This window comes from Sphingomonas sp. GW821-FHT03E12 (genome assembly GCF_059420685.1).
Genome location: NZ_JBWKUF010000007.1, coordinates 54818 through 108270, shown reverse-complemented (window position 1 = coordinate 108270; position 53453 = coordinate 54818). Strand labels below are relative to the sequence as shown.

Here is a 53453-nt window from a genome sequence, read left to right as displayed (position 1 = left end):
GAAACCATTGATGCACGCGCGTTCGAACTTGAGCGCGGCGCGAGCGATCATCCCGTCAGCGCGCATCTGACCGGTGGCAAAGCCCGCCTCGACCTCGAAGTCCTGGACATGGAGCCAGCTTTTGGCGCCCGCCAGCCGCGCAGCCAGCAGGGCGATGGGCGCCGCAATCAGCGTGGGGGCGACCAGCATCACCAGATCAGGCCGGAATCCGCGGGCCAGACGAAGGGCGGGCAGCGTGCTGCTCGCCGCGAAGCTGCCATAGTGAAGGATGCGGGTCGCGCCGCCGACCTTTGCCGGAACGAAGAGCGGGCAGCGATGGACTTCGACGCCGTCAAGGTTTTCCCGGGTCCAGCGCCAGACGGGGTAGCCATCGAACCGCCGCCAATAGGGATAGGAAGGGTAAGCCGCGATGACCTTGACCTCATGCCCCTTCTGGACAAGCGAGGCCGCCAACTGGCTGGACATCGGCCCGGTGCCGGTTGGCTCCGGCGCATAGAGATTGCTGAACAACAATATGCGCATGGACCGCTCCGTTCCCCCCGAACGCATCTGTCCCGTCATCCTCGCGACGCTGACCGATCGCTCATGGCGCCAGCGATTTGAAGATTTCGTAGGTCGAGGCAATCCCGTCCGGAAGGCTGATCGAAGGCTTCCAGCCCATTGCCGCGATGCGATCATTCGACATGAGCTTGCGCGGCGTGCCGTCTGGCTTGCTCGTGTCGCACAGAATTTCGCCGGTGAAGCCGACGATCCCGGCCACCATTCGGGTCAATTCGAGGATGGTTACATCGTCGCCGGACCCGATGTTGACATGCTCGTCGTCCGAATAATGCTTCATGAGGAACACGCACGCTTCGGCGAGATCGTCGACATGCAGGAATTCTCGCCGCGGGGTTCCGGTACCCCAGATCGTCATGCTGTCCGCACCGGCGAGCTTGGCCTCATGCGCCTTGCGGATCAGCGCAGGCAGCACATGGCTCGACTGAAGGTCGAAATTGTCGCCCGGCCCATAGAGATTCGTCGGCATCGCCGAGATGAAGTCGTTCCCGTGCTGTTGCCGATAGGCCTGTGCGAGCTTGATCCCGGCGATCTTGGCAATCGCATACCATTCGTTGGTCGGTTCCAGCGGCCCGGTGAGCAGCGCGCTTTCCTCGATCGGCTGCGGGGCGAATTTGGGATAGATGCAACTGGATCCGAGGAACATCAGCTTTGCGACATCGGTGCGGTGGGCCGCTTCGATGACATTCGCCTCGATCATCAGGTTGTCGTACAGAAAGTCGGCGGGGTAGGTGGAGTTGGCGAGAATCCCGCCCACCTTCGCTGCAGCCAGAAAGACCGCGTCGAAACGTTCGGCATCGAACCACGCGCGCGTGGCCGCCTGATCCTTCAGGTCCACCACGTCGCGACCGGCGGTCACGATGCGACAGTCCTCGACCTCCAGGCGCCGCACGATCGCCGAACCGACCATGCCGCGATGCCCGGCGACGAAGACCTTCTTGCCGGCAAGGTCGAAGGATCCCCCGGTCACCTCAGGAACCCTTTGCAATCGGTTCGTGCTGCATCACCTTGAGGTCCGCCTGCACCATCTCGCGGGCGAGCTCGCGCGCCGATGTTTCGTGGCTCCAGCCAAGCTTTTCCTTTGCCTTGGTGGGGTCTCCGATCAGCAGATCGACTTCGGTCGGGCGGAAATAGCGCGGATCGATCTCGACCAGACACTTGCCCGTTTCCGCGCAGAATCCCTTCTCGTCGACACCGGTCCCTTCCCAGCGCAATGCGATGCCGACATCCTCGAACGCCCATTCGACGAAGGTGCGCACGGGCGTGGTCACGCCGGTTGCGAGCACATAATCGTCGGGTTCGTCCTGCTGCATCATCATCCACATGCCGCGAACATATTCACGCGCATGTCCCCAGTCGCGTTTGGCGTCGAGATTGCCGAGCCACAGCTTCTCCTGCCGGTCGAGCTTGATCGCCGCGACGGCGCGCGTGATCTTGCGCGTGACGAACGTCTCGCCGCGCAGCGGGCTTTCGTGGTTGAACAGGATGCCGTTCGAGGCATGCATGCCATAGGCTTCGCGATAATTGACCACGATCCAGTAGGCGTAGAGCTTCGCAACGCCGTAGGGCGAACGGGGATAGAAGGGGGTGGTCTCGCGCTGCGGAACCTCCTGGACGAGACCGTATAATTCGCTCGTCGAAGCCTGATAGAAGCGCGTGGTCTTCTCCAGGCCGAGGATCCGGATCGCCTCCAGCAGCCGCAATGTGCCGACCGCATCCGCATTGGCGGTATATTCGGGGGTCTCGAAACTCACCTGAACATGGCTCTGCGCAGCCAGGTTATAGACCTCGTCAGGTTGAATCTGCTGGACCAGCCGGATCAGGTTGGTCGAGTCGGTCAAGTCGCCATAGTGCAGGTGAAACTGCGCATCCTCGACATGCGGATCCTGATAGATGTCTTCGATCCGGCCGGTGTTGAACGACGACGAACGCCGCTTCACGCCATGAACCTCATACCCCTTGGAGAGCAGCAGCTCCGACAGATAGGCACCGTCCTGGCCCGTCACACCCGTGATCAAGGCGACTTTCCGTTTGCTCATTAGGCCCCTCTTATGCGGCATCAGTTATAAGGCATCTCGGCAACGAGCAAGCAATCGTGCTGCATGTGCGAGATGCGCGGCGACGAGACGTATTCACAGAATGATGTGCCGTTTCTGCCTGGAGGAAACGCACTCGCCGGATCGGTCACTTCCCTGTTCGTCCAATGATTGCGGCTCGGCTGCGAACTGGACGAGAGGCGGCCGGGCAATGCCGGTGCTGCGCCTCGCGCCTCGCTGAACGGATCGCCTAGGCCTTTCGCCCTACTGCGATCACGTCGCGCTGATTGGTGAGCCGTGAATAGATGCCGCACAGGAAATGGAAGACCGGTTCGGGCAGGTAGCGCCGGAAGAGTTCCTTCTTGGGCAGCCAGGCGTGGGTGAGCACTTCGGCGCGCTCAACCTCGAAACCTGCCTCTTTCAACGTGTTGCCGATCAGGACAGGAGTCCAAGTGTGCAGATGGTTGTCGATCGTGTCGCGATAGGTGCGCTGGTTACGCCAATCGTCGATCGGCAGAACGAGGACGACGCGGCCGCCCGGCTTCAGCCGGTCATACATCTTCCGGATCACTTCGAGTGGATGCGGCACATGCTCCAGACAGTGATTGGAGATCACGAGGTCGAACGGGCCGTTCTGCTCGTCGATTGACGATTTCACCGCGACACCATTTGTGCGCGCCTGTTCGTGCGCGGCAGGATTCACTTCCACGCCGAAGCGTTCGATATCCGGGATGTTCTTCAGAACCCAGCCGCCGGCGCAACCGAAATCAAGAACCTTGTCGCCTGGTTTTGCATATTGCAGGTAGCGGCGCGCACTCAACTGACCGCCGAAATTGCCGACTTCATTCTGCCAGGTGAAATAGGCTACGCCCTTGTCGCCCTGATAGTGCATTGACGCATTCTGCATTTCTTACCCTTCTGAGCGGCCGGTAAATGGCTCAATTCCGCGCCTGCATCACAGCTTTGGCGAAGCCTATATAGTTGAACCCGGCCCTAGGAAAGATAGGGGTGCTGCTCGATCGCGACTTTTTGTTGCACCTGCACAGCGGGTTGATCACCGCGCGGCCGGGTGTGTGACGGCCTCGTTCGCCGTCTATGCCGAAGACCGGCTGGGCCTTGTCCCGCAGCCTGTGTGCGTTATCGGCGGACTGGGGGAGTCGCGTCGGATGACCAGAAAACCGGTCCGCAAGGCCATCTTTCGTGATAGCGTCCGGAATGCGCGGTTCATGGCGAGGTCGCTGGTACATCATCCCGGAGGGGCCGCCATGGCCGCACCGGCGCGCGCTGATGATTTGACCGGGTTGAGGCGAATCATATGCGCATTCTCGTAACCGGCGGTGCCGGTTTCATTGGATCCGCGCTTGTCCGTCATTTGATCTCGGGCACCCGCCACGAGGTGCTGAGTCTCGACCTGCTCACCTATGCGGGTACCGTGGAGGCCACGAGATCGGTCGCGGATGATGCGCGCTACCATTTTGTTCATGCGGATATTTGTGATCCGCGTGCTGTTTCCGCCGTGCTGGCGGACTTTCGTCCGGACTATGTGATGCACCTGGCCGCCGAGAGCCATGTCGACCGGTCAATCGACGGACCGGCTGCATTCGTTCGCACGAACCTCGTCGGAACCTATACGTTGCTGGACGAGGCGCTTGCATATTGGCGTCGAGCGGATCCCGCCTTGCGCGACCGGTTCCGCTTTCACCATGTCTCCACTGACGAAGTGTTCGGTGAGCTTGGCGCCGAAGGGCATTTCAGTGAGGACACGGCCTATGACCCGCGCTCGCCCTATGCGGCTTCGAAGGCCGGGGCCGATCATCTCGTGAGCGCTTGGGGGCACACCTATGGCTTGCCGGTCTCCCTTTCCAATTGCTCGAACAATTACGGTCCCTATCAGATTCCGGAAAAGTTCGTACCCAGGATGATCATCGCCGCGCTCCGCGGGGAAGCCCTGCCTGTCTATGGTACGGGCATGAACATCCGCGACTGGCTGTTCGTGGACGATCATGTCCGTGCGCTCCGGCATATGCTCGAGGCGGGCGCACCAGGCCTCCGCTACGCCGTCGGCGGAGGAATGGAGCGCCGGAATATCGACGTCGCAAGAGCGGTATGTGCCATGCTCGACAGGTTGAGGCCCAGGGCCGATGGGCGCGGTTACGCCGAGCAGATTGCCTTTGTTCAGGACCGGCCCGGCCACGACTTCCGCTACGCGATCGATTGCAGCCGTATCCGGCGCGAACTGGGCTGGTCCCCGGTCGAAACCTTTGAAACCGGCCTGGAGAAAACGGTGCGCTGGTACCTCGAAAATGAAGCGTGGTGGGCCCCGTTGGCCGATGATCAGGCGATGGTTCGTCGCGGCCGGGGGGCTAGCGGGTAGAATCGGCCGCGATCGTGGTTACACCGCGATCTGCAGTGGCGCCGGGTTGCCGCCGCGCACCGGCTGATCCGGCCAGATTCCGCGCGTATCGTACACCAGCTTTTCGCTGCGCTCGGCCAGCGGAACCGATTTGAACACATCGTGATCCACCAGCACGATCAGGATCGGGCAGGTCTCCAGCGCGGTATCGATGTCGATCAGCGTCGCGCCCGCCTTCGTCAGCGTCTCGGGCAGGGTGCGGGCATAGGGTTCGACGATGCGGATGCGCGACCCGTGCTGCGCGGCCAGCGCTTCGGCAACGTGCAGGGCAGGGCTTTCGCGGAAGTCGTCGATATTCGCCTTGAAGGCGAGGCCCAGGCACGCGACCGGCGCGTCGGGCAGCGCCGCGATCAATGCGTCCGCGCGGCCGACCGTATAGCCGACCTTGCCGTCATTCACTTCGCGCGCGGTGCGGATCAGCGGCGTGTTCTCGCGATCCGCGGCGACCAGGAACCAGGGGTCGACGGCGATGCAATGGCCGCCGACGCCGGGGCCGGGCGAAAGGATGTTCACGCGCGGATGGCGGTTGGCGAGGCGGATCACTTCCCAGACGTCGATGCCCATGCCGTCGGCGACGACCGACAATTCGTTGGCGAAGGCGATGTTGACGTCGCGGAACGCATTCTCGGTCAGCTTGGTCATCTCGGCGGCGCGCGCGCTGGTGGTGACACAGGCGCCGCGCACGAAGCGGCGGTAGAATTGCAGCGCTTTCCGCGCACAACGCGGGGTGACGCCGCCGACCACGCGGTCATTGTCGATCAGCTCGACCAGGATGCGGCCGGGCAGCACGCGCTCGGGGCAATAGGCGATCGCGACATCGGCGATCCCGCTGCAATGGCCGGGGATCCTGAGGTCGGGGCGGAGCTGGTGGATCAGATCGGCGACCTTTTCCGTGGTGCCGACGGGTGAGGTCGATTCGAGAATGACGGTGTCACCGGCCTTGAGTACGCCGGCGACGCTGGTCGCGGCCTGAAGGACATAGCCGATATCGGGCGCATGATTCTCGCCGAAGGGGGTCGGCACCGCGATCAGGAAGACGTCGGACGGCTCGATGACGGTCGAGGCGCGCAGCGTGCCGCGCGCGATCACGCCCGAGACGAGGCCGTCGAGGTCGACTTCCTCGATATGCACCTTGCCCGCATTGATCGTGTCGACGACATGCTGGTGGACGTCGATGCCCAGCACCTTCGCACCGGTTCGCGCGATTACCGCGGCGGTGGGAAGGCCGATATAGCCGAGCCCGAGAACGGCGACGTTGAGTTCAGAGCCCGAATCCATTTGCGACAACCTTTGCAATCCTTGCCGAGGCATGGCCGTCGCCGAACGGATTGTGGGCGCGCGCCATGGCCTGATAGGCGTCCTTGTTATCCAACAGGGTTGAGATTTCGGAAACGATACAATCCGCATCGGTCCCGACGAGCTTCGCCGTCCCCGCCACGACCCCCTCGGGCCGTTCCGTCGTCTCGCGCATCACCAGCACCGGCTTGCCCAGTGCCGGCGCTTCTTCCTGGACTCCACCGGAGTCGGTCAGCACCACGTCGCACAGGTCGAGCGCGCGGATGAAATTGGGGTAATCGAGCGGCTCGATCCGCGCGACATTCGCGCGTTCACCCAGCGCCGCGTCCATCACGGACACGACATTGGGATTGGGATGCATCGGGAACAGGATCGCGGTGTCGGGCCGGTCGGCGATTCGCGCGATGGCCCGGGCGATCGACTCCATCCCGCCGCCGAAATTCTCGCGCCGATGCGTGGTGACGAGCACCAGCCGCTTCCCCGCGAAGCGCTTCGCGACCGGATCGAGCTGCGCCGCCAGTCCGGGCTCCGCCGCGATCCGTTCGCGCGTGGCGAGCAGCGCGTCGATCACCGTGTTGCCCGTCACATGGATCGCCGCCGGATCGATATTCTCGCGCCTGAGCGCTTCCGCCGCGGTTTCGGTAGGGGCGAAATGCTGGTCGGCGATCGGGGCCACGATGCGGCGATTCACCTCCTCGGGCCAGGGTTGCCAGATGTCGCCCGAGCGCAACCCGGCCTCGACATGTCCCACCGGCACCTTGCGGTAATAGGCTGCGAGGGCGCCGACCATCGCAGTCGCCGTGTCGCCCTGCACCAGCACGCGATCGGGCTTCTCGGTGTCCATCACCTCGCCCAGCGCCGTCAGCAGACGTGCGGTCAGCCGGTCGAGCGACTGGCCCGGCTCCATGAGATCAAGGTCGATGTCCGGAACGAGCCCCGCGATTGCCAGCACCTGATCGAGCAGCCCGCGGTGCTGCGCAGTGACGCAGGTTCGCACGGTGAGGCCCGGCACCTGCGCCAGCGCCCTTACCACGGGGAAGAATTTGATCGCCTCCGGCCGTGTGCCGAAGATCGCGAGGACTTTCTTGTTCATGCCCGCCCTATATCGCCGCCGCGTTAAAGACCCGTCACGGAGTCTGCCGGGGAAACGGCACCAGCCCGCTCAGCCATAATAGCTCCGATACCAGTCGACGAAGGCCTTCACCCCCTCGCGCACCGGCGTCCCGGGCACAAAGCCGACAAGCGCACGCAACAGATCGGCGCTGGCGTGGGTCGCAGGCACGTCGCCCGGCTGCATGGGCAGGAAGTTCTTCTTCGCCTCTGCCTCCATCGCCGCCTCCAGCGCGGCGATATAGTCCATCAGCGGCACCGGGCTGCCCCCGCCGATATTGACGCTGCGGAACGGCGCGACCGGCGAGAGGCTGTCCGCCGCTGACACCGGCGTGGTCCCCGGAACGGCGTCGATCAGCGCCACCAGCGCCGTCACCAGATCGTCGACATAGGTGAAGTCGCGCGCCATCTGGCCATGGCCATAGACGTCGATCGCCTCGCCCGCGGACATCGCCTTCATGAACTTGAACAGCGCCATGTCGGGGCGCCCCCATGGGCCATAGACGGTGAAGAAGCGGAAGAAGGTCAGCGGAATGCCATAGAGATGCGCATAGCTGTGCCCGATCAGCTCGGTCGCGCTCTTGGTCGCGGCATAGAGGCTCATCGGCGTCTGCGTCCGCTGCGTCTCGGCGAACGGCATGTCAGTATTGGCGCCATAGACCGAGCTGGTCGAGGCGGCGAGGAAATGCCGCACCGGATTGTGCCGCGCCAGCTCGAGCAGGTTGAAGGTGCCCGTCACGTTAGTGCCGACATAGTCCGCCGGATGGTCGATGCTGTACCGTACGCCCGCCTGCGCCGCGAGGTGGATCACGGTATCCGGCGCGAATTCCCGCCATGCTTCGCCGAGCGCATCCGCCTGCTCGATCCCCAGCCGCGCGAGGCGAAACCCCGGCCGCGCGACAAGGATCGCATTGCGCGCCTCTTTCAGCGACACGTCGTAATAGGGGGTGAAATTGTCGATCCCCAGCACCTGCGCGCCCGCGTCCAGCAGCCGCTGCGCGGTGTGGAAGCCGATAAACCCGGCTGACCCGGTGACGAGGATACGGCGATCGGCAAGGCTGGTCATGGTCATGCGCTACCCCGGGTGCCGTTACGCCCCCGTTAAGTCCAGCGCTTTGAGATTCGAGCCGACTTGCGGTGCCGGCCGGCATCCTGGGTAGGCACCCGCTTTGCGCAGCCGCCGGCTTCCGCTATGTGCGCCCGCCATGACGATCAAACCGCTTCGCAAGGCTGTGTTCCCCGTCGGTGGACTCGGCACCCGCTTCCTCCCCGCGACCAAGGCGCTTCCCAAGGAAATGCTGCCCGTCGTCGATCGCCCGCTGATCCAGTACGCGGTGGACGAGGCGCTGGAGGCCGGGATCGAGCAGCTCATCTTCGTCACCGGCCGCGGCAAGAGCGCGATCGAGGACCATTTCGACATCTCCTATGAGCTGGAGACGACGATGGCGTCGCGCGGCAAGTCGCTCGACGTGCTCGACGGCACCCGCCTCAAGCCCGGCGCGATCGCCTATGTCCGCCAGCAGGCGCCGATGGGCCTTGGTCACGCCGTGTGGTGCGCGCGCGACATCATCGGGGACGAGCCCTTTGCGGTCCTTCTCGCCGACGATTTCATGGTCGGCGCCGCCAGTCAGCCCGGCTGCCTCAAGCAGATGGTGGAGGCGTACAACAAGGTCGGCGGCAACTTCATCTGCGCGCAGGAAGTGGCCGACAGCCAGACCGACAAATATGGCATCATCACCCCCGGCACCCGCGACGGCACGCTGACCGAGGTGAAGGGCCTGGTCGAAAAGCCCAAGGCCGGCACCGCGCCCAGCAACCTCGCCGTGATCGGCCGCTACATCCTCCAGCCCGAAGTGATGCGCGTGCTGGAAGGGCAGGAAAAGGGCGCGGGCGGCGAGATCCAGCTGACCGACGCGATGGCCCGCATGATCGGCGGCCAGCCCTTCCACGGCGTCACCTTCCAGGGCGTGCGCTACGATTGCGGCGACAAGGCGGGGTATGCCCAGGCCAACCTCGCGCTGGCGCTGAGCCGCGAGGATATCGGGCCGGCGGTGCGGGAGTTTGCGAAGGGGTTGCTGGGGTAGGGGCGCTCGGATGAAGATCGAGACTCTGTTCGAATTCATCCGATCGAAATGGCCGGCCCAGATCGATATCTCCGACGCTGAGGTCAACGGCCGCGGCTTTGGATGCTCGAACCTCATCCGCTTGGAGGAGGAGGTTAGCTCGACGCTTGACGATGCGGACGTGAGCTATGCCGCTGCCTGGGCATTTCATCAGGCTTTGGCCGGTTACGCGCGAGGGCAGTATGGTGCTGGCGTCGCGGTGATCGACGTGAATCAGGTCCTATTCCGGGACTTCGCGAAATACCTTTGCTTCAATCTGTCGGACCCCAGCTGGTCGGAGGTGTGGGAGGCGTTCAAGAAGGACAACCCCGGGCTTCAGGATCTTGTCGCTCTCGAGTCAGGAGCAAGCGATCCAACATTGCCTTGATCCGCAGTCGGCCTTTCCATGGTGCGCGATGATAGCGGCGGCAAGGCGGGCGACGCACAGGCCAACCTCGCGCTGGCGCTGAGCCGCGAGGATATCGGGCCGGCGGTGCGGGAGTTTGCCAAGGGGTTGCTGGGGTAGGTTCCTCAAGCTGCTAAGCGGCGCAATGGGCGCCTTTGTGCTTGGGTAACTTGGCTTCCGTACCCGCCTCGCATTCGAAAACATCAGCAATATGACGACGCCGGACTACAGGACCGAGGTCTTCGCGAAATCCCACCTTGCTGGGGGCGGCGAGCGATTTCGGGGATTCAGTAAACTGTCACCGTAATCCCCGTTTTGCGCGTGTGATCAGCGCAGCGTCGGAGACGCTACACCATGTCGAGCAAATCAACGCCGCCGCCCTTTGCGGCCTACCGAAAAACAATCTGATAGATTCTGCTTAACCAGGCTCTGGCCTCTTTCCCCGACCCGAAATCATTCGAGGTTAGCTGATTGATTTGATGGGAGTAGTCCTCGCTAGAATTGGCGAGCGCTTCAAACTGATCTTTCAATTTCTCCACGTCAAATTTCTGGCTCTTGGTTTGAACGTCATATGCCAATTCATCTAATTCATGCCACTCGACGTGACAGTAGTCTCGGAGCACCGATTTGATCGGTTCAGGAAATTCGTGCATCAATCAAACTCTCGGAATTATTATCTATTTCGGTTTATGGGACATGGTGTTGAACAGTCTCTACCCTAAGAGTCTTGTTTGTATCGGATGATCATTGTTGAGTCAGGCCCAAACTAGATTGCTCAATGGCAGGCGTTGTACGAAAGCCGGTCGCGGCTATGCCGCCATCGTGACGCCACCTGACGAACCGATCTATTATCGCCTCCGCTGGCCCGATGCGGAAGTTCCGGCTGAGATGCCGGCGTGGCTGCACTACGAGGTCAGTGAGGTGGCAGACGCCGTCATTCGGACGATCGAAGTCTTTGCAGATGGCGGCATCACCAGAAACAGCATCGAAATCGAACAGCTCCACGGCGATCATTGCCCTTCCCTGATCGATGTGTCGCTAAGCGAGGGGTTCGATGGGCTGGAGCTTCAAACGATGTCTCGCGAGAGCTTCGAGGTGCTTTGGCAGCAGGGCGTAGACACACCCTTCTGGTTTGTCCGCTGACCGTCCCAATCTGTCCCGCTTGCAATGTTGGAATTGCTTTGCTTGCATCGGCGGGCCGCGTCGCGGCCGCTCTTTGATTGCGTCGATTCGTCCGGTTCGATGACGCCCCCGAACCTCCCGGACGAAGGCGACCAAGTTGACAGAATAAATCGCGTTCCGCGTAACATCGTCAACTTCGTAAGGCGGATCAGTCGGCGCGCTGATCCAGGGTTTTCAGCCCCGCATAGCCTGGCTTGAACGTCCATCCCGTCACCCACGCCACCAGCCGCGGCACGGGCGCGTTGCGTTCCATCCACTCCGAATATTCGCGATAGGCCGGATCGGCGCCGAGGTGCTTTTCCTCGGTCTTGGCGCGGATGTAATAGACGCCGCTCACCGCGGCGAGCAGCACCGTCGCGCGCACCGCGTCGTACAGGCTGCCCGTGGTCACCAGCAGCGGGCAGGTACTGATCCACCAGAACAAATTCTTGGAGAGGTACGCCGGGTGCCGCGTCCAGCTATACGGCCCGTGGGTGATGATCCCGCGATGCGTGAGGTTCGAGAAGCGGAAGCCGAACGCCATCGTCGCCCAGGCATAGATGGCGGTCAGCGCCACCAGCACCGCGCCGATGATCCACAGCAGGATGTCGTATCCGGCCAGCCAGTGCGTCCAGTCCGACGTGCCCGGGTGATAGTCGAGCGGGCCTCCGTTGCCCATCAGGATGAAGGGCGGGTAGCAGATCAGCGCGAACGCCCAGCCCGCCGCATAGGGGTTGGCGGTGCGGATATGGCTGTCGAGCGGGCGGAAGGTCAGGATATAGCCCACCGTCGCGAACGCCACGTCGAACATGAACATGCCCGTGATCAGCCAGTTGGCGAGGGCAATGGGGTTGTTCAGGATGCCGTCGGTGCTCGCGCGCACGAACTGGCTGTATCCCGGCGGCACGATCGCCAGCATGAAGGCGAGGAAGAACGCCTTCACCGCCCAGCTGCGCAGATGGTTGTGGATCGCCGCCTCGTCGATCGGCTCGTCCTTGTTGCCCAGCAGCCACGCGCCCAGCATCCATGCGCCGTCCCTCGGCTTCTCCAGCCGCCGGTCGATCCACAGGACGTACGGGACGGACAGGATGAACAGCGCCGGCGCCGACATCTGGAAGCACCACATGGCAAAGGCGAAATTGCCTTCCCAGTAGAAGCGGCAGACCGAATAGATCGCGGCGATTCCGCCCCAGGTCAGCCACAGCCCCGCGATCTTGGTGATCGAGATGTCGAGCGTTTCCTTGAGCGGCCGGGGATTCTCCCACTTCACGCCGGTGCTCGGGTTGCGGTGGACCTTGTCCACCAGCAGCGCCCACAGCACCATCGGCACGCCGCCCGCGACCAGATTGACCAGCGCGGCATAGGGGCCGTCCAGCCCCTTCATCCGCGCGAAGATCAGCCAGCACGCCATGCCGACCAGCCCCGCCAGCCCGCATCCGGTGCTGACCGCGGATTTGGGCCGCGGATCGGCCTTGGCCGGCGTGGCGAGGGCAGGGTCGTGATACATCGCGTCGGGCATAGCGCGCGAATGGTAAGCAAGCCGTGAAGGGTGTTTCCAGCGCTAAGTTGCGCGCGGTGGCGGGGTTTGGCCCCTTTGTCCGTGCTGCCGTTGGCACTTTACCTCGCCGCCTCGCCGCGCCTAAAGGTGTAACATCATATCCTCCCCTGCATTCGAGGCCTCTATGCGCCGCGCCTTCGCGCTCACTGCCCTGTTGCTCGCCAACGCCGCCACCGCACAGAATAGCGCGCCCCAGCCGCTGCCGTTCGACAACCGCATCCCTGCGGCGCGCGACACCGCCTATCCCGGCACGATCACGCTCAAGGTCGATGCGACCAACGTCCAGCAGGCGATCTATCGCGTGAAGCAGACCATCCCTGTTGCGCAGGACGGCCATATGGTGCTGCTCATGCCCGCATGGCTGCCGGGCAAGCATGCCGCGCGCGGCGAGGTCGAGAAGCTCACCGGCCTCAAGATCAGCGCGGGCGGCAAGGCGGTGCCCTGGAAGCGCGACACGGTCGACGTCTGGGCCTTCCATGTCGATGTGCCGCGCGGCGCGAAGCAACTCGATCTCGAATTCCAGTTCGTCGGCGCAACCGATCCCGATCAGGGCCGCGTCTCGATCGCCCCCGCGATGCTCAACCTCGAGTTCGAGCAGGTGAGCCTCTATCCTGCGGGCTGGTTCACCCGGCGCATCCCGATCCAGGCAACGGTGACCTATCCGGAGGGCTGGACCGCGGTCTCGGGCCTGCCTGCGACCAAACAGGGTGCGGCGTACGTCTATGACAAGACCGATTACGAGACGCTGATCGATTCGCCGGTCTTTGCCGGGCGCAATTATCGCGAGTTCAAGCTGTCGGATCGTGTCGACCTCAATGTCTTTGCCGACGATGCCAAGGAGCTGGAGGCCAAGCCCGAGCAGATCGAGGCGCACAGGAATCTCGTGACTCAGGCGGTCAAGCTGTTCGGTGCGCAGCATTATGATCGCTACGAATTCCTGCTGTCGATCAGCGACGAGATGGGCGGGATCGGGCTCGAGCATCACCGCAGCTCCGAAAACGGCGTAAAGCCCGGCTATTTCACCAAGTGGAATGACGGCCCCGGATCGCGCAATTTGTTGCCGCATGAGTTCGTCCACAGCTGGAACGGCAAGTTCCGCCGCGGCGCCGACAGCTGGACCCCCGATTTCCGCACGCCGATGCGCAATTCCCTGCTCTGGGTCTATGAGGGGCAGACGCAATTCTGGGGCTATATCCTCCAGGCGCGTTCCGGCATCGTGTCGAAGCAGGATACGCTCGACATGCTGGCGAACATCGCTGCCACCCTCGACAACCGTCCGGCACGGACCTGGCGCGCGCTGGTCGATACCACCAACGATCCGATCATCTCGGCGCGCCGGCCCAAGGGCTGGGTGAGCTGGCAACGATCGGAAGATTATTACAACGAAGGCCTGCTGATCTGGCTCGAGGTTGATTCGATGCTGCGCGCGCAGAGCGGCGGCAAGAAGACGATGGACGATTTCGCCCGTGCCTTTTTCGGGATGCGCGACGGCGACTGGGGTGTGCTCACCTACAAGATCGAGGATGTCGCCGCGACGCTCAACGCGATCCAGCCCTATGACTGGGCGGGGTTCCTCAACCAGCGTTTGAACGGCCTGACCGAGCGCGCACCGCTCGCGGGATTCGCCGCCAATGGCTATCGCCTGATCTATACCGAGGAGCCGACTGCGGCGTTCAAGGACAGCGAGAAGCGCGTGAGCCGTGTGGATCTGAGCTATTCGCTCGGCCTGACGGTGGGGAAAGGCGGGGCGATCGGCTCGGTCACCTGGGATTCGCCTGCTTTCGAGGCCGGGCTTGATGTCGGTGAGACGATCGTTGCGGTGGCTGGCCGCGAATATTCCGACGATCGCCTCAAGGATGCGGTTCGCGCCGCAAAGGGCGGCAAGGACCCCATCAAACTGCTCATCCGAAGCGGCACACGTTACCGCGAAATCGCCATCGACTATCACGGCGGCCTGCGCTATCCGCGCCTCGAAAAAACGGGCTCCGGAGAGGGTGGCCTGGATCGGCTGCTTGCCCCGCGCTGACGGGGAAGCCGAACCAACAGAGGAAGTTTAGATGCGCATCGACATGATTCCTGTCGGCGACAATCCGCCGCACAGCCTGAACGTCATCATCGAAGTGCCGACCGGCGGCGAGCCGGTGAAGTATGAGTTCGACAAGGCGTCGGGTGCCCTGTTCGTCGACCGCATCCTGCACACGCCGATGCGCTATCCGGCGAACTACGGCTTCGTGCCGCACACGCTCTCGCCTGACGGTGATCCCCTCGATGCGCTCGTCATCTCGCGTTCGCCGTTCATTCCGGGCTGCGTCGTGCGCGCGCGTCCGATCGGCGTGCTCAAGCTCGAGGACGAGGCCGGCGGCGACGAGAAGCTGATCTGCGTCCCCGTCGACACCACTTTCCCTTATTATTCGGACGTGGGTGAGCGGCAGGACCTGCCCTCGATCGTGCTCCAGCAGATCGAGCACTTCTTCAAACACTATAAGGACCTCGAGTCCGAGAAGTGGGTCCGCATCGGCCAGTGGGGCGATGCCGACGAAGCCCGCCGCATCGTCGTCGAGGCGATCGAGGCCGCGAAGAAGGCGAAGGCCGCCTGAGCCGTCTGGCCACCCGCCCGCATCGCGCCTAGACTGGGCGGATGCGGGAGGGGGCCGACAGCACGCAACATCGCCGCGGGATCGGTAACCGGATCGCGCCGCCGCGTTTCCTGTTGTTCGCGGCGATCCTTGCCATCGGGTGCGCCGTGGCGATCCCCGTGCTCGGCATCCGCTTCGGCGTGATGGTGGCGTTCGACGCCGCCGCAGCTGTCTTCCTCCTCAGCTGCCTGTCGCTGTTCCGCTACGAATCGCATCACATGCGCGCGGCGGCCCGGCGCAACGACGCCAACCGCGTCGCATTGCTCGCCATCACTGGCGCGATCAGCCTTGCCGTCCTCGCCACCATCGCGAGCGTCCTGATCCCCGCGGGCGCGCCGCAACCGCGCGGCCTGATCCTGGTCATCGCCACGCTCGCCATCTGCTGGCTGTTCGGCAATTCGGTCTATGCGCTCCACTATGCGCATCTCTTCTACACCGCGCGCGACGGGAAGGATGCGGGCGGACTCGAATTTCCGGAGACGCCGGAGCCCGATTATTCGGACTTCGCCTATTTCGCCTATTGCCTAGGCATGACCTTCCAGACCAGCGACGTGACGATCACGACGCGGCCGATGCGGCGTGCGGTGACCTTCCACTGCCTGGCCGCCTTCGTCTTCAACCTCGGCATCATCGCCTTCACGATCAACGCGCTCGGCGGGTAGCTTTCGGTTTCTTTTCGGGTGCGCGCCGCCCTGCTTCCAGCCCCAGCGACGCCCATTCGCGCATCGCATCGGCGTCATCGAACACGTCGTCGGGCGCGCGGCGATAGTTCATGCTGGCGAGCCGGTTCTTCATCTGGAAGGTGAAGCGGTCGCTCCCCGCCGCATCCCAAACCGCGTCGCTTTGCGCATCCGCCTTGAACCACAAGACGTCGTCGCTTGAGATGATCGCGAACACCGTCCCGTCGAGATAGAGCGTCGCCCCGCCCATCATCTTGCGATGGGTGACGGTGCCGATCGGCTCCATTGCCTCGCTCACCCAGTCGAGCAGGCCCTGATCAAACGCCACGTGCCAGCGCCTCGATCGCGTCGATTTCCATCCGCCAGCGCTCCCAGCCATCGACCGGCCCGGCGCCGATCGTGCGGTAGAAGCCCTTGCCCAGCTCGTTCCAGTCGAGCACCGCCCATTCGAGCCGCGCCCCGCCGCGCTCGACCACCAGTCCCGCCAGCCGCGACAGCAGCGCCCGGCCGAGACCCGAACCCCGCGCGTCGGGATCGACGAACAGATCCTCCAGCCAGATCCCGGGCTTGCCCTCGAAGGTCGAGAAAGTCTGGAAGAACAGAGCAAAGCCGCTCGGCACGCCGTCGACCTCGCCGATCAGCACTTCGGCTGCCGGACGCGCACCGAACAGATGGCCATGCAGCACCGCGTCGTCGAAACGGACCTCATGCGCCAGCTTTTCATAGTCGGCGAGCTTGCGGATGAATTCCGCGACCAGGTCGAAATCTTGCGCGCCGGCTTGTCGGATCGAGATCATGGAAGTTGCGCCTCGCTGTCGGCCACCGGGGCGTGATCGCGCCGCCGTGCGGCGAGGATACACCCGCCGACGATCAGCGCCGCCCCGGCGACGGTGAAAAGGGATACGTGCTCTCCGAACACGACCCAGCCCCAGAGCGTCGCCCAGAGGAAGCCGGTATATTCGGTCGGCGCGAGATAGCTGGCCTCCGCATGGCGATAGGCCCAGGAAAGCAGGAACAGCGACGCCGTCGCCAGCATCGCGGCAAGGATCAGCGCGGGCGCATCGGCAAGCGGCGGCGCCACCAGCAGCCAGGGCGCGGCGAACAGATAGACGGCGGTAACGATGATCGTCTGGTAGAAGGCGACCTCGCCAGCGCCGGCGACCAGCGACTGCTGGCGCATCAGAATGATGTTCCAGGCATAGCAGACTGCCGAGACGAGGATCGCGACGGCGCCCCAGAATGCATCCGGCCCCAATTCGGCCCGCGCCTGTCCCCACAGGATCACCAGCACGCCGGCAAAGGCCATGGCGGTGGCGATGATGGTCAGTCGCGTGATCCGTTCCTTGAGGATCAGTGCGGCGAGGAACAATGCGATGATCGGCGCGATGAACGAGAGGGCGATCGCCTGCGCCATGGGCACGCGCCCCAGGCCCCAGAAGAACAGAAACGCCATGACGGCGGAGACGATGCCGCGGACGAAATGGATCCGCAGCACCGCGCGTGCCGGCCAGCGCGGCCGCGACAGCGCATAGGGAATGCCGCTCACCACTGTGCCCGCCAGCATGCGCCAGGTCAGCGCATTGTATGCGCCCAGCCCGATCACCAGCCCTTTCATCACCGCGTCCATCGACGAGAAGATGGCGATGCCGAGCGCGGCGACGGCAAAGGCCGTCAGGGGCGAGGTCGAACGCATGGCCGTCTATCGCCGGTCGGGCTTGACGGGCGCGGGCGGGGCCGGGTCGATGGAAGGTGCGGCGGGAACGCTGGGCGGCGCATAGGACGGCGGCACCGGTGCGGGCGGCGGCGGCAGGGGGATAGGCTCGGGCGGCCTAGGCGGGAGCGGCATCCGCCCGCTGTCGCGCGTGCCCGGGCGCTTTTGCCGGGTGATGAAGTCCATGCACGCGCTGTGCGCGGCAAGGGCCTTGTCGACGTGCGACAGCTGCACGCGATACAATTCGCGTCCCCTCACCGAAAAGGCGATCCAGCCATTGGCGGGAAGGCGGCCGAGGATGCCGATCGCCGGCGCCTTGCGGTCGGCATAGACGAGCAGGCCGCCGCTGAGGTCTACGGCCTCGCCCGTCGTCTGCACGCGTGTCACGGTCCCGCTCGCGTCCGCCCAGCTGATCGTCACCGGAAAGGTGCCGGACGGCAGCGTATAGTCACCCTTCTCGAAGCCGATATGCTGGAACACGCCGCCGCTGGGGCCGTCTTTCCAGCCATAGATCTGGCCGGAGACGCGCAGTACGTCCTCGCTATCGATCGCGAAGCCGGCGTCGCAGGTCGCCTCCTCGTCGGTGATCGTCCAGCCGCCGACGCTGACCGTCTCGAACCGCGGCTGCTCGGCCGCCGCCGGTGAGATGAGCAACGCTGCTGCGAAAGGAATCGGAAAACTCACCGGCCGTGGTTGGCGTGTCCGTAGGCGCGGGTCAATCGCCGGTGCGCGGTTCCGCCTTCTCCTTTGCCAGCCGTTTGTCGAGCCGTTCCGTATAGGTCGTGGCGAGCGCCTTGCACGCATTCGCGTCGATCATCGGATTGGGCGTCCGCGAGCGTTCCAGCACGGTGAGCTGCTCGAGCGTGTCGTTGGTGCCGGGGTGGGAGGGGATGGCGATATCGCAGCGCAGGGCAGCCAGCTTCGCCGCACCCTGTCGCAGCAGCGCGACGCGATCCGGGTGGTCGCCGAACCGGTAATGGTCGTCGCTCACCGGGTTGATGCTCGCGGAGAAGACGAAGGTCGCGCAGGATTTGTCCTCGCAGGACTGCCACTGCCAGCTGGTGCTTCCCCGCGTATGTCCCGGGGTTGCCCGCGCGGTGATGGTGACGCCGCCAATGCGCAGCGTCTCGCCGTCGCGCATGCCCCGGATGCGCGATACGCCGGGCATCGGCGCGTGGATGCTCGCCTGCGGATCGTCCTTGCCGACATTGCCGCGGCGCAGTTCCTCGACCGCCGCGGCGCCCGCGATCACGGTCGCGCCGCTGTCCCGCGCCAGCGCCGCCGCACCGCCGGCATGATCCCAATGCGGTTCGGTGATCAGGATGTACTTGATCTGGCTGGGGTCGAAACCGAGCTTGCGGATATTCGCCTGAATTGCGCGCACCGCCTGCGGCACCCCGGCATCGACCAGTACCAGCCCGGCATCGGTGCGGATCAGCACCACGCCCAGCCCCTGAAACCCGACATAATAGCTTTGCCCGTGCATCCGCACCGGCGCCTGCGGCTCCAGCCATTGTTTCGCGTAATCCTCCGCAATGGGGCGCAGCAGCGGGTCGTTACGGTCGGCATCCTGTGCGACGGCGGTGCCGGACAGGGTCATCAGGGCCGCAATCAAGACGCCAGTTCTGCTCATCGCCATTCGCTCCGCTTTGGTGTGTGGCAAGAGAGTGGCGAAGCTGACTCCGGCGCACAAAGCATCAATTCTCGACTTAGCCATGAGCGCAGTTCATGGATGACGGATGGATCGACCCCAGCTCCCGCTCAACGCCCTGCGCGCCTTCGAGGCGGCGGCGCGGCATCTGAACTTCACTCGCGCCGGACTTGAGCTCTGCGTCAGCCAGGGGGCAGTGAGTCATCAGGTCGCATTGCTCGAACGGCGGCTGGGCGTGCCCTTGTTCCGCCGCCTGCCGCGCGGTCTTGCGCTCACCGACGAGGGGCTGGCGCTGGTGCCGGTGCTGGGCGAGGCGTTCGACCGGATCGGCGCGACGCTCGACCGCTACGAAGGCGGACGGATGCGCGAAGTGCTGACATTGGGAGTGGTCGGCACCTTTGCGACCGGCTGGCTGCTGCCGCGGCTCGACGGCTTTCAGCGGGAATATCCCGAGGTCGATCTGCGGCTGATGACCAACAACAACCGGGTCGATCTGGCGGGCGAGGGGCTCGACTATGCGATCCGCTTCGGCGACGGCGCATGGCACGGGACGCATGCGGTGCCGCTGCTTGCCGCGCCGCTGTCACCGCTCTGCACACCGGCCATCGCCGCGCGCCTCTCCGCCCCGGCCGATCTGGCGCGCGAGACGTTGCTGCGCTCCTATCGCGCTGACGAGTGGCCGCGCTGGTTTGACGCTGCCGGCGCGCCGTCGCCGCGGCTGACCGGCCCGGTCTTCGACAGCTCAGCGTTGATGATTGCGGCGGCGCTGGGCGGCCACGGCATTGCGCTGGCGCCGCCCGCGATGTTCGAATCCGATCTTGCGGCCGAGCGCCTGGTCCAGCCCTTTACCGTCGAGATCGCGCTTGGCCGCTACTGGCTGACGCGGCTGAACTCACGGCGCGAGAGTGCGGCGATGCAGGCGTTCGCGGCTTGGCTTAGCCGGGTGGGCTAGGCGTCGCGATCGTCGAGGCGGACGATACGCCCGACTTCGAGTTCGTCGATGCGCAGCTTGCGGATATGCGCGCGGCCGACCCATAGTCTGCCGATGGCAAGCGCACCCAGTGCGAACGCGCCCATCGCGACGGCGCCGACTGCGACCGCACCCAGTTTCGTCATGCCGACCGCCGCTGCACCCGTTGCCGATGCGCCGGTGGCAACGGCGTGATGTACCTCGGATGCCGGGGGCTGTTTCATTCGGCAGCTTCGGCCGCGGCGTCCGCTGCCTCGATCGCGGCCGCCTTGGCCTCGACCAGCTTGACGATATGGTCGAGCATGTCGGCGTCCTCGACCGTGTGGTCGGTGACGCCCGAGAGATAGACCATGTGCTTGCCGTTGCCGCCGCCGGTCAGCCCGATATCGGTCTCGCGCGCCTCGCCCGGGCCATTGACGACGCAGCCAAGGACGGAGAGCGACAGCGGGGTGCGGATATGCTGCAGGCGCTCTTCCAGCGTCTGGACGGTGCGGATCACGTCGAAGCCCTGCCGCGCGCAGCTGGGACAGGAGACGACGCGCACGCCACGGTTGCGGATGCCCAGCGCCTTCAGGATCTCGAAGCCGACGCGAACCTCTTCCTCCGGCTCGGCGGACAGGCTCACGCGGATCGTGTCGCCAATGCCGAACCAGAGCAGCGATCCGATGCCGATCGCGCTCTTGACGGTGCCGCCAACGAAGCCGCCGGCCTCCGTGATGCCCAGGTGCAGCGGGCAGTCGACCGCTTCGGCGAGCTGCTGATAGGCGGCGGTGGCGAGGAACACGTCGCTGGCCTTCACCGCGACCTTGAACTCGTGGAAGTCGCGGTCCTGCAGCAGCTTGATATGGTCGAGCGCGCTTTCGACGAGCGCCTCGGGGCAGGGTTCGCCATATTTCTCGAGCAGATCCTTCTCGAGGCTGCCGGCGTTGACGCCGATGCGGATCGCGCAGCCATTGGCCTTGGCGGCGTTGACCACTTCGTTGACGCGGTCGGCCGAGCCGATGTTGCCGGGGTTGATGCGCAGGCATGCCGCGCCCGCGTCGGCCGCTTCCAGCGCGCGCTTGTAGTGGAAATGGATGTCCGCGACGATCGGCACGCGGGCGGCGCGCACGATCTGCTTCAATGCTGCGGTGCTCGCGACATCGGGGCAAGAGACGCGGATGATGTCGACGCCGGCATCCTCGCAGCGGCGGATCTGGTCGATCGTCGCCTTCGCGTCGTCGGTGGGCGTGTTGGTCATCGTCTGGACGGTGACGGGGGCATCGCCGCCGACGGGCACGTTGCCGACCATGATCTGGCGGCTTTGGCGGCGCATGATATCGCGCCAGGGACGCACTGACATTGAGGTTCCTCTGGGTTCGCCTGCCCTATAGCCGATCGGTCGCGGGCGAGAAAGTCGCGCGTCCGATAACCAATTGGTCAGGCGGCGGGGTTATAGGCCGGCTGGTGACCGAAACCATCGTCCAGTCTCCGCGTACCGACCGCCATTATGGCCTCGACTGGCTGCGCATCGCGGCGTTCGCACTGCTGATCGTCTACCATATCGGCATGGTGTTCGCGCCCTGGGACTGGGTGATCAAGACGCCCTACCGGATCGACGCGCTCATCACGCCGATGTCGCTGCTCACGCCCTGGCGGCTCGCCTTGCTGTTCGCGGTCTCGGGCTATGCCTCGTGGCACCTCTTCACCAAGTCGGGGAGCGCGGGCAAGTTCCTGCGTTCGCGCAACGTGCGGTTGCTGATCCCGCTGGCGTTCGGGATGGTCGCGCTGGTCCCCGTCGAGATGTGGGTTCGGGTGATGGACAAGGGCTATCCGTACGGCCTGATCCAGTTCTGGGCGCATGATTACTGGCGTTCGGGCGACTTCTGGGGGCGCGAATTTCCGAGCTGGGAGCATCTGTGGTTCGTCGCCTATCTGTGGACCTACACCGCGATCCTCGCCGCGGGGCTGGCGTGGTGCCGTATTCCGATCGAGCGGGCGACGGCCTGGCTGGTGGCGTGGGTGACGAAGGGCTGGCGGATCCTGTGGGCGCCGGCCCTGCTGCTCGCCATGGCCAAGGTCGCTCTGACCTTCCTGGTGGAAGAGGAGCACGGCCTGTTCCGAGACTGGGCCGGCCACGCGCTGTATCTGCCGATGTTCCTGTTCGGCTTCATGCTCGCCGGTTCGCCGCAGCTCTGGGTGCCCCTCCAGCGGTGGTGGAAGATAGCGCTGGCGTCGGCAGCGGTGTCCGGTGCGATCGTGGTTGCGGTCGAGTTGATCTTCCCCGGCGAAGCGATCCCGCCGCACTGGGTGATGGCGGCCGAGCGAGCAGCGGTGGCGGCGATGGCGTGGACGATGACGATCGTGTTGTTCGTGCTCGCCGACCGCTACTGGAACCGCGATCATCGCTGGCGCAAGCCGCTCGCCGAGGCGGTGTTCCCCTTCTATCTGATGCACCAGCCGGCAATCGTGCTGATCACCTGGTATTCGCTGCGCTACCAACTCAGCCCGTTACTGGAGTTTGTAACGCTGCTGGCGGGGACGGCGGCGATCTGTGCGGCCTTTTACCTCTTCGGCCGCGAGTTTCGCTTGCTGCGGCCGCTGATCGGACTGGGTCCGCTAGCCGCGGGAAAGCCGGCCTCGGTTTCACCGCAACCGGCCTGACATGAGGGTTCAGCCGCGCTAAGGGGCGGTGGTGGAACGGCACTATGGCATGGACTGGCTGCGGATCGGGGCGTTCGGCCTTTTGATTCTCTATCATATCGGCATGGTCTTCGTGCCCTGGGGCTATCATGTGAAGACCGCGGTGCCGGCCGAATGGGTGACGGTGCCGATGCTGTTCACCAGCCCCTGGCGGCTGACCCTGTTGTTCCTTGTCTCCGGCTATGCCAGCCGCGCCCTCTGGATGAAATCGCGCAAGCCGGGGCGCTTCGCCGCCAACCGGACCTGGCGGCTGATCATACCGCTGCTGTTCGGTGTCGCCGTGATCGTGCCGCCCCAGACCTGGGTCGAGCTCACGACGCAGCACGGCTATTGGTTCAACTACTGGGTCTTCTGGGCGCATCATTACTGGTATTTCGGCAAGATCGCCGGGATCGTCGTGCCGACCTGGAACCATCTCTGGTTCGTCGGCTATCTCTGGCTCTACACGCTTGCGCTCGCCCTGATCGTGCTGCTGCCGGGCGGGAGCTGGTTCCAGCGCGCCTTTGACCGGCTGTTCGCGGGAACCCGCGTGCTGTGGCTGCCCGCCGCCTATCTGCTGATCACGCAGGTGGTGGTGTTCCAGCGCTGGAGCGACAGCCATGACGTGATCAACGACGGCATCGCGCACCTCGCCTATTTCCCCGCCTTCCTGTTCGGGTTCGCGCTCGCGGGATCGGAGCCGGTGATGGCGTGGATTGCGCGGCTGTGGAAACCTGCCGCGGCGATCGGCCTGGCCGGTTATGTCGTGTCGGCCGCGATCGACATCGCCTATGTCGCTGATCCGCCCTGGGTGGTCGGGCGCGTGATGCTCGCGGCGCGCTATATCCAGTGCTGGATGACGATCGCGGCGCTGATCGGCTTCGCGGAGAAGTATCTGAACCGTGACCACAGGTTGCGGCCGATGCTGACCGAGGGAGTCTTCCCCTTCTACATGATCCATCAGACGGTCATCGTCGTCACGATGTATTGGTTGCTCAAGCTCGACCTCCCTGGCTTCGCCGAGTTCGCGATCCTTGTGCCGGTGACGGCGCTCGGCTGCTGGATCTTCTATCGCATCGGCCGCGAGATACCGCCGCTGCGGCCGCTGATCGGCCTCAGGATGGAGCGGCGCGACCGTCCGCGCCCGGCACCTGCCCAACCTATGGAGACCCCATGATCCGCCTGACCCTCATTGCCGGAGCCATGCTGATGTCGCTTCCCGCCGCTGCGCAGCAAAAGCCCGAATGGACGCTGGTGATCCATGGCGGGGCCGGGGTGATGGAGCGCGCGAAAATGACGCCCGAGCGCGAGGCTGCAGCGCGCAGGGGGCTGGACGCGGCGCTGGAGGCTGGGTCGAAAGTGCTCGCCGGCGGCGGCAGCGCGCTCGACGCGGTCGAGGTGGCGGTGAAGGTGCTGGAGGACGATCCGGCATTCAACGCAGGCCGCGGCGCGGTGTTCACCTATGAGGGTACCAACGAACTCGACGCATCGATCATGGACGGCGCCACGCGCCGCGCCGGTGCGGTCGCAGGGGTGACGCGGACGCGCAACCCGATCAGCCTTGCCCGCAAGGTGATGGAGGACAGCCCGCATGTGATGCTGGCGGGCAAGGGGGCCGACCAGTTCAGCGTCGAGCAGGGGTTGGAGCAGGTCGATCCTTCGTACTTCGCGACCGAGGAGCGCCGCCGCCAGCTCGAGACGCTGAAGGCGAAGAAGACCAGCTGGTTCGATGTCGACCGCAAGTTCGGTACGGTGGGCGCGGTGGCGATGGACGCCAAGGGCCACGTCGCTGCGGCGACCTCCACCGGCGGGATCACCGGCAAGCGCTGGGGCCGGATCGGCGATTCGCCGGTGATCGGCGCGGGCACCTATGCCGACGACCGCGCCTGCGCCGTTTCGGCGACCGGGGCGGGCGAGTATTTCATCCGCGAGGGCGTGGCGCACGAGATTTGCGCGCGCGTCCGCTTCAAGGGCGAGAGCCTTAAGGCGGCGGCGGATATCGTGATGAAGGAAACCGCCGATCTGGGCGGTACCGGCGGGGTGATCCTGACCGGGCCGGATGGCGAGATGGCGTGGAGCTTCAACACGCCGGGCATGTATCGCGGCAAGGTTTCGGCGGGCGGCAAGAAGACCGTCGCGGTCTATGGTGACGAAGAATAGGGTCTGACGGCATATGAGACGGCGGCGCGATCGCTCGCGCCGCCGGTCAGGGTTCAGGCCGCCGGGTAGGTCAGGCCATAATAGCCATAGACCTGCTCGCCATAGGCCCGGTCAAAGGCCGGTTCGGAATCGTCGCCGTAGCGCGGCGCATCCTCGAGCGTTTCCTTGTCGATATCGACGACGTAACCGCCTTCATCGATGTCGTAGCTGAGCTTTTCCCAGGGCAGCGGATAATAGTCGGCGCCGAGCCCGAACAGGCCGCCGAACTGGAGCACGGCGTACTCGACCTGGCCCGAATCCTTGTCGACCATGAAATTGTAGATGGTGCCGAGCTTCTCGCCCTGCGCATCGAAGACAGCAGTTCCCTCCACCTTGTTCGAGGCGATCAGCCGATCAGTCTCGTCGGTGGCGATATCGCGATCAAGGTCCGTCATCTGGAGTCTCCTTCGAGTCTCCCCCCGCCACCGCGACTGTCGCATTGGTCCGGGTCAGGCGCGTGACACCGGCGGGGTGCTGCGGCCACTCCCGGTCCGGCAGCGATGCCGCTATGGCGATTCGCATGATTCGCCGCATCCTTGCCGCCGCCGCGCTCGCCGCATCGCTCATTGCCAGCCCGGCGATGGCCTATTGGGAATATGGGCATGAGACGATCGCCTCGATCGCGTACCGGAATGTGAAGCCCGAGACGCGGGCCGCGATCGACCGGCTGCTGGCGCGACAGGGCCTGCTCGAGACGCCGACCTGTCCCGCGAAGACGATCGAGCAGGCGAGCGTCTGGGCGGACTGCATCAAGCCGCTCGGCCCCCGGTTCAGCTATGCCTATAATTGGCACTATCAGAATGTGAACATCTGCAAGCCGTTCACGCTCAAGGGCAACTGCCCCGACGGCAATTGCGTGTCGGCGCAGATCGAGCGCGACGTGAAGCTGCTTCAGGACCCCAAGGTGCCGGTTCGGGAAAAGGTCATGGCGCTGGCCTTCCTTGTCCATTTCGTCGGCGATCTGCACCAGCCGCTGCACGCCGGGGACAAGGGCGATCTGGGCGGCAACCGCGCGCGGTCGGACTATGGCGTCTACGGGCCGGAGCGGCTGAACCTCCACACCATCTGGGACGGCTGGCTGGCCGAGCGGGCGATCTCGACCCCGCCGCCGCTGGTGGTCGCCTATCCCGCTGCCGAACGCACGGCGATGGCAGCGGGATCGGTCGAGGACTGGAGCCGCGAGAATTGGGAAGTCGCCAGGGAAGCCTATGCTGCGGCCTATGGCGGCGACCCGTGCCGCGAGGACATCGCACCGCGCGGCAAGATGGACGACGCCACGGTCGAACGGCTGGTGCCGGTGATGCGCCAGCAGGTCACTCGCGGCGGGCTCCGGCTTGCCCGGATGCTCGACGAGGCGTTCGGCCCGCCGCCGCCGGCCGAGGTACGGCCCGCGCGCTGATCAGTCCTTCTTCTCAGGCCCCCAGCGCCAGCGAAAGCCGCCGTCGGTCCTGGTCCAGATGAAGTAGATATAGGCGATGCTGACGGGCACGATCGTCGCGAACTTGAGGGGGCCGGTCGGCATGCGCCAGGCGAGCAGCCCGACCAGCGCGACATAGGTCAACGTCGTCAGCCAGCCCTGCCAGGTCACCGGCACCGCGCCATAGCCATAGAGCTTCTGCGCGAACCAATAGCCTTCGCGGACCTTGAGCGCGTCGAGATGGGCGCGGGCGCTCATGACAGCACTATGGTGAGGCCGATGCCGAGCGCGAGCAGCGAGGCTGCAGCGAGCCAGGGCAGATGCGAGCGGCGGGCGAACAATGCGATCATCATATCTTGCCTCCTTCTCTTTTGAACCGACGGCGATTTTCAGGTGCGGGCGTAATTCTCCAGGAAGCCGCAGCGCTGGCAGCGCAGGGTGCTGATCTCGATCGGCTTGCCCTCGCCGGACTTGACGCCCCACCAGCGCTTGCGCGGGGTGCCGCGCGACCAGCTGAGCAGGGCCGGCATGCTGCTGCGTTCGGTGAGGATGAAGCCCTCGGCCATCGATCCCTGGCATTTGGGGCAGTGGCTGGAACGCATCTCAACTTTCCTCCTTTGCCGAATCCTTCGCAGGCCGGCCGCGCTTGGCGCGCACCGGTTCCGCGAGCTTGACGCCGCGCCGGGCCAGCGCCTCGCGCAGCAGGCATTCCACCTGCGCATTGACGCTGCGCAGGTCGGTGGCCGCGCTCCGCTCGATCGCCGCGTAGAGCGCGGGATCGAGGCGGAGCGGGAACGCCTTTTTGGGTGGGACGCTCACGACACGATTACTGGTAGAGCGAGCCCGCGTTCACCACCGGCTGAGTGTCGCGTTCCGAGCAGAGTACGACCATCAGGTTAGAGACCATCGCGGCGCGGCGCTCGTCGTCCAGTTCGACGACATTCTTCTCGGACAACTGCTCGAGCGCCATCTCGACCATCCCGACCGCGCCCTCGACCAGCGTCTTGCGCGCGGCGACCACGGCTTCGGCCTGCTGGCGGCGGAGCATCGCCTGGGCGATCTCCTGCGCATAGGCGAGATGGGTGAGGCGGCATTCGTCGATATGGACGCCCGCCATCTGGACGCGCTCCTGCAGTTCGACGCGCAGTTCCTCGCTGACATGATCGGCATTGCCGCGCAGCGTGATCTCTTCATGCGTGAAGTCGTCATAAGGATAGCGCGAGCCGATCGCGCGCACCGCGCTCTCGATCTGGATGTGGACGAACTCACGATAGTCATCGACGTCGAACAGCGCCTGTGCGGTATCGGCGACGCGCCACACCACGTTCGACGCGATCTCGATCGGGTTGCCGCGCAGGTCGTTCACCTTGAGCCGTTCCGAGGTGATGTTGTGGATGCGGACCGACACCTTCTTCTTGATCAGCCACGGCCATGCCCAGCGCAGGCCGTTGGTCCGATCGGTGCCCTGATATTCGCCGAACAGCAGGATCGCTGCGGCCTGGTTGGGCTGGAGCAGGTAGAAGCCGCACGCGACGAAGCTGAAGACGATGATGCCGGCAGGCAGGGTCAGTTGCGCCCACAGCGCGTCCTTGACCTGCGGTACCGAGAAACCGACCGCGACCACCGCGATCAGGATGACCAGCAGCATGGCATAGCCGCTGGCAGTGGATGCGGGGCGCTCGGCGCTGCTGCGGAGTGCGCGGGGGTTCGAATCGGACATGTTTGCCTCCATAAATTATGATATCAGTTTTATATCGAATTGTGGGAGGCGCAAGCGGAATCGGTGATGTGATCGTCCGGCCGGCACTCAGCCGGATTTACGGCGGTAGTTCTGGGGGGAGGTGCCGATCTCGCGTTTGAAGGCGCGGGAGAAGTTGTGGACCGTGCTGAAACCCAGCTGATAGGCGATCTCGGTGACGCTCCACTGGGAATGGAGCACCAGTTCGGCCGCCCTTTGCATCAGGGCGCGGGTCTGCATCTGGTGCGGGCTGACGCCATGGGCTTCGCGGAAAAGCTTGCGGAAATGCGATTCGCTGAGCCGGGCGCCGGCGGCCAGCATCTTGAGGTCCAGGGCGGCCTCGGGCCGCGCGACAATCCGTTCGGCTGCACGGTGCAGCGCCGGCCAGCGCACCCCCGCGCTGATGGCGGGCGCCGACAGGCCGGTCGCGATCTCCCCCAGGATTTCGAGCATCAGGCCGGCGACGCGGAGCGGCCGCCGCGCACCGCGATGCTCCATGATCGCCTGCCGCATCAATGCGTAGATTGCGGGGCCGTTGACCACCGGGAGCAGGCCGCTCCAGCCCGCGATCGGCTGACGCGTCCAGGGCGGGTGCATGTCGGGGTGGGGGCCGTGCGGATATCGGGCGCCGCTCCGCACGCGCGCACTGCGTTCGGCATCATGCACCAGGTCGAAATGCAGATAGGCCACGAACATCGTCGGGGATACGCCGCGCATTTCGTGCAGGACGCCGGGCGGGATCCAGATCAGATCGCCTGCGCCGACGCGGAAGCTGTCCTCGCCTACCGAGAAATGCCCGTCTCCCGACACGATATAGACCAGCAGATAGTCGAGCACGACCCGGCGTTCGATATGCCAGGGGCCGCGCCAATGCTCGAGTGCGCCGCGGACATAGGGGGAGAGCATCGCCGCCAGCGCATAATCGGCTCCATCCGCGGAAGTGTCGGCTGCTGCGCTCACCCCGTCAGCATAATCATCTGGGATACGAATTGCACGGCGCGGCCAAAGACGCCGCATGCCCGTTCCGCCACGCTGGATACGCGTCGGGATCAGAACGCGGGAGAGAGGGCATGTATTATCCGGAACCGAGCGAGGACGAGATTGCGCGCTTCCGCGCGGACGGGTTTCTGGTTGTCCGCGACGCGATCGACCCCGTCGAGCAGCAGGCGCTGGCGGAGATGGGCGCGGAGATGATCGCGCGGCCGGCGGACTGGGGGAAGGACTGGGACTGGCGCCAGGGCGAGCCGCTTGACCAGCGGGTGTTCCGCATCGTCCAGAGCGGGGTCGATCGGCACTATCCATGGCTGCCTCAGTCGCGCTTCCGGCGCTGGGCGGGCCGGTTCGGCGGTGCCTTGATGGGGCAGGCCATGGCGTTCTGGTACGAGCAGTTCCTGGCCAAGCCGCCGGGCACCGGCGCACCCACGCCCTGGCATCAGGACGAGGCCTATTGGGGGCGGACCCTGCGGAACGGGGGCGTGACCTGCTGGACCGCCTTCCACGCGGTCGGCGTGGAGAATGGCTGCATGCACTTTGTCCGCGGCGGGCATCTGGATGTGCTGGAGCATCGCAACCCGCCCGAGATGGCGAGCGACCTGCTCGTGTGCGAGGTCCCGGACGGCAGCGAGATCGTCGCCTGCCCGATCGAGGCGGGCAGTGTGACCTTCCATCACAGCGCGACCCCGCACATGACGACCGGCAATTCCACCGGGAGCTGGCGGCAATCGCTGACCCAGCATTTCCGTGCGCCGGACCTCGCGGCGCTGGAGCCGGATCACTATCCCTGGCGGGTGCGCGTCAGCCAGCGCGCGGACGAACCGGGCGGCTAGCGAGCCAACGAAAAGGGGCGCGTGCCGTGCGGCGCGCGCCCCTCTCGCTTGCCCGTGAGGGCAATCAGTTGACGACGATCGTCACCGCGCGGCGGTTCTGCGCCCAGCTCTGCTCGTCCGAGCCGAGCGCGATCGGGCGTTCCTTGCCGTAGCTGATCGTGGTGATGCGCGTCGCCGAAACGCCGCGCGCCGCGAGATAGTTCTTCGCGGCATTGGCGCGGCGGTCGCCGAGCGCGAGGTTGTATTCGCGCGTGCCGCGCTCGTCGGCATGGCCTTCCAGCGTGATCCGCGTGTTCGGATACTGGGTCAGCCACTGTGCCTGGCTGTCGAGGATCGAGCGCGCCTGCGCGTCGATGTCATATTGGTCGAGGCCGAACAGGACGGTGTCGCTCGACACGTTCTGCTTGAAGTGCGCGGCGGTGCCGGGCTGGACGCCGGTGCCCGTGTCGGGGCCGGGGGTGGTGGGGCCGGTATCGACCTCGCCCGGGCCCGGCGGCAGGGTTTCGGGGCGCTTCTTCGAGCAACCCGCGACGGCGACGGCCATCGTGGCGATGATGAGGGCGGTTTTAAGCTTTGCCATTGGTCGTATCTCCCTTGGCATTTACAGATTTCGTGATCCCGAGGTCGTTCCGTACATGATTTGGTTCATGGGCGTAACGGTCCCCAGGCCGGATCGGATCCGTCGAGCGGGGTGGGGATGCGTCGCGCGTTGGTCCCGGTCAGGTCCACCGACCAGACATCGGCCTTGCCCGAGCGGCCCTGCGCGCCGCGATAGAACATCAGCACGCGGCCATTGGGCGACCAGCTCGGCCCTTCGTCGCCCCAGGCTTCGGTCAGCAGCTTCTCGCCGCCGCCCGAGGGGCTCATCACGCCGATGCGGAAGCCGCCACCCATGCGGGTGAAGGCGATCAGGTCGCCGCGCGGGCTCCACACCGGCGTCGCATAGCGCCCGCCGCCGAAGGAGATGCGCTGCGGGCTCGATCCGTCGGCGTTCATCACATAGAGCTGCTGCGTGCCCGAACGGTCGCTCTCGAACACGATCTTGTTGCCGTCGGGCGAGTAGCTGCCGCCGGTGTCGATGCCGGGGCCGTTGGTCAGCCGCTGCGGCGATCCGCCGGTTGCGGCGACGCGATAGATATCGGCGTTGCCCGCGGTCGACATGGTGAAGAGGATCCAGCGGCCATCGGGCGAGAAGCGCGGCGCGAAGGCCATGCTGACATTGGTGACCAGCAGCCGCTGGGTGCCGTTCGACAGGTCGTAGACATAGAGCGAGGGCTTGTCGTTCTGATAGCTCATATAGGCGATGCGCCGGTCGTCGGGGGACAAACGCGGGGTCAGCACGATCGACTGGCCATTGGTCAGGAAGCGGTGGTTCGCACCGTCCTGATCCATGATCGCGAGCCGCTTGATGCGCTTGTTCTTGGGGCCGGTCTCGCTGACATAGACGACGCGGCTGTCGAAATAGGGGCCTTCGCCCGACAGGCGGGTGTAGATCGAATCGGCGCATTTATGCGCGGCGCGGCGCCAGTCGGACGGGCCGACCTCGAACCCCGAACGGGTGAGCTGGGTGCCGAGCGCGACGTCGTAGAGATAGCAGCCGACCGTCAGCCGTCCGCCCGCGCCGGCCTGGACATAGCCCTGCACCAGCGCCTGGGCGCTGCCGTTACGCCAATAGTTGAAATCGGGCGCGCGGACTTCGCCAACCGACGGGGCGCGGACGCCGTCGGGGCCGACCGGCTTGAACAGGCCGGTGTTGCGCAGGTCCGCGGCGATGACGTCGGCGATCTGCCGGCCGAGCGTTTCGGTGTTGCCCGCCGGAGTCTGCACCGCCTGTGCCGCCGGCATTGCCGGGATCATGATGGTGAGATCGGCCGACGCGGTATCGGTGACGTCGACGCTGAGGCCTTCTTCCTCCTGCGCGGGGGCTGGTACGGCTGGCGGGGTCACCTGCTGCGCGGCGACGGGCGCTGCGACCAGGAGGGCGACGAGCGAAAATACGGGCTTCATCGGCTGAGGTTCCTGTCGAAGTTGGGGCGGAGGATCTTCCAGGCGTCGTAATATTCGGCCGGGAGGTTGAACGGGGCGGCGAGGCGCGCGGCGTTGAGCGCGCGTTCCTTGTGCAGATCGGCCTGGGCGCGGTTACTGTCGTTGACGCCGGTCTGGTTGATCACGCGGGGCGGCGCGGCGAGCGTGCCGTCGCGATTGAGGCGGATCTCGACCGTGGTGCGCAGCAGCTCGACGTCCGCGCCGGTGGGCGAGCGCCAGTGCGGGCGGAGCTGACGGATGACTTCGGCGGCGAGGCTCGACTTGACCGCGGGGCCGATCTGGCTGGCCTGCGGTGTGGTCGCCTTGCCCTTGCTCGGCTGATCGGTGAGGCCGTTGACGATACCGGTGAGGCGGCCCGTGGGGCGCACTTCGCGCGTGGTCGGTTTTGCGGGCGCCTTGGGTGCGGGGGCGCTGGCCTTTTTCGGCTCGGCCTTCTTGGGCGGTTCGGGCTGCTTCGGCGCCGGGCGCGGTTCGGGCTTGGGCGGAGCAGGGTTGGGGCGGACCACCGGCTCGGGTTCGGGCTGCGCCACGGGCGGCGGCGTCACCGGCTCGGGCGGGGCGGGGACTTCGGCGAGGCGTTCGGCGGGCGCCTCGCGGTTGATCACCGGCGCCTCGCTCTTGAGCCCCGCTTCGTCGGTCAGCGAGATTTCGATCGGGGTCGGCTCGAGCTTGGCCGGATTGGGCGTGGCGAGGAAGCCGACCGTCAGCAGGCCGAACAGGATCACATGGCCCAGCAATGCCAGGCCAAGCCCCGTCCCTTCGCTGCGGTCGATCGCCAGACTCATCAGTTGCCGTCCACCGGGGTCGTCACGAGCGACACCTTGTTGAGGCCGACGCGGTTGAGCTCGCCCATCACCCGCATGACCTTGCCATATTCGAGGCGCAGGTCGGCGCGCAGGTAGACCTGAGGCTTGTCCTCACCGCGCTGGGTGGCGATCTCTTCCAGCAGTGCGGGCAGGCCCTGTTCGGTCACTTCGCTATTGTCGAGATAGAGCTTGCCCGACTGGTCGATCGAGATCTGGACGGGCTTCGCATCCTGATCGAGCGGCTTGGCGCGGCTTTCGGGCAGGTTCACCTGCACCCCCGCGGTGAGCAAAGGCGCGGTGACCATGAAGATGATCAGGAGCACCAGCATCACGTCGACCAGCGGCGTGACGTTGATGTCGGCCATCGGCGCGCGGCGTCCCTTGCCGCGGGAGGATGGGAGGTTGGCGCCCATCAGAGCTTGCCCGGGGTCGGACCGCTGTCGAGCTGGCGGCTCAGGGTCGCATGGAAGCCGTCGGCGAAGCGGTTGAGGTGCGCCTCCACCTTGTTGATGCCGTGGCTGAAGCGGTTGTAGGCGATCACTGCGGGGATCGCGGCGAACAGACCGATCGCGGTGGCGAACAGGGCCTCGGCGATGCCCGGCGCGACCACGGCGAGCGAGGTGTTCTGCTCGCTGGCGATCGCGGTGAAGCTGCGCATGATGCCCCAGACGGTGCCGAACAGACCGACGAAGGGCGCGACGGAACCGACCGTCGCAAGAATGTTGAGGCGATCGGAGAGCTTGTCGATCTCATGCGCGACCGCGGCGCCCATCGTTGTGGCGAGCCGCTCGCGCGTGCCCTCCTTGTCGAGCACGCGCCCGCCGGTCGAGCGGCGCCATTCGGTGACGCCCGCGGCAAAGACGCGCGCGACCGGATGCGCGGCATCGCCGTTCATCCGGTAGAAGACGTCGATATCGTCGCTCTTGCGATAGTCGCGCTCGAACGCGTCGGTCGACTTGCGCGCAGCGGCGATGCGGCCGCGCAGGCTGAAGATGATTCCCCAGGTCCAGATGCTGGCGAGCAGCAGCCCGACCATCACCGCCTTCACCACCCAGTCGGCCTGCAGGAACAGGCCCAGCGGCGACAGGGTCGCGGCGTCGGTATTCACGAACAGTTCCATGTGTCGCTCAATTCCCCATCATTACAAGCGGCACAAACGCGTCCACCCAATGGGCCGGTTGCCGCCGCGGACGCCCGTTGGGCGCCACGAACGCGGCCTCGACCTCTGCCTGAACCAGCAATTCGTCGTGCCGCATGACTCTTTGCTGAATGTCGACTGACGCCGCGCGCACGCGGACCAGCCGGCTGACGACGGTCAACGCGTCATCGAGCCTGGCGGGTGCAGCAAATCGCAGTTGCATGCGCGTGACGGCATAGGCGCCTTCGCCCGCCTCGTGCGCAGCGCGCTGGTCGATGCCGGCCAGGCGCAGCATGTCCGATCGCGCGCGCTCCATGAAGCGCAGATAATTGGCGTGATAGACCACCCCCGACAGGTCCGTGTCCTCGAAATAGACACGGACCGGGAAACGATGCTCCAGACCGTCGAAGCGGCCGGCGATCACGGGGTCGTCGGCGGGCATGGGCCTTGGCCCTAGCCCACAGGGGCAAAGAGATAAAGGTAAAGGAAGCCGTTACGGCTTCGACATGTCGATTACCTGCTTCCACTCGTCGGGTGTGACCTTGCCGACCGAGAGGCGGGAGAATTTGACCAGTTCCATCTCGGCGAGCTTCGGTTCGGCCTTCACCTGCTTGAGGGTCACCGGATTGGTCAGCGGTTCGACCGGCTTCATTTCGACGGAGACCCAGTGCTTGCCGTCGCCGTCGGGCTTTGCCTCGCGGCTCACTTCCATGATGCCGACGATCTGGAGCCCGATATTGCTGTGATAGAAGAAGGCCCGGTCGCCGACCTTCATCGCGCGCAGGTTGCCGGCGGCGGTGTAGTTGCGCACCCCGTCCCATTCGGTCTTGCCGTCACGGACCAGGTCATCCCAGCTGAAAACGTCGGGCTCGGACTTCATCAGCCAGAGGTTCATTGCGAGGTTCCTTTGTTCTGTGTCGGCTGCGCCGACCGGCACCGGCCCGCTCCCCCGCCCGGCCACCCATATCATACTGCGGTTGGGTGGCCGGGCGGGGGAGCGGGCCGGTGCCGTCTCCAAACCAAAAACGCATAAACCGCAAGTGAACATGCGATTCTGCGGTGGTTCAGTTCGACTCGGGCAGATATGCATCCAAGGCGCCCGCACATGCGTTTCCGGCGTCGACAGGTGCAGCTTTGCACGAGGAGGAAGTCATGCAGACCATCACCAAGGCGGTGCTCGGACTTGCGCTTGGCGCCACCGCGCTCACCGCGGCCGCGCCTGCGGAGGCGCAGCGCTATCGTCATCACCGCGACCGCGACAATACCGGCGTCGCCGTTGCAGCCGGCATTGCCGGCGTCGTGATCGGCGCGGCGATCGCGGGTTCGGGCCGGGATCGCTATCGCGACCGCTATGACGATCGTTATTACGACCGCTACGACCGCCGCTATTACGATTATGACCGCGGCTATTACGACTATGACAAGCCCTATTACCGCGACCGCGGCTACTACCCGCGTGACGGCTATTACTACCGCCATTACGAGCAGCGCGGCTGGCGCGGCTGTTCGGTCCGCCGGGTGTACGACCCCTATCTGGGTCGCCGGGTGAACGTGCGTTACTGCCGCTGACCTAGCTACTGCGACAGCAAGGGCGGCGCGGGTTTATTCCTGCGCCGCTTTTGTTTAGGGAGCCGGGGATGAGCGACACTCCCCCCGACCGCCTCTCGGTCAATCCGAAGAGCCCGTATTTCAACGCCGAGCTGCTCCAGCGCGGCATCGGTATCCGCTTCAAGGATGTGCAGCGCCGCGACGTCGAGGAGTACAGCATCTCCGAAGGCTGGATCCGCGTGCAGCTGGGCAAGAAGACCGATCGCAAGGGTAACCCGCTGACGATCAAGCTGAGCGGCCCGGTCGAGGCGTGGTTCGAGACCTCACCCGAGGGTGAAGCCGACGCTTCGGACGAAGCCTGATTTTCTGCCGTCATCCCGGCCTTGTGCCGGGATCCACGGCTCCCAAGGCGATGCCTTCGAGGTTCTCGCGTGTCGCGTGCCTCCCGGCGGACCCCGGCACAAGGCCGGGGTGACGGCCTGATCCGACTATCCGTTGAACGCCGCTCGAGCCGCCTCCTCCAGCCCCTTCATCGCCGCGCGATAGGGGAAGGGGCCGTGGCTGATCCGGGCGATGCCCGCCGCTGCGACTGCCGTGGCATCGGGTGCGCCGGGAAAGGCCATGAAGTTCACCGGCAGCGGCGATTCCCAGCACACGCGCGCCAGTAGCTCCAGATTGGCGAGGCCGGGGACGAAGAAGCCGCTGGCGCCCGCCCTGGCATAGGCGTGCGCGCGGGCGATCGCGGCATCGACCTTTGCTTCGTCATGTGTGTCCGCCTTGGCCTGCAGGAAGATATCGGTGCGCGCGTTGATGAAGAAGGCGGGACCGGCCGCCGATCGGGCCGCCGCGATGCGTTCGGCCTGGAAGGCGCAGTCGTGCAGCCCTTCGCCGCCGACCACCTGATCCTCGAAATTGCAGCCGACCGCGCCGGTCGCGGCAAGGCGCGCGAAATTTTCCGCGACGCCCGCCGGGGCGACCGCATAGCCGCCCTCGAAATCGATCGTCACCGGCACATCGACTGACGCGGCGATTCGCGCGGCATTGTCGAGCACCAGATCGAGTGGCACGGCCTCTCCATCGCCATAGCCGTTCGCCATCGCGACCGATGCGCTGCCGGTTGCGAGCGCCTGCGCGCCGGCTGCGGCGACGGCCTGCGCCGATCCGGCGTCCCAGATGTTGAACAGAACCAGCGGCGCGCGCGGTTCGTGCAGCGCGGCGAAACGATCGAACTTCGCATTCGTCGTGGCGGTCATCGATTCCTCCTGTTTCCGGCAGTTCTACTGCCGGAACGAAGAGGGAACAATCCTGTTTCTTGCTGACAAACGACCGTCTGACGAAGCTTCGTCAGTGGACGAAGCGCGCCACCACGTCGCGGTAGGAGCGGCTGACCTTCACCTGCGATCCCGAATCGAGGATCAGGAAACACTCGCCATTGGTGTGCGGCTTGACCTGCTTGACCTGATCGAGGTTGACGATGGTCGAGCGGTGGACGCGCTGGAAGCGGCGCGGGTCGAGCCGCTTTTCCAGATCCTTCATCGTCTCGCGCAGCACCAAAGTGTTGTCCGCGGTCTTGATGCACATATAGTCACCGGCGGCCTCGACCACCTCGATCGTGTCGACATCGACGCGGAAGATCTGGCCGCGATCCTTGATGTTGATCAGCTTCTCGTAGCGGTTCGACGCGACTTCGGCATTGTCGCCGGCGACGAATTCCTCCGCGGCGTCGGGCGCGACCTCGGCCAGCACTTCCTTGAGCTTCTCGACTTCCTCGACGCCGCGCTTCTCGGTCAGGCGCTGGCGGACGCGCTCGAGCGTGTCGGCAAGCCGGGCCTCATCGACTGGCTTCATCAGATAGTCCATCGCATTCGCCTCGAACGCGCGGATCGCATGGTCCGAATAGGCGGTGACGAACACGAACAGTGGCGGTTCGACCTCCATCAGGCCCTGCACGACCGAGAAGCCGTCGAAACCTGGCATCTGGATGTCGAGAAAGACCAGATCGGGCTTGTGGGTCTTGATCGCGCGAATCGCCTCGCGGCCGTTCTGGCATTTGTCGATGATCTCGACATCTTCATGCGCCTGGAGCCGTAGCTCGAGGCCCTGGATCGCCAGGGGTTCGTCATCGACCAGGATGGTGCGGATCGTCATGATTCCTCTTACTCTCAACCGGCGCAGCGCCGATGCCCCCGGCGCATTGCTTACACTATCCCCTGCCTTTGTCGTTCAAACGAGCTCGTTACGGCGCGGTTCCGGTCAGGCTGCCTCACGGGCTTGCTCCTCGACCTGGAACGGAATCTCGATATCCACACGAAACCCCCTGCCGGGGACCGATCGCGCGTCAAACCGGTGATCCGGCCCGAAGGCCTGTGCCAGACGTTCCCTTATATTGGTAAGCCCGACCCCGGTTGAAAGGCTTGGCCGGTTCTTGCCCTCGATCAATCCCGGCCCGGTGTCCGACACGGTGATCTGCACCCGTTCGCCGATGAGCCGAGCCGCGACGGCGATTTCGGCGCCTTCTTCCTGCGGGGTCACCGCATATTTGATCGCATTCTCGACCAGGGGCTGGAGCAGCAGCGAGGGCAGGCGCGCCTTCACGACGCGCGGGTCGATGTCGAACACCGGCTTCAGCCGGTCCTCGAATCGCATCTTCTCGATCTCGAGATAGAGTTTCAGCGTCTCCACCTCCTGGGCCACCGTGACATGCGCGGTCGGCTCGTTGGCGAGCGTGTAGCGCAGGAAGTTGGACAGCCGCGCCAGCATCGCATTGGCGCGGTCGGTCTGTTTCAGCAGCACGAGCGTCGAGATCGAGTTCAGGGTGTTGAACAGGAAATGCGGGTTGAGCTGGTAGCGCAGCATCGCGAGCTGCGCGGCGCTGGCCTGATTCTCCAGCATCTCCATCCGATCGATCTGATCCTCGACGATCAGGTAGAAATTGATCCCGAAATAGAGCGCCGACCAGCCGGCCAGCACGGTGAAATTCAGGAACAGGCTGCCCAGTACCAGCGGGATCTCGATCCCCGGATCGCCGCGCATCACCGACACGGTGAAGGCGGTGAGCACGGCATAGACCAGCGTCGCGCCGGCAAGCGTCGCGACCGTCGCGAGGATGCCGGTGATGCGCGGCAGGCGGCGGAAATAGCCGTAGAGCGCCGAAAGCAGCAGCGTCAGGCAATAGCCGACGATCGCTTCGATCGTGACGCGGATCAGATCCTCGAAGCTGAAGGTGCGGTTCGAGAAGTTCGAGACCGCGCGGAGCATCAGATAGCCGCCCCAGCCCGCCCCCTGCAGCATCCAGAAGGCGCGGCTCTTCTGCTCGAAGAAGGGGCGGGAGAGGACGTCAGGGTTCTGCATGCGTTGTCGATTTCTCTAATCGGTAATCCGGCGCGCGCAAAGCGGGAGCCCTTGGCCCGTCCTTGCGTTACGCTGACGAATCGAACGCCAAGCAGGAGAAGTTCCATGACGACTCGTACCGCCACCGCCCGCTATTCCGGCTTCGGCAAGGAAGGAAAGGGCGCGATCACCACCCAGTCGGGTGTGCTGACCGACCAGTTCTACGCCTTCAACACGCGCTTCGAAGAGGAACCGGGCACCAATCCCGAGGAACTGATCGCCGCGGCCCATGCCGGCTGCTTCACCATGGCACTGAGCTTCGGGCTTGCCCGTGCCGGTTATTCGGAGGGCACGCTGGAGACCAAGGCCGCGATCAAGCTGGAGCAGAAGGACGGCGGCTTCGCGATCACCCGTTCGGACCTTACGCTTACCGCATCGATCCCCGGCATCGACCCCGCGGAGTTCGAGAAGCTGGCGAAGGACGCCGAGGCCAATTGCCCGGTGTCCAAGGTGCTCAACGCCGAGATCACGCTGACCCACACATTGGTGTGAGGGCTGCCTGAAATCCTCCCCGGAACGGGGAAGTGGCATCGCGCAGCGATGACGGAGGGGCCGCCGCGTAGACGGCGGAAACGGCCCGACCGGATACCGCCCGCTTCGGGGCGGCCCCTCCACCACCGCCTGCGGCGGCGGTCCCCCTCCCCGTTCCGGGGAGGAGTTATCAGCGCTCGTTGAGATAGTAGCGATCTGTCGCCGTCAGGTCGTCGGCCAGCTCATAGACGATCGGCTGTCCGGTCGGGATCTCCAGGCTGGCGATCTCGTCGTCCGAGATGCCCGACAGATGCTTGACCAGCGCGCGCAGCGAATTGCCGTGGGCCGCGATCAGCACGCGCTTGCCGGCCTTGAGCTCGGGCGCGATCCGCTCCTCCCAATAGGGCAGGACGCGCTCGATCGTATCCTTGAGGCTCTCGGTCTGCGGGATCGGGATGCCTTTGTAGCGGACGTCCTGTGCCAGATCCCAGGGCGAGCCTGCCTCGGGCAGCGGGGGCGGAATGTCGAAGCTGCGGCGCCAGATCTTGACCTGATCGTCGCCATGCTTCGCCGCGGTCTCGGCCTTGTCGAGGCCGGTGAGGCCGCCATAGTGGCGCTCGTTGAGCTTCCAGCTCTTCTCGGTCGGCAGCCACAGCCTGCCCATCGCTTCGAGCGCGATGTTCAGCGTCTTGATCGCGCGGCTCTGGAAGCTGGTGAAGGTCAGGTCGAAATCGAGACCCTTTTCGCGCATCAGCTCGCCCGCCGCCCAGGCTTCCTTGACGCCCTGCTCGGTCAGATCGACGTCCCACCAGCCGGTGAAGCGGTTCTCCAGATTCCATGCGGACTGGCCGTGGCGGATCAGGACGAGCGTGGGCATTGGCGACTCCTTGCGGGATTTCGCCCGCGTCCTTAGCGGATGACGCGCATAGGGCAACGGAGGATGGCCATGGCGATCGAAAGGCAGACCATAGTCTATGACGGGCCGGGCGGCCCGTTCGAGGGGGTGGCGGCGTTCGATCCTTCATGGGATTCGCCGCGGCCCGGCGTGATGATCGTCCCCAATGTGCTGGGCGAGAAGGAGCAGGACCGCGTGGTCGCCGAGCGGCTGGCGGCGCTCGGCTATGTCGGATTCGTCGCCGACACCTACGGTCAGGGCAAGCGGACGACGCGCGAATCACCCGATCCGGCGGTCTATATGAACCAGCTCAACGCCGACCGCGCGCTGCTGCGCGACCGGCTGCACGCCAGCGTCGCGGCGATGAAGGCGTTGCCTCAGGTCGATCCGGCGCGGACCGCGGCGATCGGCTATTGTTTCGGCGGCAAGTCGGTGATCGATCTCGCACGTTCGGGCGGCGGCGTGTTGGGTGTGGTGGCGTTCCACGGCATCTTCGACCCGCCCGGCTATGACTACCCCAGGCCGATCGCAGCGAAATTGCTGATCTGCCATGGCTGGGACGATCCGCTCGCCCCGCCCGCTGCGGTGACGGCACTGGCGGCGGAACTGACCGAGGCGGGGGCGGACTGGCAGCTGCACGGCCATGGTCATGCCGGGCACGCCTTCACCGACGCGAGCGTGAAGCCGGGCATGCGACCGGGATTCGGGTATGACGCGAACGCCGACCGGCGCAGCTGGCAGGCGATGCGGGATTTTCTGGGCGAATTGTTCGGCTAAGCCGGGCTGGCCGGTTTCGGCGGCAACACCTTGCGCAGCCAGCGCCGCAGCATCACCAGCACGGCGATCGTCGCGGCAAGGATCAGCACCGCGATCGCCACCGCGGCGATCGGATTGGCGAGCGCGAGCACGAGCAGGCCGCCGGTGACGATATCCTCGCCGGTGGAGACCACCGCGTTGCTCACCGGCTCTGGACTTGTGTTTACCACGGCGCGTGCGCTCGCCTTGGTTCCGTGTGTGAGCAGCGATGCGCTGCCGCCGAGGAGCAGCGCCATCACCTGCCAGGCCGGGTCGGAGGGGTCGACGATGGCGAGTGCAAGCAGTGCGCCGCCCACCGGGCGGACAAGCGTGTGGACCGCGTCCCATGCCGAATCGAGCCACATCACCTTGTCGGCGAAGAACTCTGCCACCGCGCCGACGCCCGCAATGCCGATCACCCATGGATTGGCGAGCACGTCGAGCATCTTGAGCTTTTCGGGCAGGTCGACCCAGCCCGTGTACATGGCGAGGCCGACCGCGAACACGCAGAGGTAGAGCCGCCAGCCCGCAAGCAGGCTGATACTGGCGGCGAGCCCGATGATCTCGACCGCGCTCATCGCGCGCCCGGTCTCAGCCCGCGGGCTTGGGCGCGGGCTTGCGCGCCGCGGGTTTGCGCGCAGGCGCCTTGCGGGTTGCGGCGGCTTTCACCGGCGCAGCGGGCTTGGGCGTCGTGGTCTTGGCAGCGGCTGCCTTGGGGTTGGCCGCGGGTTTCGCGGCAGGCTTGGCGGCGGCCTTTGCAGGCGCCTTGGCCGGAGCGCTGCGGGTTGCGCCTGCCTTGAGCGGAGCGGCGGACTTGGCGCGGGCCGCTGGGCGCGGCTTGGCCGGCGCGCGGACCGGGGCTGCCGCTGCGGCAGGTGCCGGCGGCGGTGCGGGCCGCTCGGCGAGCTTGCTGGTGATCTTCTCTGCGGCGCGGGCGGCGACGACGGTGGCAAGCGTCGCTGCCGTCTTGCCCAGCGCGTCCGCGGTGGTGGTCTTGTCTTTCGGCTTTTCCGCCGTCCCGTCTGCCGTGTGAGCCTGATTGCGGACATTGGCGGCCAGCGCGACCAGCCCCGCGGCGACCAGATCGCCGACCATCGGGTTCTTGATCAGGTCGAGCAGCTTGGCGCCCTGCTTGCGCAGTTCCTTGGGCAGCTCGATCCCGGCGACGGACTTGGGCAGCTTGCCCGCCTTGGTGGACTTGCTCTTCTTCGCCTTGGCCATCCGCCGTCTCCTGTTGTGTTACAGGAGCGTCACACTAACCGGCGGCGAGGTCAATTGTTTGGTTCGGTTGCCCGAACCGGGGCTGGGGCGCCGCCGTTACTCCCCGAACACCCGCGCGAAGATCGTGTCGACCTGGCGGAAGTGATAGTCGAGGTCGAACTTCTCCTCGATCTCCTGCGCCGAGAGCGCCGCGGTGACTTCGGGATCGGCCTTGAGCAGTTCGAGCAGCGACAGTTCGCCGTCGCTCTCCCACACCTTCATCGCGTTGCGCTGGACCAGGCGATAGCTGTCCTCGCGCGACACGCCGGCCTGGGTCAGCGCGAGCAGCACGCGCTGCGAATGGACGAGGCCGCCCATCCGGTCGAGATTCTTCTGCATCCGCGCCGGATAGACGAGCAGCTTGTCGATCACGCCGGTGAGGCGGGCGAGCGCGAAGTCGAGCGTGATGGTCGCGTCCGGGCCGATATAGCGCTCGACCGAGGAGTGCGAGATGTCGCGCTCGTGCCAGAGGGCCACATTCTCCATCGCCGGGATGGTCGCGCTGCGCACCATACGGGCAAGGCCGGTGAGGTTTTCGGTCAGCACCGGGTTGCGCTTGTGCGGCATCGCCGACGAGCCCTTCTGGCCCGGCGAGAAATATTCCTCGGCCTCCAGAACCTCGGTGCGCTGAAGATGGCGGACTTCCACCGCGAGACGCTCGATCGACGATGCGATCACGCCCAGCGTCGCAAAGAACATCGCGTGGCGGTCGCGCGGGATGACCTGGGTCGAGACCGGCTCGACCGCAAGGCCGAGCTTCTCGGCTACATGGGCTTCGACGCGCGGGTCGATATTGGCGAAGGTGCCGACCGCGCCCGAAATCGCGCAGGTCGCGATGTCTGCGCGCGCCGCGAGCAGGCGCGCCTTGTTGCGGCTGAATTCGGCATAGGCCTCGGCCATCTTGAGGCCGAAGGTCACCGGTTCGGCATGGATGCCATGGCTGCGGCCGATCGTCGGGGTCAGCTTGTGCTCGTAGGCACGGCGCTTGAGCACTTCGAGCAGCTGGTCGAGATCGTCGAGCAGGATGTCCGACGCGCGGACCAGCTGGACCGACAGGCAGGTGTCGAGCACGTCCGAGCTGGTCATGCCCTGATGCATGAAGCGCGCTTCGTCGCCGACATTCTCGGCGACCCAGGTCAGGAAGGCGATCACATCATGCTTGGTGACGGCTTCGATCGCGTCGATCGCGGCGACGTCGATCGCGGGCTTGGTCGCCCACCAGTCCCACAGCGCCTTGGCAGCACTTTTCGGCACCACGCCCAGCTCGGCCAGCGCCTGCGTGGCGTGTGCCTCGATCTCGAACCAGATGCCAAAGCGGGTTTCGGGCGACCAGATCGCGGTCATGGCGGGGCGGGAATAGCGGGGGACCATGGAATGCCTTTCGTGCTGCGCGGGCGCCCCTAGCAAAGGTGCCGCGCCGCGGCAAACCAGCTGCTTCGCCAAATAGCGCCAACCATTTCGTCCCGAATTCCGCACGGTGGCGCGATGAGTTGGGGCTATGTGCTGTTAAGTTGATCGCTCATCGGATTAAATTATGGAACGTGATAAATATGCAACGGGTTGAATGGTTGCAGATCAATCGAGCTATCCTATCTGCTTATGCAAGCAAGTGGATAGAATAACTTAGGAGATATTCCATGATTAAATCAATTCTTCTTGCCGGTGCGGTGATGATTTCGGTTCCGGTGCTGGCTCAGGAAGCGCCTGCACAGGAAACGCCACCGGCACCCGCTGAACAGCCTGCGCAGCCTGCCGAGGCTCCCGCGCCGGCCGAACAGCCCGCCGAAACCGCGCAGCAGCCGCAGGAGGCGACTCCTGCCGAGCCTGCCACTCCGGCCGAGCAGCCCGCGCAGACCGCGGAGCAGACTGCTCCGGCGCAGGGCCAGCAGCCCGCCAACGCAACGCAGATCGCTGCGGTCGTCGATCAGGGCTTCCCGACCTACGACAAGGATGCCGATGGCAGCCTGAAGGCCGAGGAGTTCAACAGCTGGATGGTCGCGCTGCGCTCGGCGAGCGAGCCCGCCTTCAAGGGCGAATCTGCGGCCGACAAGCAGTGGCTGAGCGCCGCGCTCACCCAGGCCGACAAGGACAAGTCGGGCGGCGTGAACAAGGAGGAGCTCAAGACCTTCCTCGCCCCCGCCGGCGCTTCGTAAGCAGGCTTCCGCTTCAGGGACGGGAACCTCGCACATCCCGGCCCACGGCCGCCGGACTTCGGTCCGGCGGCCGCTTCATGTGAAGGAGAGGAAGGATGATCCATCACGCATCGGTCGGCAGCAGCGATCTCGCACGTTCGCGCATCTTCTATCAGGCGGTGATCCCGCCGCTCGGCTACCGGCTGGTCAGCGAGGACGCGCAGTCGCTCGATTATGGTTCGGCGGTATTCGAATTCAGCGTCGAGCGTCCGCTCGACGGCAGGCCCGCCACGGGCGGCAACGGCACGCATATCGCGTTCGAGGCGCGGAGCCGTGCCGATGTCGATGCATTCCATCGCGCGGGGCTGGCGCATGGCGGCCGCGATGCCGGCGCACCCGGGCTTCGGCCGGAATATGACGCCAATTACTATGACGCCTTCCTGCTCGACCCCGACGGCAACAAGATCGAGGCGGTGACCTTCTCGGCTAGATGAGGCCCCTACATCAGCCCCATCGATCGCAGGCTCGAATGGCCTTCGGTGCCGATGATGATGTGGTCGTGCACCGCGATCCCCAGCCTTTTCCCGGCCTCGACCATGTTACGCGTCAGCTCGATATCGGCGCGGCTGGGGGCAGGGTCTCCGCTCGGGTGGTTGTGGACGAGGATGATCGCGGCCGAGCCGAGATCGATCGCGCGGCGGATCACCTCGCGGACATAGACCGGGGCCTCGTCCACCGATCCTTCCTGCATCAGCTCGTCGCGGATCAGCATGTTGCGGCTGTTCATATGCAGCACGCGCACGCGCTCGATCGCGTGGTGGGCCATGTCGGCGCGCAGATAGTCGAGCAGCGCCTGCCAGTTGGCGAGCACCGGCCGCGCCGCGACGTGGCCGCGCAGCAGGCGGAGCGCCGCGGCATGCGCGATCTTGATCGCGGCGACCGATGTCTCGCCCATCCCCGGCACCCGCGCGATCGCCTCGGCATCGGCGGTGAGCAGGCCGGCGATCCCGCCGAACTCGTGGATCAGCGCCTTGGCGAGTGGCTTGGTGTCGCGCCGGGGAATCGCCAGCGCGAGCAGATATTCGATCAACTCGTGGTCGAGCAGCCCTTCGCCATCGGTGAGCAGCCGCTGGCGCAGCCGCGCGCGATGCCCGGTGCCGTCGGTGATTCCCTCGCTGTCCCCCATATGGAAAGCCTATCCGCGGCGCGGGCGGCAGGGAAGGGGGCGCTCAGCTGCGCTCCTCCCAGCCGAAGTCGTAGAAGAGTCGGAGGATGTTGCCGTCGATATCCTCCGCAAAGAATTCGTAGAGCTGCCAGGGCTGCGCGGTCGGCGGCCCGGTGATCCGCGCACCGGTCTCCAGCCATTGCGCGTGGAGCGCATCGACCTCGTCGCGGCTGGAGAGGTTGATCCACAACAGGATCGGACCACGATTGCCCAGCGCCGAACGATATCCCGTATCGGCGAGGAACAGCCGGGAATCGCCGCGCGAAATTCCGGCGAGGCCTAGCTCCATGTCCGACCAGTCGAGCGTGAAACCGAACCGGTCACAATAATAGGTGATCGATGCGGCGAGATCGTCGACGGGGATTTCGGGACAGGCGACCGGGAATTGCATGGGGCGCACTCCGCTGAACCGGGCGTGCGGAGCATGCGCCGGATGTTCGTCGCAGCCAAGCATCATGTGACCGCGATATTGCACTGCGGTTGACTCGGGGCACCCCCCTTTCTAAAGCGCGCGTGCCTTGGCGGGCTCGCCGCTCGGTATATGCGTTTAGCCTAGTGTCACAGGCACTCAGGAGAGACGAAATGGCCGAGAACGAGCCCGGACTGGACCCCCTCAAGGAGGATGCGCGCGTCACTTCGCTCAACGAGCGGCTGGCACGGGCACAATCCGAAGAGGCGATCCGCAGGGGCGAGGGCGACGGGGAAAGCGGGCGTAACTATCGTCTGGGCAACCGGGTTCTTGCCGAGCTGATCGGCGGGCTGTTGGGAGGCGGGGTGATCGGGTGGACGCTCGATTATTTCCTCGGCACCTCTCCCTGGCTCCTGCTGGTGATGTTGACCCTTGGGGTCGTCAGCGCCTTCAGGAACATCATTCGGATTTCGAACCAGCGCTCGAAATGACTTTCGGGCGCTTCGGTTACATGGGAAGCGGACGTGGCTGAAGAAGCAGGCAAGATCGACCCGATGCATCAGTTCGAGGTGCAGTCGATCGCCGACATGTTCAACATCGGCGGGCATCAGATTGCCTTCACGAACAGCGCGCTGTGGCTGATTGCGGCGGCGGTGCTGCTGTGGGTCTTCATGCTCGGCGGGATGAAGCGTCAGGTCGTGCCTGGCCGCTGGCAGATGGCGGTCGAGGGCTTTACCGGCTTCATCGACAAGCTGCTGGAAGCGAATATCGGCAAGGAAGGGCGCAAGTTCCTTCCCTATGTCTTCTCGCTGTTCATGTTCATCCTGTTCGCCAACATCGTCGGCCTGCTTCCGCTGGGCCTGATCCCGGGCGTTCATCCCTTCACCGCGACCAGCCATTTCACCGTCACCGGCGTGCTGGCGATCCTGTCCTTCTCGATCGTGCTGCTGGTCGGCTTCGGCAAGCATGGACTGCGCTTCTTCAAGCTGTTCGTGCCCCATGGCACGCCGATCCCGGTGCTGCTGCTGGTGGTGCCGATCGAGATGGTGTCGTTCATGGTGCGGCCGTTCAGCCTCGCGCTGCGACTCTTCGTCGCCATGACCGCGGGCCATATCCTGCTCAAGGTGCTGGCCGGCTTCATCATCATGTCCGGCCCGACCGGCTGGGCGGTTCCGGTGGGCGCGGCCAGCTTCGCGCTGATGGTCGGCGTCTCGGCGCTCGAATTGCTGGTGGCGGGCGTGCAGGCCTATGTCTTCGCGCTGCTCACCTCGCTCTACATCAACGACGCCGTGCACCTGCACGAGCATCATTGATCCGTTTTTTCGTTGAACCACTGAACTTTTAGAACTGGAGTTAGAATCATGGACGCAGAAGCAGCAAAGCTCCTCGGTGCGGGTCTCGCGGCAGTTGGTGCCGGCCTCGCGGCGCTGGGCGTGGGCGCGGTGTTCGCCGCCTTCCTGCAGGGCGCGCTGCGCAACCCGGGTGCGGCCGCTGGCCAGCAGGGCAACATGTTCATCGGCTTCGCGGCCGCCGAGCTTCTCGGCCTGCTCGCGTTCGTCGTTGCAGTCCTGCTGATCTTCGTCGCCTAACACTCGTCTGAACTTCCACGCCGGGCGGTGATCCGTCCGGCGGCGGAAGGGGAATTCCGATGCCACAGATATCCCAGCTCGCCGCGACCTATGCGTCGCAGATCTTCTGGCTTCTGCTGACCTTCGGCTTCGTCTTCTTCGTCATCGGCCTGGGCATGGTGCCCAAGGTGCAGGGGACGATCGACAGCCGTGACAAGTCGGTGGCCGACGATCTCGCCGCTGCCGAAGCCGCGCGCGCCCAGGCCGATGCGGCCGAGGAAAACTGGCGGCAGCAGGAGAATGCGGCGCGTGAGCAGGCGCAGACCCTGCTTGCGAAGGCGCGTGACAAGGCCGCTGCGGCGACCGCCAAGTCGCTCGCCGGCGCTGCCGAGAAACTGAACGCCAAGCTGGCCGAGGACGAGGCGCGTATTGCCGCTTCGACCCAGTCCGCGCTGGCGGAAATCGAATCGGTTGCGGCGGACGCGGCGCAGGACATCGTCGCGCGCCTCTCCGGCGTGAAGGCGACTGCGGCCGAAGCCAGCAGCGCGGTGAAGACGGTGATCGCCAATGGCTGATAACATGCACGCCCTGCCCCCGGCCTCGGCCGAGGTCGCGAACCGGCTGGAAAACGCCGACAAGCTTGAGGGTATGCCGCACTCGGGCATCGTGGCGAAGCCCGTCGAGCATCATGCCGAGCCCACCGCGCTTGGCCTCGATGCGACCATGTGGGTCGCGGCGGCGATGGGTATCCTCATCCTCGTCGCGATCTGGAAGGGCGTGCCGAAGCTGATCGGCGGGATGCTCGACAAGCAGATTGCGGCGATCCGCACGCGCCTCGCCGAAGCCGAGCAGCTTCGCACCGAAGCCGAAGCGCTGCGCGACGAATATGCCCGCAAGCTCGCCGGCGTCGAGACGCAGGCGGCGGCGATGGTCGCCCATGCCGACGAAGAGGCGAAGGCGCTGGTCGCCAAGGCCAAGGCCGATGCGGATGAGCTGGTGAAGCGCCGCGCCAAGATGGCCGAGGACAAGATCGCCGCTGCCGAGCGTGCCGCGATCGATCAGGTCCGTGCCCGTACCGCCGAGGCTGCAGCCAAGGCCGCGGCGGCGATCATTGCGCAGAAGCATGATGCGGGCGCCGACAAGCCGCTGATCGACAGCACGATCGCAGGGCTCTCGCGGCTGAACTAGGGTTAGCGTAACGCAAACGAAACAAGGGGGCGCGGCATCTTTGCCGCGCCCCTTTTTTCACGTAGTCTCAATCGCATGGGGGACGCTCGCCAGGATCGTGGGCTGATTGCGCTGATCATCGGCTTTGCGGTGGTCGCGGCGGCGGTGCTTGGCACGTTGATTCTGTTCAAGCAGCAGCAGATGGCCCAGCGGCTGGTGGTCCACACCCTCGGGGTGCAGGAGCAGCTCAGCACGATCCGCTCGCGCCTTCAGGACGCCGAGACAGGACAGCGCGGCTATCTGGTGACGCGCGACCCGGTCTATCTCCAGCCCTATTTTGACGGCCGGCGGCAGCTGGCGGGCGACCTTGCCGCACTCCGCCCGATGCTGGCCGACAATCCGGGTCAGCTGGCTGCCGCGGATCAGCTGGAGCAATGCGCGGTCGCACGCGTCGAACGGCTGTCCGTGGGGCTCGATGAAGCGCGTGCCGGACATTTCGACCGTGCCGCGGAAATCGTGCGCGTCGGGATCGGCAAGGCGCTGATGGACCGGTGCCGCGCGATCATCGGCACAATGAAGGCGGAGGCGAGCCGGCTGCTGACGGCGCGCTCGGAAACGCTGGCGAGCCGGTCGAGCTGGCTTACCCTGTGGCTGATCGCCAGCGCGACGGCGGTCTTCGCGCTGGCCGCCTATGCGACCCGCGACGCCCGCCGCCGTGCCCGCGCCGCGATCGAAGTGGGGCAGGCGCTGCTCGGAGCCAACCGCAGGATCACCGAGGAAGCGGAAAGCCGCGCCGCGGTCGAGGCGCAGCTGCGACAGATGCAGAAGATGGAGTCGATCGGCCAGCTCACCGGCGGCGTCGCGCATGACTTCAACAACATGCTCGCGATCGTGATCGGCAGCCTCGACATGGCGAAGCGGCGCTTCGACAAGGATCCGGTCAAGGCGCGCGAGGGGATCGATAACGCGATGGAGGGCGCGGAGCGCGCCGCGCAGCTCACCGCGCGACTGCTCGCCTTCTCCCGCCAACAGCCGCTCGCGCCCAAGGCGCTCGACGCCAACAAGCTGGTCGGCGGCATGTCGGAGCTGCTGCGCCGGACGATCAGCGAGAATATCCGGATCGAAACGGTGCTGGCGGGCGGACTGTGGCCGGCGTTCATCGACGGCACGCAGCTCGAAAATGCGGTGCTCAATCTGTGCGTCAACGCGCGTGACGCGATGCCGGGCGGCGGACGGCTGACGATCGAGACCGCGAACACGCATCTCGACGATGCCTATGCGCTGACCCATGCCGAAGTGCTGTCGGGGCAATATGTCATGGTCTCGGTCACCGATACCGGCACCGGCATGCCGCCCGAGGTGATCGAGCGCGCCTTCGACCCCTTCTACACCACCAAGGGGGTTGGGAAGGGGACGGGGCTCGGCCTCAGCCAGGTGTTCGGCTTCGTCAAACAGTCGGGCGGGCATGTGAAGATCTATTCCGAGCCCGGTGTCGGTACGACCGTGAAGCTCTATCTTCCGCGTCATTTCGGCGAGGCGGAGGCACCGGGCGTGCCGCTCTCGCCCGACGTCCTGCCGCGCGCGAAGGATGACGAGATCATCCTGGTGGTCGAGGATGAGGAGGGCGTGCGGCACATGTCGGTCGATGCGCTGCGCGAGCTCGGCTATGTCGTCGTCCAGGCGGCGGACGCCAATCAGGCGCTCACCGTGCTCGAGATCCAGCCGCGGATCGACCTGTTGTTCACCGACATCGTGATGCCCGACATGAACGGGCGCATCCTGTCCGATCGCGCGCGCGAGAAGCGGCCGGGGCTCAAGGTGCTCTACACCACCGGCTACACCCGCAACGCGATCGTCCATAACGGCATGCTCGACCACGACGTCGCCTTCCTCGCCAAGCCGTTCACCGTCCAGCAGCTCGCGGTGAAGGTGCGTGAGGTGCTGGATGCCTGACACCTGCCGTTGAACTGAGGTTCAGCGTTGCGGCAGGCGCAATTCCAAATGCCATAATTCGGGCAAAAATCGGCCCGGCTCCGAAACGACCACCCGTTTCGGCCGATATGCAGCGGCCGTGTTCTGCTCGAGGAGCAAATGCGTATCCCTTTGCCGGTCCCTTGCCGGCATCCCCGACCATTGAGGAGACATACTATGCGAATTCTCGCCACAGCCCTGATTCTGCCTGCCGCGCTCGTCGCAGTCCCTGCCGCCGCGCAGGACGCGGAGCCGTTCACAGGCCCCAGCATCGTCGCCTTGGGCGGTGTCGATCATTCAAGCGGCGGAAGCACCGATCCGACGGGCTTCGTCTATGGCGGCGCTGTCACCTATGACCTCGGATCGGGCAGCATGCGCTACGGTGCCGAGGCCGAAGTGACCGGCACGACCACCGGCGGCTGCGTCAACAGCACGGCCGGCACGATCAACGCCCGCCACTGCTACGACATGGGCCGCGACCTCTATGTCGGTGGCCGGATCGGCGCGGTCGTGGCGCCGAATCTGATGGTCTACGGCAAGGCCGGCTACACCAATGCCCGGACCAGCGGCAGCTTCGACAATCTTGCAACGACGGCAAAGCCGGACACCGCCTATGCCGCCAACAGCGACGGCTATCGCGTCGGCGGCGGTCTGGAACTCGACATCGGCAAGTTCCTGGTCCGCACCGAATATCGCTATTCGGACTATGGCGGCATCGCCGGCCATCGCCATCAGGGCACTGTCGGCGTCGGTCTCCGCTTCTGATCGTTTCGCCCGCGCGGGGTGCTGCTGCGCGGGCGAAATTTTTTCAGGACGCGTGTCGAGAACGGCGAATGCCGTTCGTCGTCTCTCATGAAGGTGCACAAAATTGTGCGCCGGAACAGGAGACAAGACATGTTCGCACGCATCCGCTCGCACCTGCTGATCGCCGCCGCGGTTCTGGCCACGCCGCTTGCCGCGCAGGCCCAGACGGCGCCGGCGTCCGCCGCGCAAGCCGCCCCCGTCCGCTCCGGCACTGTCGAGGTGAACGGGATCGCCTATTATTACGAGATTCGCGGGCAGGGAGAGCCGCTGCTGCTGCTCCATGGCGGGCTCGGCTCGATCGACATGTTCGCACCGATCCTGCCCGCCCTCGCGGCCGGGCGACAGGTGATCGCGGTCGATCTTCAGGGCCATGGCCGCACCCCGCTCGGCACCCGTCCGATCGCGATCGAGCCGATGGGCGCCGACATGAACATCCTTCTCGACAAGCTCGGCTTCAAGCAGGTCGATGTGATGGGCTATTCGATGGGCGCCGGGGTCGCCTTCCAGCTCGCCGCGCGGCATCCGGATCGCGTGCGCCGCCTCGCACTGGTGTCGATGACCCTCTCCACCGCCGGCATCCAGCCCGAGATGGTGCCGATCCAGCGCCAGCTCACCGCCGCAATGGCGCCGATGATGAAGGATACGCCGATGTACACCAGCTACGTCGCCCGTGCGCCGAAGGTCGAGGATTTCCCGCGCCTGCTCGACCAGATGGGCGATCTCATGCGCCGCGACTTCGACTGGTCGTCACAGGTGAAGGCGCTCACCATGCCGGTGATGCTGGTGGTCGGCGACGCCGACATGTGGCGGCCGGAGGGCAGCGTCGAGTTCTTCAAGCTGCTCGGCGGCGGCCGGCGCGACGGCGGGTGGCAGCGCGAGCATGTGACCAAGCACCGCCTCGCCATCCTGCCCGGCCGCACCCATTACGACATCTTCCTCGCGCCCGAGCTGGCGCGGACGGTGCGCCCGTTCCTCGACGGCAAGGAAGGCCGCGCCGACTGGCAGTGATGCCCCGAGGGCGCCGTTCCCGGCCGGGAGCGGCGCTTACGGCGTCTGATGCATCAGACGGTCGACCAAAGGCATCAGCGGTTTGGTGCCCTGTCTGGTCGTGACCGTGCCCAGTGCGATGCCGCTCGCGGGTGCATAGGCGGCGTAGGTGCCCCAGAAGCCGCTATGCCAATAGCGCTCGCCCTTGGGCGTCTGCTGCACGAAGATGCCGAGGCGATAGATCCCAGCATTCCTGTGCGGCCCCTTCCACAGCATCTCCTTGATCGTCCCGGGCTTGTCGAACACCCGCCCCTCGAACAGGGCCTTGAAGAAGATCGCGAGGTCGCGCGCCGACATGAGCTGCCCGCCGCCGCCGAACAGGTCCATCGACGGATCGACCGCGGTCACGTCCTTGTCGCCGATGAATTGCTTCGCGCGGCCTTCGGCGCCCCCGGGCGGGGCCTCGTAGATCTCCCACCACGTCGCCTTGAGGCCAAGCGTATCGAGCTTGAGCAGCTCGCGTACGGATGTCGCCAGCGTCTTGCCCGTGATCCGTTCGACGATGTCGCCGAGCAGGATGTAGCCGGTGTCGGAATAGCGGAATTCGGTGCCCGGTTTGCTCTGTGGATCGGCATAGTCGGTCGCGAGCTTCACCAGCGCCTCGCGCGTCCACACCTTGCCGGGGTCGGTCATCAATGATTCGACGAACCGC

The 53453-nt window shown here is 65.5% G+C and carries 65 protein-coding genes (2 of these 65 running past the window's edge); 27 read left to right on the top strand and 38 right to left on the bottom strand.

Annotated elements, in window-relative coordinates; genetic code table 11:
• From AC07TU_RS19620 to AC07TU_RS19605, 4 genes are all read right to left on the bottom strand, one after another.
• Positions 1 to 522: the 5' end (the start) of a WcaI family glycosyltransferase gene (locus AC07TU_RS19620; RefSeq protein WP_495189619.1), read on the bottom strand. The gene continues 702 nt to the left of window position 1, outside the view; the window shows 522 of its 1224 coding nt (coding positions 1-522); the start codon lies at positions 520 to 522; its stop codon lies beyond the left edge, outside the window.
• Between the two features lie 61 nt (positions 523 to 583).
• On the bottom strand, positions 584 to 1528 hold the full coding sequence (gene fcl, locus AC07TU_RS19615; protein WP_495189618.1) for a GDP-L-fucose synthase: 945 nt from the start codon (positions 1526 to 1528) through the stop codon (positions 584 to 586).
• A gap of 1 nt (position 1529) precedes the next feature.
• Positions 1530 to 2597, bottom strand: a complete 1068-nt coding sequence (gmd, locus tag AC07TU_RS19610) for a GDP-mannose 4,6-dehydratase (protein WP_495189617.1) — start codon at positions 2595 to 2597, stop codon at positions 1530 to 1532.
• A 247-nt stretch (positions 2598 to 2844) separates the two neighbouring features.
• Complete coding sequence (locus AC07TU_RS19605) at positions 2845 to 3486, bottom strand: class I SAM-dependent methyltransferase (RefSeq protein ID WP_495189616.1); 642 nt, start codon at positions 3484 to 3486, stop codon at positions 2845 to 2847.
• A gap of 423 nt (positions 3487 to 3909) precedes the next feature.
• Here AC07TU_RS19605 and rfbB point away from each other — a divergent pair, with 423 nt between their 5' ends.
• Positions 3910 to 4968: a dTDP-glucose 4,6-dehydratase gene (gene rfbB, locus AC07TU_RS19600; protein WP_495189615.1), complete on the top strand. Its 1059-nt coding sequence runs from the start codon at positions 3910 to 3912 to the stop codon at positions 4966 to 4968.
• An 18-nt stretch (positions 4969 to 4986) separates the two neighbouring features.
• Here rfbB and wecC read toward each other — a convergent pair whose 3' ends face one another.
• From wecC to AC07TU_RS19585, 3 genes are all read right to left on the bottom strand, one after another.
• Positions 4987 to 6285 (bottom strand): UDP-N-acetyl-D-mannosamine dehydrogenase, encoded by a 1299-nt coding sequence (wecC, locus tag AC07TU_RS19595; RefSeq protein ID WP_495189614.1) that lies wholly within the window; start codon positions 6283 to 6285, stop codon positions 4987 to 4989.
• Positions 6269 to 7396, bottom strand: a complete 1128-nt coding sequence (gene wecB / locus AC07TU_RS19590) for a non-hydrolyzing UDP-N-acetylglucosamine 2-epimerase (RefSeq protein WP_495189613.1) — start codon at positions 7394 to 7396, stop codon at positions 6269 to 6271. The genes wecC and wecB overlap by 17 nt, the downstream gene beginning before the upstream one ends.
• A 69-nt stretch (positions 7397 to 7465) precedes the next feature.
• Complete coding sequence (locus AC07TU_RS19585; protein ID WP_495189612.1) at positions 7466 to 8479, bottom strand: NAD-dependent epimerase/dehydratase family protein; 1014 nt, start codon at positions 8477 to 8479, stop codon at positions 7466 to 7468.
• Positions 8480 to 8618: 139 nt separating this feature from the next.
• Here AC07TU_RS19585 and galU point away from each other — a divergent pair, with 139 nt between their 5' ends.
• The 3 genes from galU (at position 8619) to AC07TU_RS19570 (ending at position 11064) form a co-directional block, all read left to right on the top strand.
• Entirely contained in the window at positions 8619 to 9497 is an 879-nt protein-coding gene (galU, locus tag AC07TU_RS19580; protein WP_495189611.1) for a UTP--glucose-1-phosphate uridylyltransferase GalU, read from the top strand.
• 10 nt (positions 9498 to 9507) lie between these two features.
• The gene (locus AC07TU_RS19575) at positions 9508 to 9903 is read left to right on the top strand and encodes a hypothetical protein (protein WP_495189610.1); all 396 of its coding nucleotides are present in this window, start codon (positions 9508 to 9510) and stop codon (positions 9901 to 9903) included.
• 765 nt (positions 9904 to 10668) lie between these two features.
• Positions 10669 to 11064 (top strand): hypothetical protein, encoded by a 396-nt coding sequence (locus AC07TU_RS19570; protein ID WP_495189609.1) that lies wholly within the window; start codon positions 10669 to 10671, stop codon positions 11062 to 11064.
• Between the two features lie 187 nt (positions 11065 to 11251).
• Here AC07TU_RS19570 and AC07TU_RS19565 read toward each other — a convergent pair whose 3' ends face one another.
• Positions 11252 to 12601, bottom strand: coding sequence for a methyltransferase family protein (locus AC07TU_RS19565; protein ID WP_495189608.1), 1350 nt, complete (start codon positions 12599 to 12601; stop codon positions 11252 to 11254).
• 163 nt (positions 12602 to 12764) lie between these two features.
• Between AC07TU_RS19565 and AC07TU_RS19560 the strand changes: the two genes are divergently transcribed.
• Genes AC07TU_RS19560 through AC07TU_RS19550 form a run of 3 tightly spaced genes read left to right on the top strand, consistent with a single transcriptional unit; the run spans position 12765 to position 15938 of the window.
• The gene (locus AC07TU_RS19560) at positions 12765 to 14666 is read left to right on the top strand and encodes a M61 family metallopeptidase (protein ID WP_495189607.1); all 1902 of its coding nucleotides are present in this window, start codon (positions 12765 to 12767) and stop codon (positions 14664 to 14666) included.
• A gap of 31 nt (positions 14667 to 14697) precedes the next feature.
• A complete protein-coding gene (ppa, locus tag AC07TU_RS19555) occupies positions 14698 to 15237 on the top strand; it encodes an inorganic diphosphatase (protein WP_066573459.1) in 540 nt (179 codons plus the stop codon).
• Positions 15238 to 15278: 41 nt separating this feature from the next.
• Positions 15279 to 15938 (top strand): DUF1345 domain-containing protein, encoded by a 660-nt coding sequence (locus AC07TU_RS19550; RefSeq protein ID WP_495189606.1) that lies wholly within the window; start codon positions 15279 to 15281, stop codon positions 15936 to 15938.
• Here AC07TU_RS19550 and AC07TU_RS19545 read toward each other — a convergent pair.
• From AC07TU_RS19545 to bla, 5 genes are read right to left on the bottom strand one after another with little or no spacing between them, the layout of a single operon-like run.
• Positions 15919 to 16284 carry a TfoX/Sxy family protein gene (locus tag AC07TU_RS19545; protein WP_495189605.1) on the bottom strand — a complete coding sequence of 122 codons (366 nt, stop codon included), beginning with the start codon at positions 16282 to 16284 and terminating at the stop codon, positions 15919 to 15921. The two genes, AC07TU_RS19550 and AC07TU_RS19545, sit on opposite strands and share 20 nt — an antisense overlap.
• Positions 16274 to 16753: a GNAT family N-acetyltransferase gene (locus AC07TU_RS19540; RefSeq protein WP_495189604.1), complete on the bottom strand. Its 480-nt coding sequence runs from the start codon at positions 16751 to 16753 to the stop codon at positions 16274 to 16276. Before AC07TU_RS19540 ends, AC07TU_RS19545 begins: the two co-directional genes overlap by 11 nt.
• Positions 16750 to 17649 carry a DMT family transporter gene (locus AC07TU_RS19535; RefSeq protein WP_495189603.1) on the bottom strand — a complete coding sequence of 300 codons (900 nt, stop codon included), beginning with the start codon at positions 17647 to 17649 and terminating at the stop codon, positions 16750 to 16752. Before AC07TU_RS19535 ends, AC07TU_RS19540 begins: the two co-directional genes overlap by 4 nt.
• A gap of 6 nt (positions 17650 to 17655) precedes the next feature.
• Positions 17656 to 18351, bottom strand: coding sequence for a hypothetical protein (locus AC07TU_RS19530; RefSeq protein ID WP_495189602.1), 696 nt, complete (start codon positions 18349 to 18351; stop codon positions 17656 to 17658).
• Between the two features lie 31 nt (positions 18352 to 18382).
• Positions 18383 to 19267, bottom strand: a complete 885-nt coding sequence (gene bla, locus AC07TU_RS19525; protein WP_495189601.1) for a subclass B3 metallo-beta-lactamase — start codon at positions 19265 to 19267, stop codon at positions 18383 to 18385.
• A gap of 139 nt (positions 19268 to 19406) precedes the next feature.
• On the opposite strand from bla, the gene AC07TU_RS19520 reads away from it, so the two are divergent.
• On the top strand, positions 19407 to 20270 hold the full coding sequence (locus tag AC07TU_RS19520) for a LysR substrate-binding domain-containing protein (protein ID WP_495189600.1): 864 nt from the start codon (positions 19407 to 19409) through the stop codon (positions 20268 to 20270).
• Here the strand turns inward: AC07TU_RS19520 and AC07TU_RS19515 are convergent.
• Both AC07TU_RS19515 and ispG read right to left on the bottom strand, forming a co-directional pair.
• Entirely contained in the window at positions 20267 to 20512 is a 246-nt protein-coding gene (locus AC07TU_RS19515; protein WP_495189599.1) for a hypothetical protein, read from the bottom strand. The two genes, AC07TU_RS19520 and AC07TU_RS19515, sit on opposite strands and share 4 nt — an antisense overlap.
• Positions 20509 to 21630 (bottom strand): flavodoxin-dependent (E)-4-hydroxy-3-methylbut-2-enyl-diphosphate synthase, encoded by a 1122-nt coding sequence (gene ispG / locus AC07TU_RS19510; protein ID WP_495189598.1) that lies wholly within the window; start codon positions 21628 to 21630, stop codon positions 20509 to 20511. The genes AC07TU_RS19515 and ispG overlap by 4 nt, the downstream gene beginning before the upstream one ends.
• Positions 21631 to 21734: 104 nt before the next feature.
• Here ispG and AC07TU_RS19505 point away from each other — a divergent pair, with 104 nt between their 5' ends.
• From AC07TU_RS19505 to AC07TU_RS19495, 3 genes are read left to right on the top strand one after another with little or no spacing between them, the layout of a single operon-like run.
• Positions 21735 to 22931 (top strand): acyltransferase family protein, encoded by a 1197-nt coding sequence (locus tag AC07TU_RS19505; protein WP_495189597.1) that lies wholly within the window; start codon positions 21735 to 21737, stop codon positions 22929 to 22931.
• A gap of 31 nt (positions 22932 to 22962) precedes the next feature.
• Positions 22963 to 24126: an acyltransferase family protein gene (locus AC07TU_RS19500; RefSeq protein WP_495189596.1), complete on the top strand. Its 1164-nt coding sequence runs from the start codon at positions 22963 to 22965 to the stop codon at positions 24124 to 24126.
• A gap of 26 nt (positions 24127 to 24152) precedes the next feature.
• Positions 24153 to 25109, top strand: a complete 957-nt coding sequence (locus AC07TU_RS19495) for an isoaspartyl peptidase/L-asparaginase family protein (RefSeq protein WP_495189640.1) — start codon at positions 24153 to 24155, stop codon at positions 25107 to 25109.
• Between the two features lie 53 nt (positions 25110 to 25162).
• Here the strand turns inward: AC07TU_RS19495 and AC07TU_RS19490 are convergent, their stop codons facing one another.
• A complete protein-coding gene (locus tag AC07TU_RS19490) occupies positions 25163 to 25543 on the bottom strand; it encodes a PRC-barrel domain-containing protein (RefSeq protein WP_495189595.1) in 381 nt (126 codons plus the stop codon).
• 125 nt (positions 25544 to 25668) lie between these two features.
• Here AC07TU_RS19490 and AC07TU_RS19485 point away from each other — a divergent pair, with 125 nt between their 5' ends.
• A complete protein-coding gene (locus AC07TU_RS19485; protein ID WP_495189594.1) occupies positions 25669 to 26547 on the top strand; it encodes a S1/P1 nuclease in 879 nt (292 codons plus the stop codon).
• On the opposite strand, the gene AC07TU_RS19480 is transcribed toward AC07TU_RS19485, so the two are convergent.
• The 5 genes from AC07TU_RS19480 to AC07TU_RS19460 all read right to left on the bottom strand — a co-directional run bounded on the left by AC07TU_RS19480 (position 26548) and on the right by AC07TU_RS19460 (position 29263).
• Positions 26548 to 26823, bottom strand: a complete 276-nt coding sequence (locus AC07TU_RS19480) for a hypothetical protein (RefSeq protein ID WP_495189593.1) — start codon at positions 26821 to 26823, stop codon at positions 26548 to 26550.
• Between the two features lie 131 nt (positions 26824 to 26954).
• Positions 26955 to 27167 (bottom strand): hypothetical protein, encoded by a 213-nt coding sequence (locus AC07TU_RS19475; protein ID WP_495189592.1) that lies wholly within the window; start codon positions 27165 to 27167, stop codon positions 26955 to 26957.
• Position 27168: 1 nt separating this feature from the next.
• Positions 27169 to 27384, bottom strand: a complete 216-nt coding sequence (locus AC07TU_RS19470; protein ID WP_495189591.1) for a type II toxin-antitoxin system antitoxin — start codon at positions 27382 to 27384, stop codon at positions 27169 to 27171.
• A 7-nt stretch (positions 27385 to 27391) separates the two neighbouring features.
• Positions 27392 to 28285, bottom strand: coding sequence for an SPFH domain-containing protein (locus AC07TU_RS19465; protein ID WP_495189590.1), 894 nt, complete (start codon positions 28283 to 28285; stop codon positions 27392 to 27394).
• An 87-nt stretch (positions 28286 to 28372) separates the two neighbouring features.
• Complete coding sequence (locus AC07TU_RS19460) at positions 28373 to 29263, bottom strand: AraC family transcriptional regulator (RefSeq protein ID WP_495189589.1); 891 nt, start codon at positions 29261 to 29263, stop codon at positions 28373 to 28375.
• A gap of 110 nt (positions 29264 to 29373) precedes the next feature.
• Between AC07TU_RS19460 and AC07TU_RS19455 the strand changes: the two genes are divergently transcribed.
• Complete coding sequence (locus AC07TU_RS19455) at positions 29374 to 30129, top strand: phytanoyl-CoA dioxygenase family protein (protein ID WP_495189588.1); 756 nt, start codon at positions 29374 to 29376, stop codon at positions 30127 to 30129.
• Between the two features lie 64 nt (positions 30130 to 30193).
• Here AC07TU_RS19455 and pal read toward each other — a convergent pair whose 3' ends face one another.
• The 7 genes from pal to AC07TU_RS19420 all read right to left on the bottom strand — a co-directional run bounded on the left by pal (position 30194) and on the right by AC07TU_RS19420 (position 35014).
• Positions 30194 to 30709, bottom strand: coding sequence for a peptidoglycan-associated lipoprotein Pal (pal, locus tag AC07TU_RS19450; protein ID WP_495189587.1), 516 nt, complete (start codon positions 30707 to 30709; stop codon positions 30194 to 30196).
• Positions 30710 to 30774: 65 nt separating this feature from the next.
• The gene (gene tolB, locus AC07TU_RS19445) at positions 30775 to 32136 is read right to left on the bottom strand and encodes a Tol-Pal system beta propeller repeat protein TolB (protein ID WP_495189586.1); all 1362 of its coding nucleotides are present in this window, start codon (positions 32134 to 32136) and stop codon (positions 30775 to 30777) included.
• Entirely contained in the window at positions 32133 to 32960 is an 828-nt protein-coding gene (gene tolA / locus AC07TU_RS19440; protein WP_495189585.1) for a cell envelope integrity protein TolA, read from the bottom strand. Before tolA ends, tolB begins: the two co-directional genes overlap by 4 nt.
• Entirely contained in the window at positions 32960 to 33394 is a 435-nt protein-coding gene (gene tolR, locus AC07TU_RS19435) for a protein TolR (protein ID WP_495189584.1), read from the bottom strand. The genes tolA and tolR overlap by 1 nt, the downstream gene beginning before the upstream one ends.
• Positions 33394 to 34101, bottom strand: a complete 708-nt coding sequence (gene tolQ, locus AC07TU_RS19430) for a protein TolQ (RefSeq protein ID WP_495189583.1) — start codon at positions 34099 to 34101, stop codon at positions 33394 to 33396. Before tolQ ends, tolR begins: the two co-directional genes overlap by 1 nt.
• Before the next feature lie 7 nt (positions 34102 to 34108).
• Positions 34109 to 34561 carry a tol-pal system-associated acyl-CoA thioesterase gene (ybgC, locus tag AC07TU_RS19425; RefSeq protein ID WP_495189582.1) on the bottom strand — a complete coding sequence of 151 codons (453 nt, stop codon included), beginning with the start codon at positions 34559 to 34561 and terminating at the stop codon, positions 34109 to 34111.
• A gap of 51 nt (positions 34562 to 34612) precedes the next feature.
• Positions 34613 to 35014, bottom strand: a complete 402-nt coding sequence (locus AC07TU_RS19420) for an EVE domain-containing protein (RefSeq protein WP_495189581.1) — start codon at positions 35012 to 35014, stop codon at positions 34613 to 34615.
• 257 nt (positions 35015 to 35271) lie between these two features.
• On the opposite strand from AC07TU_RS19420, the gene AC07TU_RS19415 reads away from it, so the two are divergent.
• A complete protein-coding gene (locus AC07TU_RS19415) occupies positions 35272 to 35688 on the top strand; it encodes a hypothetical protein (protein WP_495189580.1) in 417 nt (138 codons plus the stop codon).
• Positions 35689 to 35756: 68 nt separating this feature from the next.
• The gene (locus AC07TU_RS19410) at positions 35757 to 36029 is read left to right on the top strand and encodes a DUF3297 family protein (RefSeq protein WP_495189579.1); all 273 of its coding nucleotides are present in this window, start codon (positions 35757 to 35759) and stop codon (positions 36027 to 36029) included.
• A gap of 126 nt (positions 36030 to 36155) precedes the next feature.
• On the opposite strand, the gene AC07TU_RS19405 is transcribed toward AC07TU_RS19410, so the two are convergent.
• The 3 genes from AC07TU_RS19405 to AC07TU_RS19395 form a co-directional block, all read right to left on the bottom strand.
• Positions 36156 to 36920, bottom strand: a complete 765-nt coding sequence (locus AC07TU_RS19405) for an isocitrate lyase/PEP mutase family protein (protein WP_495189578.1) — start codon at positions 36918 to 36920, stop codon at positions 36156 to 36158.
• Between the two features lie 91 nt (positions 36921 to 37011).
• Positions 37012 to 37815: a LytR/AlgR family response regulator transcription factor gene (locus AC07TU_RS19400; protein WP_495189577.1), complete on the bottom strand. Its 804-nt coding sequence runs from the start codon at positions 37813 to 37815 to the stop codon at positions 37012 to 37014.
• Between the two features lie 105 nt (positions 37816 to 37920).
• Positions 37921 to 39018, bottom strand: coding sequence for a sensor histidine kinase (locus AC07TU_RS19395; protein ID WP_495189576.1), 1098 nt, complete (start codon positions 39016 to 39018; stop codon positions 37921 to 37923).
• Between the two features lie 105 nt (positions 39019 to 39123).
• Here AC07TU_RS19395 and AC07TU_RS19390 point away from each other — a divergent pair, with 105 nt between their 5' ends.
• Positions 39124 to 39549, top strand: coding sequence for an OsmC family protein (locus AC07TU_RS19390; protein ID WP_495189575.1), 426 nt, complete (start codon positions 39124 to 39126; stop codon positions 39547 to 39549).
• A 169-nt stretch (positions 39550 to 39718) separates the two neighbouring features.
• Here AC07TU_RS19390 and gpmA read toward each other — a convergent pair whose 3' ends face one another.
• Entirely contained in the window at positions 39719 to 40405 is a 687-nt protein-coding gene (gpmA, locus tag AC07TU_RS19385; protein WP_495189574.1) for a 2,3-diphosphoglycerate-dependent phosphoglycerate mutase, read from the bottom strand.
• 69 nt (positions 40406 to 40474) lie between these two features.
• On the opposite strand from gpmA, the gene AC07TU_RS19380 reads away from it, so the two are divergent.
• A complete protein-coding gene (locus tag AC07TU_RS19380) occupies positions 40475 to 41200 on the top strand; it encodes a dienelactone hydrolase family protein (protein ID WP_495189573.1) in 726 nt (241 codons plus the stop codon).
• Here AC07TU_RS19380 and AC07TU_RS19375 read toward each other — a convergent pair.
• The 3 genes from AC07TU_RS19375 to purB all read right to left on the bottom strand — a co-directional run bounded on the left by AC07TU_RS19375 (position 41197) and on the right by purB (position 43849).
• Positions 41197 to 41796 (bottom strand): DUF4126 domain-containing protein, encoded by a 600-nt coding sequence (locus AC07TU_RS19375; RefSeq protein ID WP_495189572.1) that lies wholly within the window; start codon positions 41794 to 41796, stop codon positions 41197 to 41199. The genes AC07TU_RS19380 and AC07TU_RS19375 overlap by 4 nt on opposite strands.
• A 13-nt stretch (positions 41797 to 41809) precedes the next feature.
• Positions 41810 to 42439 (bottom strand): hypothetical protein, encoded by a 630-nt coding sequence (locus tag AC07TU_RS19370; protein WP_495189571.1) that lies wholly within the window; start codon positions 42437 to 42439, stop codon positions 41810 to 41812.
• A gap of 96 nt (positions 42440 to 42535) precedes the next feature.
• Positions 42536 to 43849 carry an adenylosuccinate lyase gene (gene purB, locus AC07TU_RS19365; protein WP_495189570.1) on the bottom strand — a complete coding sequence of 438 codons (1314 nt, stop codon included), beginning with the start codon at positions 43847 to 43849 and terminating at the stop codon, positions 42536 to 42538.
• 266 nt (positions 43850 to 44115) lie between these two features.
• On the opposite strand from purB, the gene AC07TU_RS19360 reads away from it, so the two are divergent.
• Together AC07TU_RS19360 and AC07TU_RS19355 are read left to right on the top strand one after the other, a co-directional pair.
• Positions 44116 to 44631, top strand: coding sequence for an EF-hand domain-containing protein (locus AC07TU_RS19360; RefSeq protein ID WP_495189569.1), 516 nt, complete (start codon positions 44116 to 44118; stop codon positions 44629 to 44631).
• A 95-nt stretch (positions 44632 to 44726) separates the two neighbouring features.
• On the top strand, positions 44727 to 45104 hold the full coding sequence (locus AC07TU_RS19355) for a VOC family protein (protein WP_495189568.1): 378 nt from the start codon (positions 44727 to 44729) through the stop codon (positions 45102 to 45104).
• 5 nt (positions 45105 to 45109) lie between these two features.
• Here AC07TU_RS19355 and radC read toward each other — a convergent pair whose 3' ends face one another.
• The gene (radC, locus tag AC07TU_RS19350) at positions 45110 to 45796 is read right to left on the bottom strand and encodes a RadC family protein (RefSeq protein WP_495189567.1); all 687 of its coding nucleotides are present in this window, start codon (positions 45794 to 45796) and stop codon (positions 45110 to 45112) included.
• 43 nt (positions 45797 to 45839) lie between these two features.
• Positions 45840 to 46226, bottom strand: a complete 387-nt coding sequence (locus AC07TU_RS19345) for a VOC family protein (protein ID WP_495189566.1) — start codon at positions 46224 to 46226, stop codon at positions 45840 to 45842.
• Between the two features lie 191 nt (positions 46227 to 46417).
• On the opposite strand from AC07TU_RS19345, the gene AC07TU_RS19340 reads away from it, so the two are divergent.
• From AC07TU_RS19340 to AC07TU_RS19305, 8 genes are all read left to right on the top strand, one after another.
• Positions 46418 to 46735 carry an AtpZ/AtpI family protein gene (locus AC07TU_RS19340; protein ID WP_495189565.1) on the top strand — a complete coding sequence of 106 codons (318 nt, stop codon included), beginning with the start codon at positions 46418 to 46420 and terminating at the stop codon, positions 46733 to 46735.
• 63 nt (positions 46736 to 46798) lie between these two features.
• A complete protein-coding gene (locus AC07TU_RS19335) occupies positions 46799 to 47557 on the top strand; it encodes a F0F1 ATP synthase subunit A (protein WP_495189639.1) in 759 nt (252 codons plus the stop codon).
• A gap of 48 nt (positions 47558 to 47605) precedes the next feature.
• Complete coding sequence (locus AC07TU_RS19330; protein ID WP_066573537.1) at positions 47606 to 47833, top strand: ATP synthase subunit C-like protein; 228 nt, start codon at positions 47606 to 47608, stop codon at positions 47831 to 47833.
• 59 nt (positions 47834 to 47892) lie between these two features.
• Positions 47893 to 48387, top strand: coding sequence for a F0F1 ATP synthase subunit B family protein (locus AC07TU_RS19325; RefSeq protein WP_495189564.1), 495 nt, complete (start codon positions 47893 to 47895; stop codon positions 48385 to 48387).
• Positions 48380 to 49000: a F0F1 ATP synthase subunit B family protein gene (locus tag AC07TU_RS19320; RefSeq protein WP_495189563.1), complete on the top strand. Its 621-nt coding sequence runs from the start codon at positions 48380 to 48382 to the stop codon at positions 48998 to 49000. The genes AC07TU_RS19325 and AC07TU_RS19320 overlap by 8 nt, the downstream gene beginning before the upstream one ends.
• Positions 49001 to 49075: 75 nt before the next feature.
• Complete coding sequence (locus AC07TU_RS19315) at positions 49076 to 50932, top strand: CHASE3 domain-containing protein (RefSeq protein ID WP_495189562.1); 1857 nt, start codon at positions 49076 to 49078, stop codon at positions 50930 to 50932.
• 195 nt (positions 50933 to 51127) lie between these two features.
• Positions 51128 to 51715: an outer membrane protein gene (locus tag AC07TU_RS19310; RefSeq protein ID WP_495189561.1), complete on the top strand. Its 588-nt coding sequence runs from the start codon at positions 51128 to 51130 to the stop codon at positions 51713 to 51715.
• A gap of 129 nt (positions 51716 to 51844) precedes the next feature.
• On the top strand, positions 51845 to 52762 hold the full coding sequence (locus AC07TU_RS19305; RefSeq protein WP_495189560.1) for an alpha/beta fold hydrolase: 918 nt from the start codon (positions 51845 to 51847) through the stop codon (positions 52760 to 52762).
• A gap of 36 nt (positions 52763 to 52798) precedes the next feature.
• Here the strand turns inward: AC07TU_RS19305 and AC07TU_RS19300 are convergent, their stop codons facing one another.
• Positions 52799 to 53453: the 3' portion of a serine hydrolase domain-containing protein gene (locus AC07TU_RS19300; protein WP_495189559.1), read on the bottom strand. Its footprint extends 404 nt past the window's final position; only the last 655 of its 1059 coding nucleotides appear in the window; its start codon lies beyond the right edge, outside the window; its stop codon occupies positions 52799 to 52801.

Coding starts and splice junctions, on each gene's coding strand:
- gmd (WP_495189617.1), bottom strand. CDS start 2,597: ATGAGCAAACGGAAAGTCGCCTTGATCACGGGTGTGACGGGCCAGGAC.
- AC07TU_RS19605 (WP_495189616.1), bottom strand. CDS start 3,486: ATGCACTATCAGGGCGACAAGGGCGTAGCCTATTTCACCTGGCAGAAT.
- rfbB (WP_495189615.1), top strand. CDS start 3,910: ATGCGCATTCTCGTAACCGGCGGTGCCGGTTTCATTGGATCCGCGCTT.
- wecC (WP_495189614.1), bottom strand. CDS start 6,285: ATGGATTCGGGCTCTGAACTCAACGTCGCCGTTCTCGGGCTCGGCTAT.
- wecB (WP_495189613.1), bottom strand. CDS start 7,396: ATGAACAAGAAAGTCCTCGCGATCTTCGGCACACGGCCGGAGGCGATC.
- AC07TU_RS19585 (WP_495189612.1), bottom strand. CDS start 8,479: ATGACCAGCCTTGCCGATCGCCGTATCCTCGTCACCGGGTCAGCCGGG.
- galU (WP_495189611.1), top strand. CDS start 8,619: ATGACGATCAAACCGCTTCGCAAGGCTGTGTTCCCCGTCGGTGGACTC.
- AC07TU_RS19575 (WP_495189610.1), top strand. CDS start 9,508: ATGAAGATCGAGACTCTGTTCGAATTCATCCGATCGAAATGGCCGGCC.
- AC07TU_RS19565 (WP_495189608.1), bottom strand. CDS start 12,601: ATGCCCGACGCGATGTATCACGACCCTGCCCTCGCCACGCCGGCCAAG.
- AC07TU_RS19560 (WP_495189607.1), top strand. CDS start 12,765: ATGCGCCGCGCCTTCGCGCTCACTGCCCTGTTGCTCGCCAACGCCGCC.
- ppa (WP_066573459.1), top strand. CDS start 14,698: ATGCGCATCGACATGATTCCTGTCGGCGACAATCCGCCGCACAGCCTG.
- AC07TU_RS19550 (WP_495189606.1), top strand. CDS start 15,279: ATGCGGGAGGGGGCCGACAGCACGCAACATCGCCGCGGGATCGGTAAC.
- AC07TU_RS19540 (WP_495189604.1), bottom strand. CDS start 16,753: ATGATCTCGATCCGACAAGCCGGCGCGCAAGATTTCGACCTGGTCGCG.
- AC07TU_RS19535 (WP_495189603.1), bottom strand. CDS start 17,649: ATGCGTTCGACCTCGCCCCTGACGGCCTTTGCCGTCGCCGCGCTCGGC.
- bla (WP_495189601.1), bottom strand. CDS start 19,267: ATGACCCTGTCCGGCACCGCCGTCGCACAGGATGCCGACCGTAACGAC.
- AC07TU_RS19520 (WP_495189600.1), top strand. CDS start 19,407: ATGGATCGACCCCAGCTCCCGCTCAACGCCCTGCGCGCCTTCGAGGCG.
- AC07TU_RS19515 (WP_495189599.1), bottom strand. CDS start 20,512: ATGAAACAGCCCCCGGCATCCGAGGTACATCACGCCGTTGCCACCGGC.
- ispG (WP_495189598.1), bottom strand. CDS start 21,630: ATGTCAGTGCGTCCCTGGCGCGATATCATGCGCCGCCAAAGCCGCCAG.
- AC07TU_RS19495 (WP_495189640.1), top strand. CDS start 24,153: ATGCTGATGTCGCTTCCCGCCGCTGCGCAGCAAAAGCCCGAATGGACG.
- AC07TU_RS19490 (WP_495189595.1), bottom strand. CDS start 25,543: ATGACGGACCTTGATCGCGATATCGCCACCGACGAGACTGATCGGCTG.
- AC07TU_RS19485 (WP_495189594.1), top strand. CDS start 25,669: ATGATTCGCCGCATCCTTGCCGCCGCCGCGCTCGCCGCATCGCTCATT.
- AC07TU_RS19480 (WP_495189593.1), bottom strand. CDS start 26,823: ATGAGCGCCCGCGCCCATCTCGACGCGCTCAAGGTCCGCGAAGGCTAT.
- AC07TU_RS19475 (WP_495189592.1), bottom strand. CDS start 27,167: ATGCGTTCCAGCCACTGCCCCAAATGCCAGGGATCGATGGCCGAGGGC.
- AC07TU_RS19465 (WP_495189590.1), bottom strand. CDS start 28,285: ATGTCCGATTCGAACCCCCGCGCACTCCGCAGCAGCGCCGAGCGCCCC.
- AC07TU_RS19455 (WP_495189588.1), top strand. CDS start 29,374: ATGTATTATCCGGAACCGAGCGAGGACGAGATTGCGCGCTTCCGCGCG.
- pal (WP_495189587.1), bottom strand. CDS start 30,709: ATGGCAAAGCTTAAAACCGCCCTCATCATCGCCACGATGGCCGTCGCC.
- tolB (WP_495189586.1), bottom strand. CDS start 32,136: ATGAAGCCCGTATTTTCGCTCGTCGCCCTCCTGGTCGCAGCGCCCGTC.
- tolA (WP_495189585.1), bottom strand. CDS start 32,960: ATGAGTCTGGCGATCGACCGCAGCGAAGGGACGGGGCTTGGCCTGGCA.
- tolR (WP_495189584.1), bottom strand. CDS start 33,394: ATGGGCGCCAACCTCCCATCCTCCCGCGGCAAGGGACGCCGCGCGCCG.
- tolQ (WP_495189583.1), bottom strand. CDS start 34,101: ATGGAACTGTTCGTGAATACCGACGCCGCGACCCTGTCGCCGCTGGGC.
- ybgC (WP_495189582.1), bottom strand. CDS start 34,561: ATGCCCGCCGACGACCCCGTGATCGCCGGCCGCTTCGACGGTCTGGAG.
- AC07TU_RS19420 (WP_495189581.1), bottom strand. CDS start 35,014: ATGAACCTCTGGCTGATGAAGTCCGAGCCCGACGTTTTCAGCTGGGAT.
- AC07TU_RS19415 (WP_495189580.1), top strand. CDS start 35,272: ATGCAGACCATCACCAAGGCGGTGCTCGGACTTGCGCTTGGCGCCACC.
- AC07TU_RS19410 (WP_495189579.1), top strand. CDS start 35,757: ATGAGCGACACTCCCCCCGACCGCCTCTCGGTCAATCCGAAGAGCCCG.
- AC07TU_RS19405 (WP_495189578.1), bottom strand. CDS start 36,920: ATGACCGCCACGACGAATGCGAAGTTCGATCGTTTCGCCGCGCTGCAC.
- AC07TU_RS19400 (WP_495189577.1), bottom strand. CDS start 37,815: ATGACGATCCGCACCATCCTGGTCGATGACGAACCCCTGGCGATCCAG.
- AC07TU_RS19395 (WP_495189576.1), bottom strand. CDS start 39,018: ATGCAGAACCCTGACGTCCTCTCCCGCCCCTTCTTCGAGCAGAAGAGC.
- AC07TU_RS19390 (WP_495189575.1), top strand. CDS start 39,124: ATGACGACTCGTACCGCCACCGCCCGCTATTCCGGCTTCGGCAAGGAA.
- gpmA (WP_495189574.1), bottom strand. CDS start 40,405: ATGCCCACGCTCGTCCTGATCCGCCACGGCCAGTCCGCATGGAATCTG.
- AC07TU_RS19380 (WP_495189573.1), top strand. CDS start 40,475: ATGGCGATCGAAAGGCAGACCATAGTCTATGACGGGCCGGGCGGCCCG.
- AC07TU_RS19375 (WP_495189572.1), bottom strand. CDS start 41,796: ATGAGCGCGGTCGAGATCATCGGGCTCGCCGCCAGTATCAGCCTGCTT.
- AC07TU_RS19370 (WP_495189571.1), bottom strand. CDS start 42,439: ATGGCCAAGGCGAAGAAGAGCAAGTCCACCAAGGCGGGCAAGCTGCCC.
- purB (WP_495189570.1), bottom strand. CDS start 43,849: ATGGTCCCCCGCTATTCCCGCCCCGCCATGACCGCGATCTGGTCGCCC.
- AC07TU_RS19360 (WP_495189569.1), top strand. CDS start 44,116: ATGATTAAATCAATTCTTCTTGCCGGTGCGGTGATGATTTCGGTTCCG.
- AC07TU_RS19355 (WP_495189568.1), top strand. CDS start 44,727: ATGATCCATCACGCATCGGTCGGCAGCAGCGATCTCGCACGTTCGCGC.
- radC (WP_495189567.1), bottom strand. CDS start 45,796: ATGGGGGACAGCGAGGGAATCACCGACGGCACCGGGCATCGCGCGCGG.
- AC07TU_RS19345 (WP_495189566.1), bottom strand. CDS start 46,226: ATGCAATTCCCGGTCGCCTGTCCCGAAATCCCCGTCGACGATCTCGCC.
- AC07TU_RS19340 (WP_495189565.1), top strand. CDS start 46,418: ATGGCCGAGAACGAGCCCGGACTGGACCCCCTCAAGGAGGATGCGCGC.
- AC07TU_RS19335 (WP_495189639.1), top strand. CDS start 46,799: ATGCATCAGTTCGAGGTGCAGTCGATCGCCGACATGTTCAACATCGGC.
- AC07TU_RS19330 (WP_066573537.1), top strand. CDS start 47,606: ATGGACGCAGAAGCAGCAAAGCTCCTCGGTGCGGGTCTCGCGGCAGTT.
- AC07TU_RS19325 (WP_495189564.1), top strand. CDS start 47,893: ATGCCACAGATATCCCAGCTCGCCGCGACCTATGCGTCGCAGATCTTC.
- AC07TU_RS19320 (WP_495189563.1), top strand. CDS start 48,380: ATGGCTGATAACATGCACGCCCTGCCCCCGGCCTCGGCCGAGGTCGCG.
- AC07TU_RS19315 (WP_495189562.1), top strand. CDS start 49,076: ATGGGGGACGCTCGCCAGGATCGTGGGCTGATTGCGCTGATCATCGGC.
- AC07TU_RS19310 (WP_495189561.1), top strand. CDS start 51,128: ATGCGAATTCTCGCCACAGCCCTGATTCTGCCTGCCGCGCTCGTCGCA.
- AC07TU_RS19305 (WP_495189560.1), top strand. CDS start 51,845: ATGTTCGCACGCATCCGCTCGCACCTGCTGATCGCCGCCGCGGTTCTG.